Source organism: Flavobacterium sp. Sr18, assembly GCF_011064265.1.
In the GTDB taxonomy this organism is placed as follows: Bacteria; Bacteroidota; Bacteroidia; order Flavobacteriales; family Flavobacteriaceae; genus Flavobacterium; species Flavobacterium petrolei.
In genome coordinates this window covers 576,715-634,385 of sequence record NZ_CP049329.1, presented here as the reverse complement: position 1 = coordinate 634,385, position 57,671 = coordinate 576,715, and the positions used below count along the sequence as shown (strand labels likewise).

General features: G+C 34.6%; 47 protein-coding genes, 3 tRNA genes and 1 pseudogene (2 of these 51 only partly in view). 31 read left to right on the top strand and 20 right to left on the bottom strand.

All coding sequences use genetic code 11. From position 1 onward, the window contains the following. Window positions 1-63: the end of a hypothetical protein gene (locus tag G7A72_RS02860; protein WP_165151348.1), read on the top strand. Its footprint begins 558 nt before the window's first position; 63 of the gene's 621 nt are visible here — the last part of the coding sequence; its start codon lies off the left edge, out of view; it ends in the stop codon at window positions 61-63. A 46-nt stretch (window positions 64-109) separates the two neighbouring features. Here G7A72_RS02860 and rlmH read toward each other — a convergent pair whose 3' ends face one another. The 3 genes from rlmH to G7A72_RS02845 all read right to left on the bottom strand — a co-directional run bounded on the left by rlmH (window position 110) and on the right by G7A72_RS02845 (window position 1,770). Further along, a complete protein-coding gene (rlmH, locus tag G7A72_RS02855) occupies window positions 110-583 on the bottom strand; it encodes a 23S rRNA (pseudouridine(1915)-N(3))-methyltransferase RlmH (RefSeq protein ID WP_114753979.1) in 474 nt (157 codons plus the stop codon). A gap of 118 nt (window positions 584-701) precedes the next feature. After that, window positions 702-1,193: a CIA30 family protein gene (locus G7A72_RS02850; RefSeq protein WP_165151347.1), complete on the bottom strand. Its 492-nt coding sequence runs from the start codon at window positions 1,191-1,193 to the stop codon at window positions 702-704. A gap of 133 nt (window positions 1,194-1,326) precedes the next feature. Next, on the bottom strand, window positions 1,327-1,770 hold the full coding sequence (locus G7A72_RS02845; RefSeq protein WP_165151346.1) for a hypothetical protein: 444 nt from the start codon (window positions 1,768-1,770) through the stop codon (window positions 1,327-1,329). Window positions 1,771-2,055: 285 nt separating this feature from the next. On the opposite strand from G7A72_RS02845, the gene nadC reads away from it, so the two are divergent. The 7 genes from nadC to G7A72_RS02810 all read left to right on the top strand — a co-directional run bounded on the left by nadC (window position 2,056) and on the right by G7A72_RS02810 (window position 9,079). Next, window positions 2,056-2,913 (top strand): carboxylating nicotinate-nucleotide diphosphorylase, encoded by an 858-nt coding sequence (gene nadC / locus G7A72_RS02840; RefSeq protein WP_165151345.1) that lies wholly within the window; start codon window positions 2,056-2,058, stop codon window positions 2,911-2,913. After that, a complete protein-coding gene (locus G7A72_RS02835; protein WP_165151344.1) occupies window positions 2,910-3,818 on the top strand; it encodes a YihY/virulence factor BrkB family protein in 909 nt (302 codons plus the stop codon). The genes nadC and G7A72_RS02835 overlap by 4 nt, the downstream gene beginning before the upstream one ends. 120 nt (window positions 3,819-3,938) lie before the next feature. Further along, window positions 3,939-4,367: a DUF2147 domain-containing protein gene (locus G7A72_RS02830; RefSeq protein ID WP_165151343.1), complete on the top strand. Its 429-nt coding sequence runs from the start codon at window positions 3,939-3,941 to the stop codon at window positions 4,365-4,367. A 74-nt stretch (window positions 4,368-4,441) separates the two neighbouring features. Continuing rightward, the gene (priA, locus tag G7A72_RS02825; protein WP_165151342.1) at window positions 4,442-6,907 is read left to right on the top strand and encodes a primosomal protein N'; all 2,466 of its coding nucleotides are present in this window, start codon (window positions 4,442-4,444) and stop codon (window positions 6,905-6,907) included. A gap of 84 nt (window positions 6,908-6,991) precedes the next feature. Then, complete coding sequence (locus tag G7A72_RS02820; protein ID WP_165151341.1) at window positions 6,992-7,846, top strand: NAD(P)H-hydrate dehydratase; 855 nt, start codon at window positions 6,992-6,994, stop codon at window positions 7,844-7,846. 77 nt (window positions 7,847-7,923) lie between these two features. Continuing rightward, window positions 7,924-8,718, top strand: a complete 795-nt coding sequence (locus tag G7A72_RS02815; protein ID WP_165151340.1) for a HipA family kinase — start codon at window positions 7,924-7,926, stop codon at window positions 8,716-8,718. Continuing rightward, the gene (locus G7A72_RS02810; RefSeq protein WP_165151339.1) at window positions 8,696-9,079 is read left to right on the top strand and encodes a DUF3037 domain-containing protein; all 384 of its coding nucleotides are present in this window, start codon (window positions 8,696-8,698) and stop codon (window positions 9,077-9,079) included. The genes G7A72_RS02815 and G7A72_RS02810 overlap by 23 nt, the downstream gene beginning before the upstream one ends. Window positions 9,080-9,155: 76 nt before the next feature. Here the strand turns inward: G7A72_RS02810 and G7A72_RS02805 are convergent, their stop codons facing one another. From G7A72_RS02805 to G7A72_RS02795, 3 genes are all read right to left on the bottom strand, one after another. Beyond that, window positions 9,156-10,346: a TIGR03862 family flavoprotein gene (locus G7A72_RS02805; RefSeq protein WP_165151338.1), complete on the bottom strand. Its 1,191-nt coding sequence runs from the start codon at window positions 10,344-10,346 to the stop codon at window positions 9,156-9,158. 225 nt (window positions 10,347-10,571) lie between these two features. Beyond that, the gene (locus G7A72_RS02800; protein ID WP_165151337.1) at window positions 10,572-11,075 is read right to left on the bottom strand and encodes an SRPBCC domain-containing protein; all 504 of its coding nucleotides are present in this window, start codon (window positions 11,073-11,075) and stop codon (window positions 10,572-10,574) included. Between the two features lie 140 nt (window positions 11,076-11,215). Further along, complete coding sequence (locus G7A72_RS02795; RefSeq protein WP_165151336.1) at window positions 11,216-11,725, bottom strand: GNAT family N-acetyltransferase; 510 nt, start codon at window positions 11,723-11,725, stop codon at window positions 11,216-11,218. A 243-nt stretch (window positions 11,726-11,968) separates the two neighbouring features. Between G7A72_RS02795 and G7A72_RS02790 the strand changes: the two genes are divergently transcribed. After that, window positions 11,969-12,508 (top strand): YSC84-related protein, encoded by a 540-nt coding sequence (locus tag G7A72_RS02790; RefSeq protein ID WP_165151335.1) that lies wholly within the window; start codon window positions 11,969-11,971, stop codon window positions 12,506-12,508. Between the two features lie 372 nt (window positions 12,509-12,880). Then, window positions 12,881-13,789, top strand: coding sequence for an SH3 domain-containing protein (locus G7A72_RS02785; protein ID WP_165151334.1), 909 nt, complete (start codon window positions 12,881-12,883; stop codon window positions 13,787-13,789). Between the two features lie 108 nt (window positions 13,790-13,897). Here the strand turns inward: G7A72_RS02785 and G7A72_RS02780 are convergent, their stop codons facing one another. From G7A72_RS02780 to thrA, 4 genes are all read right to left on the bottom strand, one after another. Then, window positions 13,898-15,307 carry a hypothetical protein gene (locus G7A72_RS02780; RefSeq protein WP_165151333.1) on the bottom strand — a complete coding sequence of 470 codons (1,410 nt, stop codon included), beginning with the start codon at window positions 15,305-15,307 and terminating at the stop codon, window positions 13,898-13,900. Between the two features lie 462 nt (window positions 15,308-15,769). After that, window positions 15,770-17,059 carry a threonine synthase gene (thrC, locus tag G7A72_RS02775; protein ID WP_165151332.1) on the bottom strand — a complete coding sequence of 430 codons (1,290 nt, stop codon included), beginning with the start codon at window positions 17,057-17,059 and terminating at the stop codon, window positions 15,770-15,772. 128 nt (window positions 17,060-17,187) lie between these two features. Further along, window positions 17,188-18,114, bottom strand: coding sequence for a homoserine kinase (locus G7A72_RS02770; RefSeq protein WP_113635608.1), 927 nt, complete (start codon window positions 18,112-18,114; stop codon window positions 17,188-17,190). A gap of 84 nt (window positions 18,115-18,198) precedes the next feature. Further along, window positions 18,199-20,646, bottom strand: coding sequence for a bifunctional aspartate kinase/homoserine dehydrogenase I (thrA, locus tag G7A72_RS02765; RefSeq protein ID WP_113665623.1), 2,448 nt, complete (start codon window positions 20,644-20,646; stop codon window positions 18,199-18,201). Between the two features lie 714 nt (window positions 20,647-21,360). On the opposite strand from thrA, the gene hutH reads away from it, so the two are divergent. The 3 genes from hutH to G7A72_RS02750 are packed head-to-tail and all read left to right on the top strand — an operon-like array spanning window position 21,361 to window position 24,947. Then, a complete protein-coding gene (hutH, locus tag G7A72_RS02760) occupies window positions 21,361-22,875 on the top strand; it encodes a histidine ammonia-lyase (protein ID WP_165151331.1) in 1,515 nt (504 codons plus the stop codon). Between the two features lie 49 nt (window positions 22,876-22,924). Next, entirely contained in the window at window positions 22,925-23,569 is a 645-nt protein-coding gene (locus G7A72_RS02755; protein ID WP_113665625.1) for a DUF47 domain-containing protein, read from the top strand. A gap of 31 nt (window positions 23,570-23,600) precedes the next feature. Beyond that, window positions 23,601-24,947 (top strand): inorganic phosphate transporter, encoded by a 1,347-nt coding sequence (locus G7A72_RS02750; protein WP_113665626.1) that lies wholly within the window; start codon window positions 23,601-23,603, stop codon window positions 24,945-24,947. A 71-nt stretch (window positions 24,948-25,018) separates the two neighbouring features. Here the strand turns inward: G7A72_RS02750 and G7A72_RS02745 are convergent, their stop codons facing one another. The 6 genes and pseudogenes from G7A72_RS02745 to G7A72_RS02720 form a co-directional block, all read right to left on the bottom strand. Next, window positions 25,019-25,363 carry a GNAT family N-acetyltransferase gene (locus G7A72_RS02745; protein WP_165151330.1) on the bottom strand — a complete coding sequence of 115 codons (345 nt, stop codon included), beginning with the start codon at window positions 25,361-25,363 and terminating at the stop codon, window positions 25,019-25,021. Between the two features lie 129 nt (window positions 25,364-25,492). After that, complete coding sequence (locus G7A72_RS02740; RefSeq protein WP_113665629.1) at window positions 25,493-25,690, bottom strand: hypothetical protein; 198 nt, start codon at window positions 25,688-25,690, stop codon at window positions 25,493-25,495. A 200-nt stretch (window positions 25,691-25,890) separates the two neighbouring features. Then, window positions 25,891-26,010, bottom strand: a pseudogene (locus tag G7A72_RS16730) (pirin family protein); the annotation flags it as partial. A 57-nt stretch (window positions 26,011-26,067) separates the two neighbouring features. Further along, entirely contained in the window at window positions 26,068-26,583 is a 516-nt protein-coding gene (locus tag G7A72_RS02730) for a DUF421 domain-containing protein (RefSeq protein ID WP_113665630.1), read from the bottom strand. An 85-nt stretch (window positions 26,584-26,668) separates the two neighbouring features. Continuing rightward, window positions 26,669-28,051 (bottom strand): 30S ribosomal protein S6--L-glutamate ligase, encoded by a 1,383-nt coding sequence (rimK, locus tag G7A72_RS02725; RefSeq protein WP_113665631.1) that lies wholly within the window; start codon window positions 28,049-28,051, stop codon window positions 26,669-26,671. A 137-nt stretch (window positions 28,052-28,188) separates the two neighbouring features. Beyond that, entirely contained in the window at window positions 28,189-30,735 is a 2,547-nt protein-coding gene (locus G7A72_RS02720) for an ATP-dependent Clp protease ATP-binding subunit (RefSeq protein WP_113635627.1), read from the bottom strand. Between the two features lie 256 nt (window positions 30,736-30,991). Here G7A72_RS02720 and gyrA point away from each other — a divergent pair, with 256 nt between their 5' ends. The 3 genes from gyrA (at window position 30,992) to G7A72_RS02705 (ending at window position 36,371) form a co-directional block, all read left to right on the top strand. Beyond that, on the top strand, window positions 30,992-33,640 hold the full coding sequence (gene gyrA / locus G7A72_RS02715) for a DNA gyrase subunit A (protein ID WP_165151329.1): 2,649 nt from the start codon (window positions 30,992-30,994) through the stop codon (window positions 33,638-33,640). A 46-nt stretch (window positions 33,641-33,686) separates the two neighbouring features. Beyond that, window positions 33,687-34,955 carry a lipopolysaccharide assembly protein LapB gene (locus G7A72_RS02710; RefSeq protein WP_113665633.1) on the top strand — a complete coding sequence of 423 codons (1,269 nt, stop codon included), beginning with the start codon at window positions 33,687-33,689 and terminating at the stop codon, window positions 34,953-34,955. Between the two features lie 342 nt (window positions 34,956-35,297). Beyond that, complete coding sequence (locus G7A72_RS02705; protein ID WP_165151328.1) at window positions 35,298-36,371, top strand: hypothetical protein; 1,074 nt, start codon at window positions 35,298-35,300, stop codon at window positions 36,369-36,371. Between the two features lie 24 nt (window positions 36,372-36,395). On the opposite strand, the gene G7A72_RS02700 is transcribed toward G7A72_RS02705, so the two are convergent. Continuing rightward, window positions 36,396-37,157: a C40 family peptidase gene (locus G7A72_RS02700; RefSeq protein WP_113665635.1), complete on the bottom strand. Its 762-nt coding sequence runs from the start codon at window positions 37,155-37,157 to the stop codon at window positions 36,396-36,398. Window positions 37,158-37,229: 72 nt separating this feature from the next. After that, the gene (locus G7A72_RS02695) at window positions 37,230-38,408 is read right to left on the bottom strand and encodes an acetyl-CoA C-acyltransferase (protein WP_165151327.1); all 1,179 of its coding nucleotides are present in this window, start codon (window positions 38,406-38,408) and stop codon (window positions 37,230-37,232) included. 227 nt (window positions 38,409-38,635) lie between these two features. Here G7A72_RS02695 and G7A72_RS02690 point away from each other — a divergent pair. From G7A72_RS02690 to G7A72_RS02680, 3 genes are all read left to right on the top strand, one after another. Next, a tRNA-Ser gene (locus G7A72_RS02690) sits at window positions 38,636-38,719 on the top strand. A 20-nt stretch (window positions 38,720-38,739) separates the two neighbouring features. Continuing rightward, window positions 38,740-38,814 (top strand) — tRNA-Pro (locus G7A72_RS02685). Window positions 38,815-38,834: 20 nt separating this feature from the next. Beyond that, window positions 38,835-38,908 (top strand) — tRNA-Arg (locus G7A72_RS02680). Window positions 38,909-39,787: 879 nt separating this feature from the next. Here the strand turns inward: G7A72_RS02680 and G7A72_RS02675 are convergent. After that, window positions 39,788-40,726 (bottom strand): alpha/beta hydrolase, encoded by a 939-nt coding sequence (locus G7A72_RS02675; protein ID WP_165151326.1) that lies wholly within the window; start codon window positions 40,724-40,726, stop codon window positions 39,788-39,790. A 424-nt stretch (window positions 40,727-41,150) separates the two neighbouring features. Between G7A72_RS02675 and G7A72_RS02670 the strand changes: the two genes are divergently transcribed. The 10 genes from G7A72_RS02670 (at window position 41,151) to G7A72_RS02625 (ending at window position 51,972) form a co-directional block, all read left to right on the top strand. Then, window positions 41,151-42,599, top strand: a complete 1,449-nt coding sequence (locus G7A72_RS02670; RefSeq protein ID WP_206531528.1) for an MFS transporter — start codon at window positions 41,151-41,153, stop codon at window positions 42,597-42,599. A gap of 100 nt (window positions 42,600-42,699) precedes the next feature. Beyond that, window positions 42,700-43,536, top strand: coding sequence for a 5-dehydro-4-deoxy-D-glucuronate isomerase (gene kduI / locus G7A72_RS02665; RefSeq protein WP_165151324.1), 837 nt, complete (start codon window positions 42,700-42,702; stop codon window positions 43,534-43,536). A gap of 6 nt (window positions 43,537-43,542) precedes the next feature. Next, the gene (locus tag G7A72_RS02660) at window positions 43,543-44,328 is read left to right on the top strand and encodes a gluconate 5-dehydrogenase (RefSeq protein ID WP_113665641.1); all 786 of its coding nucleotides are present in this window, start codon (window positions 43,543-43,545) and stop codon (window positions 44,326-44,328) included. Between the two features lie 17 nt (window positions 44,329-44,345). Then, window positions 44,346-45,746, top strand: a complete 1,401-nt coding sequence (gene uxaC / locus G7A72_RS02655; protein ID WP_165151323.1) for a glucuronate isomerase — start codon at window positions 44,346-44,348, stop codon at window positions 45,744-45,746. Window positions 45,747-45,764: 18 nt separating this feature from the next. Further along, window positions 45,765-46,112, top strand: a complete 348-nt coding sequence (locus tag G7A72_RS02650; RefSeq protein ID WP_165151322.1) for a cupin domain-containing protein — start codon at window positions 45,765-45,767, stop codon at window positions 46,110-46,112. A gap of 23 nt (window positions 46,113-46,135) precedes the next feature. Further along, a complete protein-coding gene (locus tag G7A72_RS02645) occupies window positions 46,136-47,158 on the top strand; it encodes a sugar kinase (protein ID WP_165151321.1) in 1,023 nt (340 codons plus the stop codon). Window positions 47,159-47,168: 10 nt separating this feature from the next. Then, the gene (locus G7A72_RS02640; RefSeq protein ID WP_165151320.1) at window positions 47,169-47,837 is read left to right on the top strand and encodes a bifunctional 4-hydroxy-2-oxoglutarate aldolase/2-dehydro-3-deoxy-phosphogluconate aldolase; all 669 of its coding nucleotides are present in this window, start codon (window positions 47,169-47,171) and stop codon (window positions 47,835-47,837) included. 13 nt (window positions 47,838-47,850) lie between these two features. Then, the gene (locus tag G7A72_RS02635) at window positions 47,851-48,666 is read left to right on the top strand and encodes an SDR family oxidoreductase (protein ID WP_165151319.1); all 816 of its coding nucleotides are present in this window, start codon (window positions 47,851-47,853) and stop codon (window positions 48,664-48,666) included. Window positions 48,667-48,883: 217 nt separating this feature from the next. Beyond that, entirely contained in the window at window positions 48,884-50,326 is a 1,443-nt protein-coding gene (locus G7A72_RS02630) for a tagaturonate reductase (protein ID WP_165151318.1), read from the top strand. Window positions 50,327-50,355: 29 nt separating this feature from the next. Beyond that, window positions 50,356-51,972 (top strand): UxaA family hydrolase, encoded by a 1,617-nt coding sequence (locus G7A72_RS02625; protein WP_165151317.1) that lies wholly within the window; start codon window positions 50,356-50,358, stop codon window positions 51,970-51,972. Window positions 51,973-52,035: 63 nt separating this feature from the next. Here the strand turns inward: G7A72_RS02625 and G7A72_RS02620 are convergent, their stop codons facing one another. After that, window positions 52,036-53,064: a LacI family DNA-binding transcriptional regulator gene (locus G7A72_RS02620; protein WP_113665649.1), complete on the bottom strand. Its 1,029-nt coding sequence runs from the start codon at window positions 53,062-53,064 to the stop codon at window positions 52,036-52,038. A gap of 320 nt (window positions 53,065-53,384) precedes the next feature. Here G7A72_RS02620 and G7A72_RS02615 point away from each other — a divergent pair, with 320 nt between their 5' ends. Together G7A72_RS02615 and G7A72_RS02610 are read left to right on the top strand one after the other, a co-directional pair. Then, entirely contained in the window at window positions 53,385-54,833 is a 1,449-nt protein-coding gene (locus G7A72_RS02615; protein ID WP_165151316.1) for a glycoside hydrolase family 28 protein, read from the top strand. A gap of 38 nt (window positions 54,834-54,871) precedes the next feature. Further along, a protein-coding gene (locus tag G7A72_RS02610; RefSeq protein ID WP_165151315.1) for a TonB-dependent receptor crosses the window boundary here: on the top strand, window positions 54,872-57,671 show its 5' portion. Its footprint extends 296 nt past the window's final position; only the first 2,800 of its 3,096 coding nucleotides appear in the window; it begins with the start codon at window positions 54,872-54,874; its stop codon lies beyond the right edge, outside the window.

The window sequence follows — 57,671 nt, the reverse complement described above, 5'->3', positions numbered from 1 at the left end:
AATAAAATTTTTATTGAAAGTTTAAAAGTCGAAATAAAAAGTAATCAGGAATTTATTTACTAAACTTTAAACTTTAAACTTCAAACAAAGAAAACTTTAAACAAAATAATTATTGGTGATGATATGGTTCGTTTCTTAAAATCGTAAAGCCACGATACAACTGTTCGATAAAAAATAATCGTACCATTTGATGGGAGAAAGTCATTAAAGACAGCGATATTTTTCCTTGAGCTTTGGCATAGACGGTATCTGAAAATCCATAAGGGCCGCCAATAACGAAAACTAAAGTCTTCACTCCGGAGTTCATTTTCTTTTGTAATTCTTCTGAAAAACCTACACTGGAAAAGTTTTTTCCGTTTTCGTCCAACAAAATAAGTTGGTCCGTAGGTGTAATTTTTGCCAAAATCAATTCGCCTTCTTTTTCTTTCTGTTGGCTTTCTGATAAGTTTTTTACGTTCTTGATATCAGGAATAATATCCAAATCAAACTTAATGTAAAAAGATAAACGTTTGGTATAATCGTCTATTAAAGATTGTAAGGCTTTGTTATCAGTTTTACCGATAGCAATTAATTTAATATTCATTTTTGTTGGATTTCAGAGGCGCAAAGATAGAAAAATTAACAGTTTCAATCTATGTTTTTCTTTGGTCGAAATTAATAATATGACTTTAAGTTTTGTACAAAAAAAGTTTGAATAATATTTATTTTACCTCAATGCTATCAATTAGCAATCGAAATGTGTCCTCTTTTTTATTGCCTATCAAAAATGTAATTTCTTCTAAATTAGAACCGTCAAAATTAGGCAGATTTAGTTTTTGTCCTCTGAAAGCAGGATACAATTCCGTGATTGGAATTTCAATCGTTTGCCAATCTGTGGTAGTTTGAAAAGGAAATACATATGAATGGGAATCAGTTCGATGAGTCTTGACTCTGAATTGATATTGTTTACCGTCCCCTTTAATCCGAATGCAAAAATGTGTAGCGCTTTTTAAAATTAATGGCTCGAAAGTATATTTTACAGCGCAAAATCCACCATTATTTTCTAAAGATACTTTGCCTTCAAAAGTTCCCTCTCCATTTGTATTCAGATAGATTTTACTTTCGGATACTCCGCCCATCACAGCATCATTTACAATTTTCCAATTGCTAAGGTCGCTCTTTAAATCAAAATCAAAAATTAAAAATGGTTTCATAATGTTGGGTTTGCAAATTATTTTATTCTAAAAAAGTTCTTGTTTTTTTTATGACTTTGATACCAAAAACTAATACTGGCGTAAACTCTTCAGAATTTACGCCAGTTTTTATCTTGAGGAATCTTTTCAAATTCTATTTTGGTAATGGCGCACCCACGGCAATATCACAACGGTGATTTTCTTGACCATGTGGCGGATTCATCCCTTCTGGAGTGGGAGTTGTTGGAACCGTAGTTGTAACAGTTGGGGTTGTCGTCGTTGTAACAGTAGCTGCAGGAACTGGTTTGTTTTGTTGTGGAGTTGTTGTAGCAATTGGAGAATTTAATGGTGCTCCAACAGGGATATCACAACGATGACCTGGTTGACCGTGAGCTGGATTTGCACCGGCGGCAGTGGTTGTTGGCTGAGCAGTTGTATTTTGTGGTTGGTTAGCTGCAGCAGCTTCAGTTTTCATTTGTCTGCCAACTTCCGTAAAAGGAATTACGTTTGTTGAAGTATTATTTTGGGTTTCTGCTTCCTTTTTACAAGAAGTAAAAAGCAGCGAGGTTACAAAAAGTAAGCTTAAAAAAGATTTCATAAACAGTGTTTTAATTACTAAATCCAAATATAAGATTTTAAATAGGATTGCCCTAAAAAAAAATAGGATTCTAAAGTTTGAATTGAATATCTGCATAATACTGAATTTTTTAATGCGTTGATTATAAAATTCAAGGATGCAACTGCATTCAATTAGTCTGCTCCGCAGGGTATATTTTCTTGATGAAGCGGATTCAATTGTATCTTTTTTCTAAAGAACCCGACCTACAAATTTTCAATTCCACAAAATATATCTTACTTTAGCATTCTATAAATTTCCTATAAAATGATTAGCGATATACAGTTTAAAAACGAGTTAGACATACTAATACAAAATGCCATTCGAGAAGATGTTGGACCAGGTGATTACAGTTCATTAGCTTGCATTCCAGCATCTGCAACAGGTAAAGCAAAGTTATTAGTCAAAGAAGACGGCATTATTGCCGGTGTAGCTTTTGCTAAAATGGTTTTTGGTTATGTAGATCCTAATTTGCAAATTGAAACTTTTATTCAGGACGGAACTCCGGTAAAAAAAGGTGACATCGTTTTTCATGTATCAGGAAGTTCGCAATCTATTTTGAAATCAGAACGCGTAGTTTTGAATTCAATGCAAAGAATGTCAGCGATTGCAACTAAAACTAAAGAATACGTACGTTTGTTAGAAGGAACAAACACAAAAATTCTTGACACACGTAAAACAACACCTGGTTTTAGAGCATGTGAGAAATGGGCAGTTAAAATTGGAGGTGGCGAAAACCATCGGTTTGCTTTGTATGACATGATAATGCTTAAGGATAATCACAATGATTTTGCAGGTGGAATCACTTTGGCTATAGCCAAAACAAAAGCATATTTAAAAGAAAATAACCTGAATCTAAAAATTATTGTCGAGGCCAGAAATTTGGATGAAATCAAAGAAATTTTGCAGAGCGATGGTGTTTTTAGAATTTTAATAGACAATTTTAATTTTGATGATACGAAAAAAGCAGTAGCTTTAATTGCAGATAAATGCGATACAGAATCTTCTGGAAATATTAATGAAAACACGATTCGAAACTATGCGGAATGCGGTGTAGATTATATTTCTTCGGGCGCGTTGACGCATTCCGTATATAACATGGATTTGAGCTTGAAAGCATTATGAGTAAAGAAATTGAATTGAAACTACGAAGAATTCCAATTGTACGGAATCTTATGTTTGGTTTAAAAAAGATAAAACTTCCTTGGTTGGAAGGGTTGTCCTTGTATGATTTAATGGAATTATATGGATTAGGAATAGTCGAAAGTGCGTTAACCTATCATGCTAGTGCCATTGCATTTAGTTTTTTTATGGCATTATTTCCTTTTGCACTTTTCATATTAAATCTAATTCCATTCATCCCTATTGAAGGTTTTCAAGAAGATTTTTTGATGTTTGTGAAGGATGGAGTACCACCCAATACTTATGATGCAATTTACAAAATCATCAGTGATATTCTAAATAATAGTGACTCGGGACTGCTTTCTTCCGGTTTTATATTGTCGATTTTCCTAATGGCAAATGGATTAAATGGTATTTTAGGTGGTTTTGAAACCTCTCGTCACGTCCTCATAAAAAGAGGATTTATTCGTCAATATTTGGTCGCTTTGGGAATGTCGTTATTATTGTCTTTATTGCTATTAGTGACCGTTGCAATAATCGTTGTTTTTGAAGTTTTGTTGCAAAAAACAGTTTTTAGTGACCAAATTCAATTAATCGTAGTAGGACGATATGCTTTTGTTATTTTGATGATTTTGATGACCACTTCGATACTTTTCAAGTTTGGTACTAAGCATGATAAAAATAGAGCTTTCATCTCCATAGGATCCGTTTTTACTACAATTTTGATTATTTTAGATTCCTATTTTTTTGGAATCTGGGTCACAAAATTTTCACAATACAATGAATTGTATGGTTCAATAGGAACTTTATTGATCTTGATGTTTTACATTTGGATAAACTGCATGATACTACTGTTGGGTTTTGAATTGAATGCAACAGTAAATAAATTGAAGGCTAAAAAAGAATAAATTATTAAATCTAAATAGTTTCAAAATTAGGAGCTATTTCCTGCTATTCGTTACAATCTTTTCTTTTTTAAAGAAAAAAAGAAAAGGATTTCCACTACTATCAGGGCTAAATAAAAAAAAATGAGAAATACAATTACAAGTCTGGCATTATTCGCCTCTATGGCTTTTTATGCACAAACCAATAGCGTTATTGGGAAATGGAAAACTATCGATGATGAAACAGGAAAAGCAAAATCAATTGTAGAAATCTACGAGCGTTCTGGTAAAATTTATGGAAAAATCGTTGATATCATTGAAGTCGAAAAGAAAAAAAGCTTGTGTACAGCATGTTCTGGCGAGGAAAAAAACAAACCTATTATGGGACTTGTTATCATCAAAGGATTAAAAAAAGATGGTAAAGAGTACAATTCAGGAAAAATTCTAGATCCTACTTCAGGTAAATTATATAAATGTTTTATAACTCTAGACGGAAATGATAAGCTGAATGTAAGAGGCTATATTGGAGTTTCTTTATTTGGTAGAACACAAACTTGGAATAGGGTAAAATAATTAAAATATTAAGAGTTATGAGTTAAAGTACTACATAATCATAACTCAACCTCATAACTCTTAATTGATAATACATGTATTTTGTAGAAGTAATTTTACCACTTTCCCTAGCCAAAACCTTTACCTATAGTGTTTCCGAAACGGAATTTCACTACATCAAAAAAGGGATGCGGGTGGCAGTTCCTTTTGGAAAAAGCAAAATATATACCGCTTTAGTTATTGAAATTCATCAAAACAAACCAGAATTATACGAAGCTAAGGAAATCCATCAAATTCTGGATGAAAGACCTATTGTTACTGAAATCCAAATCGCACATTGGCAATGGATTGCTTCTTATTATATGTGTGCCATTGGAGATGTGTATCGTGGCGCCATGCCAAGCGCACTTTTGCTGGAAAGTGAAACATTGATTTCTCAAAAAACCGACTCATTTATTGATACCAGCCTTCTTTCTGATGATGAGTTTCTGGTTTATGAAGCCTTGCAGCAACAAAGTTCTCTAAAGGTCCAAGATATTATTGCTATTTTAAACAAGAAAAATATTTTTCCTGTTATTCAAAAACTGGTCGATAAGAATATTTTGGTGCTTCAGGAGGAAGTTCAAGAAAGTTATAAACCTAAGTTAGTTCGATACGTAAGGTTACATCCTAAATATGAATCCAATCAAGGCTTAGGCGAGTTATTGGAAACATTGAAAAATGCCAATAAACAAAAGGAAATCGTAATGCGTTATTTCCAATTGTGCGCTACAGAAAAAAACCAAGGCGTAGCTAAACCCATAACCGTAAAAAAACTAATTGAGGAAGCTAATTCTTCTGTTGCGATTGTAAAAGCGTTAATCGAAAAAGAAATATTCGAGGACTATTTTCTTCAGGAAGACCGTGTAAATTTCAGCGGAAAAATTAAAGAAGGTGAACTGCAATTAAGCGTGGATCAGCAAACCGCTTTTGAGGAAATTAAACAAAGTTTTACTCAAAAAGAAGTGTGTTTGTTGCATGGCGTAACTTCCAGTGGAAAGACCGAAATTTACATTAAACTTATCGAAGAATATTTGGAAACAGGAAAACAAATCCTGTATTTACTACCTGAAATTGCTTTGACGACTCAATTAGTGGGGCGTTTAAGGGCGTATTTCGGAAATAAAGTGGCTGTTTTTCATTCGAAATACAACAATAATGAACGAATTGAAGTTTGGAATCAAGTCTTACAAAAATCGGAGAAAGCACAAGTGGTAATAGGAGCGAGGTCCGCTTTATTTTTGCCATTTCATGATTTGGGATTCATAATTGTAGACGAAGAGCACGAACAAACCTTCAAACAAGTAGATCCGGCTCCACGATATCATACTCGAGATGCAGCTATAGTTTTAGCTCATTCGCATAAAGCAAAAGTACTTTTAGGTTCAGCTACGCCAAGTATAGAAACGTATTTTAATGCCAAATCTGATAAATTTGGTCTGGTCGAAATTACGAAACGATTTGGAAACGTGATGATGCCCAATATCGAATTGGTGGATTTGAAAGACAAATACTTCCGTAAAAAAATGACAGGACATTTCAGCGATGTTTTAATCGAAGAAATTACAAACGCATTGTCATTAGGAGAACAGGTAATTTTATTTCAAAACCGTAGAGGATATTCACCAGTTGTAGAATGTATCACTTGCGGTCACGTACCACAATGCCAGCAATGTGATGTGAGTTTGACGTATCACAAACATAAAAATCAGTTGCGTTGTCATTATTGTGGGTACACTATGGCAAAACCTACGCATTGTCACGCGTGTTCGAGCGTTGATTTGACTACTAAAGGCTTTGGAACGGAACAAATCGAACAAGAACTGATTTCTATTTTTCCAAATTCAAAAATAGGGAGAATGGATCAGGATACTACCAGAGGAAAATTTGGTTTCGAAAAAATCATTGATAGTTTCAAGAACCGAGAAATGGATATTCTAGTAGGAACTCAAATGCTCGCTAAAGGATTGGATTTTGATAACGTTAGTTTAGTGGGAATCATGAATGCGGATAATATGTTATACCATCCTGATTTTAGGGCTTTTGAGAGAAGTTTCCAAATGATGACTCAAGTTGCGGGTAGAGCGGGTCGTTCAGAAAAACAAGGAAAAGTAATTATACAAACCTATAATCCTAATCACAATACCATACAACAAGTCACTAATAATGATTATTTGGGAATGTACAACGAACAGTTGTATGACCGACAAATTTATAAATACCCTCCGTATTTCAGAATCATAAAGCTGACTTTGAAACAGCGTGATTTTGATAAGTTGAAGGAAGGTTCTATGTGGTTGTACCAAGTAATGAGCCAGAACTTGAACATGCCGGTATTAGGTCCGGAGGAACCGGCAATCAGCAGAATCAGAAATGAATATATCCGGACGATTATTATCAAAATTCCTCAAAATGTATCTATTGGAAACACAAAAAAAACGATTCAGAAAATGTTGAATAGTTTTGAAGCGGTTGCTCAGTACAGAGCTATAAAAGTTACTTTGAATGTAGATTTCTATTGAGAAATTATGTCTTGGATACGAAAACAATCAAAGGGAATTTCTATTTGAGATTTTAAATCCGTAATTTTAAACAAACAAATTTCCATGACAAATCCAATTTACATTGACCAAAAAGAAATCCTGAAATACTACAAAAAGCCTGATGAACATACGCATAAAGGAATTCAAGGACATGCTTTAATCATTGGCGGAAGTTATGGCAAAATAGGAGCAGTAAGTTTATCTTCCAAAGCTTGTTTGAAAACTGGTTGCGGATTAGTCAGTGTTTTTATTCCAAAATGTGGGTACACTATTCTGCAAACAGCGATTCCCGAAGTCATGGTTCTTACAGATATTCAAGACGCAATAATTTCAGAAATAACTTTTGATGTAGTACCGCAGGCCATCGGAATTGGTCCTGGTTTGGGTCAGGCAGTAGAAACCCAAAATGCGCTGTATCAATTTTTGAAAATGAACAAAGTTCCTATAGTTATAGATGCTGATGCATTGAATATTATCTCTAAAAACAAAAAATTATTAGCTTTACTACAACCCAAAACTATCATTACGCCACATCCCAAAGAACTGCAACGATTAATAGGAAAATGGGATTCCGAAGACGAGAAAATGAGTAAAGCAGTCTCTTTCTCCAAACAATATCAAATTATAATCGTAATGAAAGGCGCACCCACACGAATCATCGATGGTGAAACTGTCTATCAAAATACCACGGGAAATGCTGCGCTTGCAACTGCGGGAACTGGCGATGTTTTGACGGGAATGATTAGCAGTTTATTGGCACAATCCTATGAACCCATTAGTTCCGCAATTCTTGCCGTTTATCTCCACGGATTAACCGCTGATATTGCGCTACCGGAAACTGGTTATCAATCCTTTATCGCTTCAGATGTGATTGCGAATATTGGTAAAGCCTTTCTGAGTTTAGAAAAATTGGAGTAAATAGCATTCCTAAATAAATTTTACACCACTTATTTGTAAGTTTGTATCCAAGCAAAATTGCTTTATCCAATTCGATTATGGAAAAAATACCCCATCTTAGAACCGTAAATGTTACGCGATACATCACTCCTTTGCGGGAAGGCGGTTCTTTACCTGCACTCGCTGAAGCCGATGATGATTTTAAATACGTCTTGAAATTCAAAGGTGCCGGACACGGCGTAAAAGCATTAATCGCTGAATTAATTGGCGGAGAAATTGCCCGTGTTTTAAACCTGAAAATGCCGGAACTCGTTTACGCTAATCTCGACGAAGCTTTTGGACGCAGTGAAGCCGACGAAGAAATTCAGGACCTGCTTCAAGGAAGTCAAGGACTGAATTTAGCTTTGCATTATTTATCGGGAGCCATAAATTTTGATCCTGTTGTCACGTTGGTTGATCCAAAATTAGCCTCGCAAATTGTTTGGTTGGATGCTTTTATTACAAACGTGGACAGAACGTTTAGAAACACCAATATGTTGATCTGGCATAAAGAATTATGGCTGATCGATCATGGAGCCAGCCTTTATTTTCATCATTCGTGGACCAATTGGGAAAAGCACGCACAAAGTCCTTTTGCACTGATAAAAGACCATGTATTGTTGCCTCAGGCTTCGTTATTAATAGAAACTGATGTAGCATTCAAAAAAATATTGTCTGTTGATGTATTGCAAAATATCGTGAATCTGATTCCGGAAGTATGGCTCCATTGGGAAGATACCGATGAAACTCCCGAAGCCATTCGGGAAGTCTATTTTCAGTTTTTAACGACACGTTTGAACCATTCCCAAATTTTTATAAACGAAGCGCAAGATGCAAGAAAAGCACTTATATGAGTATGCCGTAATCCGAGTTGTGCCAAGGGTAGAACGCGAAGAATTCCTCAATGTGGGCATTATTCTTTTTTGTAAAAAAGCAAAGTTTATTAAGGTGCTGTATTCAGTAAATGAAGCCAAACTCCAACTTTTTGCAGATGATTTGGATGTGGAACAATTGCATTTAAATGTACAGGCATTTGCAAAAGTGGCTCATGGCGAAAAATCTGGTGGACCCATAGGGCAATTTGACATTCCATCCCGTTTCCGTTGGTTGACCGCACTTCGCAGTTCTGCCATTCAAACTTCAAGACCACATCCGGGTTTGTGTGATGATTTGGAACAAACGACGCAACGCTTGTTTGAAGAAATGGTATTGTAAATAAATTTTAAAACTGTTAGAAAGTTATTTCACAAAACCAAAATCCCTTTTGCATTTGGCAATAGAATAGTATAATTTAAGGAACCTTATTCAGGTGACGCGCAAGATGCATCCCCATACTAAAGCAAGCCTGAAGAAGATAACCGCCAGTGGGCGCATCCCAGTCCAGCATTTCACCGATACAATAATTACTTTTTTTGTTTTTTAGTTGAAAATTTTCATCCACAGCACTCAGTTGAATACCGCCTGTTGTGGATATTGCATCGTTTAAGATTCCAGTACCGGTGATTTCAACACTCAAATTTTTTATGTTTTTTGCCAATAATTCCGGATTCAAATAGGTTTCTTTTGAAAGGTATTTTTTCAAAAGCCCAATCTGAGCAGGACTTAATTTTACTTCTTTTTGTAATGTTTCGCTTGTCTTTTTGAAAGTCGATTTTCTAATTTTGTCAAGCAAATCTTCATAGCGCAAGGTTGGTTTTAGATCTAAGAAAATTGTAGCTTTTTGTTGGTGTTCCAATTCCTCCCTAATTTGTGGACTAAGCGCATAAATAGCATTTCCTTCTAAACCAAAACGTGTGATAACCGCTTCGCCTTTTTGCCTTTTATTCAAACAGCTAATCGCAATATTTTTAAGCGGACTTCCTTCATGTTCTATGACAAAATCTTCTGGCCAGTTCACGCGATACGCACAATTCGAAGATTGAAAAGGAACTATAGGAATACTTTCCCGTTCAAATAAATCTAACCAAGAACCATCAGAACCGGTTACTTTCCAGCTCCCGCCGCCCATGGCAAAAACGGTATAGTCGGATTTTATTGTTGTATCGGTATTGAAGATTATATCATTTTCATTTGTCCAACCCTTCCAAGTATGTTGGTATTGAATGGCAACGCTTTGCTTATCCAGAACATCCAGAATTGCGTTGAGTACTGTTATGGGCTTGATACCACTTTCAGGATACACACGTTTGCTACTGCCAATATACGTTGGGATACCAATGGAATCAATCCACTGTCTAAAGTCGTTATTATCAAAAGCAAGTAATGCTTTTTCCAGAAAATGAGGCGGTGTATAGCGCGCAATCAATTCCCCAATGGGTTCCGAATGGGTGAGATTGAATCCTCCTTTTCCAGCCACCAGAAATTTTCTTCCCAGTGTTTTATTTTTCTCGTAAATGGTAACTTTGAATTTTTCACAATCCAATAATGCAGCAAGTATAAGCGCTGCGGGTCCTCCTCCAATAATTGAAACTGATTTTTTCACGTCACAAAAATAGGTTTTGTTTTACCCATATTCCCTGATATTGGATTTTATATTAGGGATTGGGCGTAACCCCAAAGCATAAAATTCCTTTTTCCATTTACGTATCTGCAGCTTTGGGGTCGGGCTTTTGACTGTATCTTTATTTTTTGAAAGAAAAAAAATAAAGGATGCCGCCGCAATCCCTTACGCGAGCCGCCCAAAGATTGAAGAAAATTTTGATTATCGCTAGATTTTATTTTCTAGAAATAACGTTTCCAATTGCTCTAAACATGCTGTAATGCCTTGTTCAAAACCCATTTCAATCATGGTTTCAATCTCTTTTTCATCGGAATAAAACATCTTGAATTCGACCAAAGTCCCCGATTCAGTTGTGGTAAAAACAATTATTCCTGTAGAAACCGGCAACGAAGAATTTAAGTTTCCTTCTTCATCACAAAAACTATCTTTGATTTCAAAACTCAAATGCGATGTTATGGCAGTGTAGTCCATGCGTCCCCAATGTTTTTCATTTTCGGGACCTACCATCGCGTACAACCAATAGCCACCAACAGAAAAGTCCATCGTTTTGGTTTCGGCTTTCCAAGGTTGTGGCGCCCACCATTGTTCTAATAATTCACTTTCAGTAAACGAACGCCAAACTTTTTCTAGTGCAGCAGAAAATGTTCTAGAAACCAAAATTGATTTTTCTTCTAAATCTTTTATAACGAGTGTTTTGGGAGTAGTTGCCATTTTATTTCGATTTAAGATTGATAATAGGAAAACTAATAGATTGAAATTATTTATAGCTTTACTGCTGGGAATTAAAAGGAATTAATAAAGTTAATTAATTTTATTTAAAAATATAATTATCTATAAATCAATTATTTGAATTAATAAATAATTTTTTCCATAACAATAAATTCCAAAGGCTCTTCCGAAATTGGAATATGAACATCGCTTGCGGGAAACGGTTCTTTTGCGCCAGTATCCTCATAACCGTTACGTTTGTACCAAGCAATAAGTTCATCCCGAACGGAAATTACTGTCATTATGATTTTTGGCAATCCTAATTCCAAGGCATGAAGTTCTGCCTGCTGCAATAATTTTTTTCCAACGCCACTGTTTTGTAATTCCGGTAAAACGGTCAGCATGCCTAAATACAATTCCTGCTCTTTCTCAACCAATAGTACACAACCTATAATTTGGTTGTTGTCCGTAAATTTTAGAACCGTATTTTTAGGATTCAGAATCGTTTTTGATAATTCTTCCTCAGTCGTTCGAAGTCCATCTAAAATATTAGCCTCAGTAGTCCATCCTTTTTTAGACGATTCTCCGCGGTACGCTGAATTGATTAAGGTGTTTAATTGCGAAACGTTCTCTAATGTTGCTTTTGTAATCATGTGAAGTTGTCTACTATTTTTGTGTTGTTCAAAGATAGAAAAAAGGAATAAACAATTACAGTTTCTACTGGTTCCAGTTTGTGTATGAATTATTATAGAAATTGCTTTTTTTATTAATAAACAGAATTTTATCAGGAATGAATAAAATTTAAATAATTGAAAATCAATATTTTGTATTTTAAGTAAATAATTTTTTTTACCTTTAGATAAAGATATAAATTCAACATTTTAATAGTTATAATTATGAAAAATCTAAATAGTTTTTTGGTGATGATGGTGGTTTTTGCATTAAATACAGCACCAATATTTGGGCAAACTACCGCCAAAAAGAATAAAATTATTGCCGATAGCGAAACAGCAAAATCTGAATTTATTAAAAGTGATCCGCTGATGAAGGCACTTTTTGATAAAGCGTACGGTTATGTCATCTTTCCTAATGTTGGAAAAGGAGGACTTGGTATAGGTGGAGCAGCGGGTAACGGAGTCGTTTATGAACAGAATAAGAGAGTGGGTATGGCTAAGTTATCGCAAGTAAGCATAGGATTTCAAGCGGGAGGACAAGCGTATCGGGAAGTTATATTTTTTGAATCCAAAAATGAAATGGAGCGGTTTAAAGAAAGCCGTTTCGAGTTTTCCGCACAAGCTTCTGCAGTAGCGGTAACGGAAGGCGCTTCCGCAAATGTAAAATATACCAATGGCGTGATGGTTTTCACCATGCAAAAAGGTGGACTCATGTACGAGGCGTCTATTGGCGGACAGCAATTTAAGTTTAATAAATTGTAATAAAAATTAAAACGGCTGAGAAAATTTTCTCAGCCGTTTTGATTTTTAGTAAGTATTGTGACATGCTATGATTATTTCTTTTTAGTCTCGAATAAAATGTATTTTTTGAATACATATTTCTAAGGCATAAGAGGATTTATGTTCTAGAATATACCTTTAAATCCAATACCAAAAACACTTTCAATTCCTTCTAAATCTTAATGTGCAATCTCCCTTTATCTTGAGGCTAAATAGTAATACTTATTGCTGTTTGGTGCTATTGTTTGTTGGAATTAGTTTAAAAAAATCTAAAAAATAATGGTTTCCTGTGATGCTTTCTTGGTTGTTTTTTAGTATTTTGGCAGTAGAATCATTTATAATTAACTGATTAGTATGAAATATAGAGTCGCTACTCCGTCATTAAATCTGAGAGATTTTCCGGCAACGCAGGATAATTCCAAAATTTTAATACAAATACCTTTTAGACATACCGTTAAATTAATTGAGAAAACAGCATCAGATTGGTGGAAAGTAAAACTTTTAAACACTGAAAAAGAGGGTTTTGTGTTTTCAAAAGATATCGAGCTTGTTGATGAAACGAATCAAAAAAGTATGGATATTGAAGTGCCAAATTTTGAACCGGGTACAAAAGCAAGTTTGGATAGTAAAGAGGAAACATACAAACCTATTGGCGATCCTTCAATTCCGTTTAGAGATTTAACGAATCTAGAGTCTAAACTTACGTCAATTCAAAACATCATAAAGGCGCTGGATGTTTCAAAAAGTTTCCGATATCAGAAAGACGCGTCGGATACCTACTGTAATATTTATACTTTTGATTATTGTTTTTTTGCCAAGGTCTATATCCCAAGATTGAGATGGACTGATACCGCAATCGAGCAATTGGAGAAAGGGAACGAAGTAGCACTGATTTTTGATGAAACGGTAAGGCCTTTTTATTCCAATTATATCTACGATTGGTTTTTACAATCGGGGAGTGAGTTTGGTTGGGAAAGAATCGATGATGTTGATGAACTTCAAAAAAGAGTAAATGCTACCGGAGGAGTAGGAATCATTTGTGCGAAAAGATTTATCCAGAATAAATCTGGACATATTGTAGTGGTCGTTCCAGAAACTGATACTGATAAAGCCTTTAGGAAAGACTGCAAAGTCATTTATCCGTTACAGTCCCAAGCAGGAGCGGATAATTATAATTATTTTTCAGAAATTAGAAAAGATTGGTGGGATAATAAAGATCCGGAAAAAGGATATGCGGCTGCTATATTTTATTACCATGAGTAGTTAAAAAAAAATCGTATAAATAAATACCCTTCTGGCATACTACTGTCAACAAGAAGGGTAATTATATAGGGCTTATTCTAAAAAGAGACCTTGTATTTTTGACGCCCCTTATTTTTTTATTAGTAGAGAACTACAAAAGCCTTTTTCATAATAGGTAGCGTGTAAACGGCTGAATATTTGATCGTAAATTTCTAAAGGATCATTTGATTCTATCGTAATAGATAATATATTTTCTAAAAGGGCGATGAATTTTGATGGTACATGCGTTTCTTTGCCGTGGATAATAGATTCGTAGACAAAGTTATTCCATTCTAAATCACAAATCGGATTTTCGATTTCGTTTAACAGGGCGTGATCCATAATAAAAACAAGAAAATTCAAAACCTCCTGTAGGTGTATTTCGTCGAAATAATCAAATATTCGAAATTCAATGCCATGATTTTTGTGCTTGTGAAAATTGATGTCAAGCCCAATTTTATCAATTTTTTCATAATCTGATATTTCAGAATAACGGTTCACCCACCACAACGGATTATCGTGCATCGGGTGTTCGTCAAAATTCATCTGGACGATTTTTCCGGTTTTCATCACATTGGTGTCATAGGTTCCTACCCCAATGTATCTTGACATGGCACATCGTTGTGATGCTTTTGTTAAATTAACGCTGCTGTCATTATGCGATAAATAATCAGAAGAACCGAATTTTATCATAAATAATGGACTCAACCATTGGAATAATCGAATGGCTCTTTGGTGTTTTTTTATAAAACCTATTTTGTCCTTAATTTCACCGTCCTTATTTAACTCAGTAGGAATAGTTAAATTGAAGTGATAGGTCATATTATTAAAAACAGAATAATTAGTGTTGTTTGAAATAAATATGGCAAAAGGATGATTTTTAGAACATATTTTTATGGCGCCATATTCCGTAAAGATTTTATCTTTATCAAAGGCGCTTTGTAAGTTGTTTATGAAACCTTGTTTTATTTTTGCTAGCTCAGCAATGGCGGAGTCAATATCTGTTTTGTAAAATTTTTGTGTAACAAATTCAACTGTGTCACCGTCAAAAATGAATTCTTTTTGAAGCTCGTCTATAAAATAAGGATTGTTTTTTTGTAATATTTCAAAGATACTTTCCCCTGAATATTCAGGATTTGGCTCATTGTCTATCGGGTCAAAAGTCTTGTGCTGGTTGTTAATGTCCGTTTTTGTAAACGAATGGGAATTCATCAGTACAGGCAAATAATATTCTTTATCGGATAATATTTTTAGTAATGAATTCTGGTATATGTTTTCTTTGTAATTCTTAAAATGATTAACACTATACTTTTCATGAAGTCCTTTAGTCAGCAAAAAATCTTTGTCTACCACACGATGGTTTTCAAACTCTAAATAACATTCATTTTCGATTCCTACGCCCCAATATAAATCATTTGACTTATATTGATTCCTATAATCTTTGTGCTTATCCAACAATTCAATTTCAAAACTAACAGCATTCATGCTATGATCCGTCATAAACTTTTTTCTCCTTCTTTTAATAAATTATGTTGATATGGGAAGCTACTTTATCAGGTAGTTTTTTTGAAGTATTTTTTAATCTGTTGATTTTAGTTAAGATTCAAACAGTTTCTTAAATACTTAGTTGTTTTTTTAATGGGGTTCAGGTTTGTTTTTTTACTCTCAAATGATCTGAATAGAGACAACTCAATTTTTTGCAAAACTAAGTATAATTTAAATCATATTCAAGCTATATTTTCAGATCTGGAATTTTATTTTTTTGTGGTGGAATTTATTTTTTAGCTTCTCTGTAAATTACTCATAATTATATATTTAAAATGGAAGTCTAAAATGCGTAGAATTGTTTTGTAGTTCCAAAATACAAGTTTAGGACCACTTTAAAAACAGATTTATTTTGGTATAAAAAAACGACTAAAATGGGATTCTCAGTCGTTTTTTTATTTGATTGGAAAGAAATTTTTATTCCAAAAAAGCTTTCAAATCCTCATAGGTTTTAATTTTTACGCTCACTTTTTCCTTTCCTAAAACACTTTCTATTTGGGTAGGAATTGGTAGTTTTACGTTTAATGTCGGTTCAACCGTATCCAAAAACTTAATTGGGTGGGCAGTTTCTAAGAAAATACCAATCGCATTTGCATGGTTTTGCAATTCTTTTTTCAATCCTAAATAACCAACAGCTCCGTGCGGTTCTGCAATGTAACCGTTGGTATTGTAAATGGTTTTCATGGCTTCAATCGTTTCTGCATCAGAGAATGTAAACGAAGAAAAATCTTTTTTGAATTGCTCCAAATCATTGTCATACATTTCCTGAATTCGGATAAAATTACTTGGATTTCCCACATCCATCGCATTCGAAATCGTCGCTTTTGAAGGTTTCGGGTCATAAATTCCGTTTTCTAAAAATCTCGGAACGGTATCATTCACATTCGTGGAAGCGACAAAATGTTCAACAGGCAATCCCATTTTTTTGGCAATAATCCCTGCGCAAATATTTCCAAAATTTCCACTTGGACAAGAGAAAAATAAAGGCTTGTTTTGTTTTTTTAATACTTTATACGCAAAGAAGAAATAAAACATTTGTGGCAACCAGCGCGCAATATTTATCGAATTTGCCGAAGTCAGGTTTTTATGTTTGAGACTTTCGTCTAAGAACGCTTTCTTCACCATATCCTGACAATCATCAAAAACGCCGTCCACTTCAAGCGCTTTAATATTTTGCCCTAAAGTCGTCAATTGTCGTTCTTGAATATCACTTACTTTACCAGACGGATACAGGATAATCACTTCAACGCCTTTTACACAAAGGAAACCACTTGCCACAGCTCCGCCCGTATCGCCGGAAGTCGCTACCAAAACCGTGTTTGTGCTGTCTTTGTTATCTTTATTAAAATACCCCAAACAACGAGACATGAATCGCGCTCCTACGTCCTTGAAAGCCATCGTTGGGCCATGAAACAATTCAAGGGAATAAATGCCTTTTTCGACTTCCACTACAGGGAAATCAAAACATAAGGTTTCGGCAATGATTTGTTTTAAAGTGTCTGCGGGAATTTCGTCACCCACAAATTGTTGAATCGCCTCAAAAGCAATTTCTTCATTGCTTAAATTTTCGATTTTATCAAAGAAATCAGAAGCTAAAGGGGTGATTGTTTCCGGAAAATACAATCCTTTATCAGTGGCTAATCCCTGTATTACGGCTTCTTTGAAAGAAACTTTGGGTGCATTATGGTTTAAACTGTAATATTTCATTGTGTTTAGTAATTGTAGAATCCCCACCCCAACCCTCCCCAAAGGGAAGGGAGGCGAAACTGGATTCAGTATGTGTTGTTGTAATTTTAAAATCAATAATCTTATTCCTTTTATTCCCCCTTCGGGGGTTAGGGGGATACTATTTTCATCCCCTCATCATTCACTTTCGAAACGTGAATTTCATACGGTAAATTCATTTCGTCGTACACAGCGCTCATGGCTTTTGCGATTTTATCAGCGGTTTCCTTTCCTTTGCTCAAAGCAAAAATTGAAGGACCGGACCCCGAAATCCCAGAACCTAAAGCTCCGTTTTCGTAGGCTGTTTTCTTGATTAAATCAAATCCGGGAATCAAAACACTGCGCAACGGTTCCACTATTTCGTCATGCAACGAACGTCCTATTAAATCGTAATCTTTAGTGTATAATCCGGCAATTAATCCTCCCACATTTCCCCATTGTGTTATCGCACTTTTCAAGGAAACGGTTTGTTTTAATACCGAACGCGCATCGGAAGTTTTCAACTCAATTTGAGGATGAACCACCGTAGCATACAATTCTGATGGACTTTCAATTTTAATAATATCCAACGGATTGGAACTTCTCACCAATGTAAAGCCACCCAAAAGGGCAGGAGCAACGTTATCCGCATGGGCATTTCCACTAGCTAATTTTTCGCCTTGCATAGCAAATAAAACCAATTCTTTTCTTGTAAATGGACGTCCCAATAATTCATTGATTCCAAAAACTGCTCCCGCTGAACTCGCGGCACTGCTTCCAATTCCGCTTCCGGCTTTAATGTTTTTATAGATTTCGATTTCGAATCCAAATTCGGTTTCTACCGCTTCCAACATCGCCAAAGCGGATACTCCAGCAACATTTTTTTCGGTTTCCAAAGGTAAGTCGGCACCCACAATTTTAGTGATGCGAATCCCTTTTACATCTGATTTCCGAATAATCATTTCGTCACCCGCAGTTTCCAAACAAAGCCCCAAGACATCAAATCCACAGGAAAGATTGGCGATTGTAGCGGGGCAAAATATTTTTATTTCGTTCATGTTGTTTTGTTTCAGGTTTAAAGTTTAAAGTTGTTACCAGTTCTTGAACTTGAAACTTTAAACAAAGAAAACTTTAAACTATTTTTATATATTTCCAATTCTAATCACATCAGCAAAAATTCCGGAAGCAGTAACTGCAGCTCCGGCACCGGCACCTTTTATTAATAAAGGTTGATCCACATAACGATCGGTGAAGAATAATACAATGTTGTCTTTTCCTTCCAAATTGTAAAACGGATGGTCTTTAGGTATGAATCTTAAACCAACATTTGCTTTTCCATTTTCGAATTGCGCTACGTATTTCAAACGAGATTCTTTGCTTAACGCTTCTTTATAAATAGTTTCAAAATGAGCTGCATGTGTTTGTAAGGATTCGAAAAAAGCTTCGTTTGAAGTCGTATCTAAACATTCAGCAGGCATAAAAGATTCGTTTGTGATTTCGTCAATTTCCATTTTGTAACCACTTTCACGAATCAAGATTAATATCTTTCTGGCAACGTCAATTCCGCTCAAATCTATCTTTGGATCCGGCTCTGTAAATCCTTGTACACCAGCTTCTTTGACGACATTATGAAAAGTGTTGTTTTCATCGAAATTATTAAAGATAAAGTTCAGACTTCCAGATAAAACGGCTTGAATTTTATTGACTTTATCGCCCGAAGCAACCAGATTTTTTACGGTATCGATGATTGGTAATCCCGCTCCCACGTTCGTTTCAAAAAGAAAAGGCGCATTGAATTGTTGTGATAATTTTTTCAGTTTTTTATAATTATCATACTCGGAGGCACAGGCAATTTTGTTGCAGGTTACCACCGCAATATTTCTTTTTAAAAACTGTTCGTAGGTTTTAGACACGCTTTCATTTGCAGTAATATCCACAAAAATACTGTTGCGTAAATTGAGTTGTTTTACATTATTAATAAACTGTTCTTTATCCGCAAGTTCCCCTGTTTCTAATGCAAATTGCCAATCTTTTAAGGAGATTCCATCTTCATCGAAATACATTTTTCGGGAATTTGACAACGCAATAACACGCAGGTTTATTTTCAGATTGTCTTTTAGGAATTTCTTTTGTTGGTGAATTTGCTCGATGAATTTTTCTCCCACATTTCCAACGCCCATTACAAATAGATTCAACTGCTTGGTGTTTTCTTCGAAAAAGTTTTCATGTAAAGAATTCAATGCTTTTTTTACATCTCTTTCGTTGATTACTGCCGAAATATTTCTTTCAGAGGCACCTTGTGCAATCGCTCTGATGTTGACGTTGTTTTTACCCAAAGTGCTAAACATTCTGCCGCTTAAACCTTGATGATTTTTCATGTTTTCGCCGACCAAAGCAATAATGCAAAGGTTTTTTTCAACAATACAAGGCTCTATTTTATTTTGCAAAATTTCTACTTCAAAAGCTTTGTTAATGGCCTCTTCCGCCACATCAGCATCCGAATTTAGAATTCCGATACAAATAGAATGTTCTGATGAGGCTTGAGTAATGAAAATTACGTTGATATTTTTATTGGACAATACTTCAAAAAGCCTTTTTGAAGAACCGGAAACACCAATCATTCCAGAACCTTCAAGCGTAATCAATGTGATTGCATCAATATGTGTGATTCCTTTTACGGGATTGGATTGAGTGAAAACTTGATTGGAAATATACGTACCTTCAGCAGCAGGTTCGAAAGTATTTTTGATCAGAATTGGAATATTCTTTCTCAATACCGGCTGGATTGTTGGCGGATATAAAACTTTGGCACCAAAATGAGATAACTCCATTGCTTCCTGATATGAAATGTAGGCGATAGGTTGTGCTTGTTTTACAATTTTTGGATTGGCAGTAAACATTCCGTTGACGTCAGTCCAAATTTCCAAATCACTTGCGTCAAGAGCGCCTGCAAGAATAGCGGCAGTATAATCCGATCCTCCGCGTCCTAAAGTTGTGTTGATTCCGTCTAACGAAGCAGCAATAAATCCGGGCATAACAACCACCTGATTTTCATTCGAAGCAAAAAAGTCTACAATTAATTCATTGGAAACATCAAAATTCACGATAGCTTTTCCAAAATGATTATTGGTTTTGATCAATTCACGACTGTCTTTATAACTGCTGTTTTTTAGATTTTGTTTTAAAGCTTCTGCGATGATATACGAAGACAGTAATTCGCCAAAACTCAAAATTGTGTCTGAAGTTCTGGAAGATAACTCACCCAAAAGATAACATCCATCCAATAAGGTTTCCAGGTGATTGACGATTCTTTTGATGTGGCTCAAAAGACTGCTTTGTTCGCTGACAGGAATTAGTTCTTTTAAGGCATCTAGGTGTTTTTTCTCGATTTCTGCAAGAATATCTTTAAAACTCTCATCTCCGGCAGCCGCTTTTTGCGAAGCAAGTTGAAGCAAATCAGTAATTTTGCTAAAAGCGGAAACCACGACGATTAATTTTTCTTCTCTTGCTTTATCGCTAACGATTGCTAAAACCAGTTTTATATTTTGTGCATTGGCAACGGAAGTTCCGCCAAATTTTAATACTTTCATATCAAGTTATTTTAATGTAATAATAAATCGCTATTTAGTTGTTGCAGACGATTTAATTGTGTGTGTTGTTTTTTTTTTTTTGAAAATGCAATATTTATTATATACCCAAGAACTTTCTTTCTTCCGAAAAAAAAATATAATAATAGGATTATATGTTGAAAATTTACCCCAAAGGGGTAGTTGTAGTTGTTGTAGTAAACGTAATAGCAGTGCCAACCCAGATTTGAGTTGTTATCGAAGAGTGATATGTAGCTTTATTGTTTACCATTTTGATCTTCCAAAAGTACATTTTTTTATAAAAAGCAGTGCGTTTAATTTTGTTTTTGCGAATATTTGAAAATATTCGATGCTATTTGAGGATTATGAAATATTGTATGGTTTATCAAGTCCTTGATGAAGCTATTCTTATAAATCAGCATATTTTTCAAATTGGTTTAGCATGCTAGTATCTTTTTTATTGAATCAAAAAGATGTAATTCCCTCCTAATTAAAGTCAAAATAGGTAAAACGCGTTTGTTTATTTGTCTACTCACTTTTGGTTTTTAGTAAAGGCAGTGAAAAGTGGCAATTAAAATTAGTGTTTTGCACTCGTATAAGAATATTTGCCTGAAATCTAATTTTTAGTTTTGTTTAACTATTAAATTTAAATTATTATCAATAAATGTTGTGTAATTATAAAGATTTATTCAATTTTACCTTTTAAACACTATCAAAATGGATAATACGCATTATATTAGTACTGAATTACTTAGCTTGGAAAAATTGACCGAAATTGTTTCTCACCAAAAATTATTGGCTTTGTCTGATGAGGCGAAAATAAATATTCAAAAATGTCGTGATTATTTAGACAAAAAAATGGCATCGCATTCTGATCCTATTTACGGTATAAATACAGGTTTTGGATCGCTTTGTAATGTTAAGATATCCAATGAGAACTTGTCAAAATTGCAAGAGAATTTAGTGAAATCACATTCTTGCGGGACAGGCGAGGAAGTGCCAACTGAAATTGTGAAACTGATGTTGTTGCTTAAAATTCAATCGTTAAGTTATGGTCATTCCGGAATTCAATTGCAAACAGTCGAACGATTGATTGCTTTTTATAATAATGATATTCTGCCGATAATTTATACACAAGGTTCACTGGGAGCTTCGGGAGATTTAGCTCCTTTGGCACATTTATCATTGCCGTTGTTGGGGGAAGGAGAGGTATATTTTGAAAGCAAAAAAGTGCATTCAAGCGAAGTTTTGAAACATTTTAATTGGGAGCCCATTGTTTTGCAATCAAAAGAAGGGTTGGCTTTGTTGAACGGAACGCAATTTATGAGTGCGTATGGCGCGCATATTTTGATGAAAGTTAGTAAATTTTCTTATTTGGCTGATTTGATAGGAACAATTTCGCTTGAAGGTTTTGATGGAAGAATAGAGCCATTTAATGAATTAATCCATTTTATTAGACCTCACAAAGGACAAATTGTAACAGCCAACCGCATCAAAGGATTTTTGGAAGGAAGCGAAATTATCGAACAACCTAAAAATCATGTTCAAGATCCTTATTCGTTCCGATGCATGCCGCAAGTTCATGGCGCTTCAAAAGACGCAATTGATTATGTGAAAAAAGTGTTCAAGACTGAAATTAATTCGGTTACGGATAATCCTAATATTTTTATTGAAAGTGACCAAATCATTTCTGGAGGGAATTTTCACGGACAGCCTTTGGCTTTAGCCTTAGATTTTATGGCTATTGCTTTAGCTGAATTGGGAAGTATTTCAGAGCGAAGAACGTATCAATTGATTTCAGGAACTAGAAATCTTCCTGCATTTTTAGTAGACAATCCCGGTTTGAATTCTGGTTTGATGATTCCGCAATATACAGCGGCAAGTATTGCCAGCCAAAATAAGCAACTGGCAACTCCCGCCAGTGTGGACAGTATTGTTTCCAGTAACGGGCAGGAAGATCATGTCAGTATGGGAGCCAATGCCGCTACGAAAGCATTACGTGTGTTGGATAATTTGGAACGCATTTTAGCGATCGAATTAATGAATGCTTCGCAAGCGATTGAATACAGACGGCCATTACAATCTAGCGATTTTATTGAAATGTTTTTAAACGCATATCGCGAAGAAGTTCCTTTGATTAAAGAAGACCGAATATTGCATTATGATATTGAAAAGACGGTCTCTTTTTTGAACACTTTTCAAATAGAAAATGATTTGTTAATGTTAGCTTAACATTAGCAGTAAATAATGAAGTAATTTTGCCGGACTAAATTTTAATGAAATGAACATAAATAATTTTTTCCAATTTTTGGTTCCTAAAGACAAAAAGTTCTTTCCGCTTTTTGAACAAGCATCAAGTAATTTAATTGAAATTGCTACAAATTTGCACGAAGCTGTAAACCTTCCTTTGAAAGAGCGTGAAGTTCTTTTTCAGAAAATCGATGTTTTAGAGCAAAAAGGGGAGGATATAACCCGTCAAACCAATCTTGAGTTGAGTAGAAATTTTATTACACCGTTTGATAGAGAGGATATTTATTCATTAATAACTTCAATAGACAATGTAGCGGGTAATCTTCATGGTGCAGCGAGTAGAATGCGATTGTATCAAGTAGATAAAATTACAAAATCTATCAGAAAATTGACCGAGATTAATCTTGAGGCTTGTCAGAATATTGATGTGGCAGTAAGAGAATTGAGAGATTTGAAAAAAATGAAGAATATTACTGATGCTTGTCTTAAAATCAATAAGTTAGAGAATAAGTCAGACAATGTTTATGATAAAGCAGTCCTTGATTTATTCGAAAATGAAACGGATGCTAAAAACATTATCAAGTACAAAGAAGTATTGTCAGTTTTAGAAACAGCAACTGATAAGTGTAAGAGCGTAGCAGGTGTTCTAGAATCTATTTCTGTAAAACATTCTTAATTCAATCGGTTTTATTCTGAAATTATAATTTATGGAATTTACTCTACTTATAGTTATTATAGTGCTGGCTTTGATCTTTGATTACATCAATGGTTTTCATGACGCTGCCAATGCTATAGCAACGGTTGTTGCCACAAAAGTATTAAGTCCGTTTCAAGCAGTTGTCTGGGCAGCTTTTTTTAACTTTTTGGCCTATTGGGTTTTTGGTTTTGGAGTCGCTGATACGGTTGCGAAAACTGCCAATACCTTGGAAATTGATTTAGTTGTGATCCTTGCTGGAGTTATAGCTGCAATTATTTGGAATTTATTCACTTGGTGGCAAGGGATCCCTTCCAGTTCCTCACATACTCTTATTGGAGGATTCGCTGGAGCAGCAATTGCACACGCTATTGCAGTCCATGGTTTTTTTGGATATGCAGTAATTGAAGGAACGGAAATTCATACTGCGTATTGGTATGATACTGTAAACTGGTATACCGCAGGTAAAAACGGAGGATTCCCTTCAGGGGTTTTAATCATTATTGCCTTCATTGTTTTGGCTCCTTTAATTGGTGCCCTAATGTCGTATTTAATCTCAATTTGGCTTCTTAATGCATCGAAAAGAAGTATTTATCCTAAAATATTTACAGTTTCATTAATGTTGCTAACTATTTGGTTTGTGGAAAGTCAAATGGTATACTTTGATGAAATAAAGAAACCACGTTTCGACTCCCAGTTTTGGAGTGTTGTTTTTGAATCACACAATATTAAGTGGTTTTTAGTTGCATTTATTGTTTTGTCTGTAAGTTCTTTTTGTTTAATTTTCAGTAGCTTAAATCTGCATCAGTCAACGTATTGGTTAAAGAAAATGCAATTATTATCATCAGCTGCTTTTAGTTTAGGGCATGGTGGAAATGACTCCCAAAAAGTAATGGGTATTATAGCTGCGGCTGTTACTGTTTATATTCAAACTAGTGGTATCGCACAGGAAAGCTTACCGAATTGGTTAGATGTAGTTCTTCCGGATGAAAATGGAGCTTTCAAAATGCCAGACTGGATTCCGCTAGCATGTTACTCTGCAATTGCTGCCGGTACTTTGAGTGGTGGTTGGAAAATTGTAAAAACAATGGGTTCTAAAATTACAAAAGTAACTTCTTTTGAAGGCGTTGCTGCAGAAACTGCAGGAGCATTGACCCTATATTTTACGGAGCATTTTAAAGTTCCTGTAAGTACAACGCATACGATTACTGGATCTATCATTGGAGTTGGACTTACTAAAAGAGTTTCAGCTGTACGATGGGGGATGACCGTAAGCTTGTTGTGGGCATGGGTATTAACCATTCCAATTTCAGCTATATTAGCAGCAATAATTTATTATATTTTCAGTATTTTTATTTAATGCTAAAATAATATTCATAAAAAAAACCATTCTCAGAATGGTTTTTTTTATGCTCTAAAAATTCTATTTTATTAAAACAATAGATCTTGTATATCCTTTGTTTTATCAAACACGCTTTTCGCGAAAGGACATAAAGGCAAAATTTTAAGATTGTTTTCTCTTGCGTATTGTACGGCTTCCAACACCATTTTTTTACCTACATTTTGTCCAGCAAAATCTGGATTTACTTCAGTATGGTCAATAATAAATTTATCCGTTCCTGCCCAAGTATAGGTCGTTCTTCCGGCTTCCTTTTCATTATGAATCGCTTTGAAATGACCGTTTTTTGTTTTGTTTAATGTTCTATTGTCATGGCTTTCTAATTTAATGTGGTAGTTATTTCGATAGGATTGGTTAAAATTTTGTGTAACGGACATTTATTTGCAATGATTAATAATCGCGCTTTTTGATCCTTTTCTATATCTCCGAGTAATTTAATATTGCGAAATATTTTGAATTTGTTTTTACTGAATCAGCTTCAAAACGGAGTTCAACTTTTACATCGGTTAAATTCCAGCCTTTTCTGTTCGCATACAGGCGCAAAGTGATTGCTGTGCAAGTGTGGATAGGGAAGAAGCCAGTAATTCTTTTGGCGTAAAGCCTAAATCTTTTTTGTCCGCTCCGTCCGGTTCATCAGAAATGATCAAATTTGTTTCAGATTCTTTTTCCGTTTTGTAAAGTTCAGCGCCAATATTTGCTGTCATCTTTTAATATTTATTGTTTTTTAATTTGCTCCGGAAGTGGAACAAATTCAGTTTCACCAGGAATTTTTTCAAAGGTTTGTGCCAACCATTTTTCTTTGGCTTGCTCAATCAATTCTTTGGTTGAAGCCACAAAATTCCAGTAGATAGTTCGTTATTCTGGAAAAGGTTCTCCTCCACAAATATAGATAGTCGTCTTATCAGTGATTAATAAATGCAAATGGCCCAACCATTCTTTTTTCTCGAAAGGGAAGTAATCTTCCCACCATAAAGTTGCCAATATTACTCGGGCGCTCTTCTATTATTAGTTTTATATTCGACATATTAAGTGTTTTGTAAATCTAAAAATAACGAAAATTGATCTGCGATTACTATTTCCTTTAGTTTATCCCGCTTAAACTTTTGTGGATGTGTTTGCGTTTGTGATACGTTTGTTTTAAATTTTGGTTGCCCGAAATGATACTAATATTTCCATCAATTTCTAGCATTGCGAGTTTTACATCTTTAAAATATTCGATTCCATGTTCGCGCATGGCTTCTTTTAATTCATCCGATGTGATATTTAATTTGCTTAAAGATTTAAAATCCAAATTACCATCGTGTATCAGGATTTCTGGTTTTTCTTGCATGAAATCACTGAATCGGGGATATTTATACATTAATTTCTTTAAAATAAAATTAATGCTAAAAAGGACCGAAGCCGCGGCTAAGCCTCCCCATAAACTGGTATCGTTTCCAACCATTGCATTTTGAACGGAGTTACTGATGAGTAGAATTAATATTACATCAGCAGTGTTCAATTGAGACAATTCTTTCTTGCCAAAAAGGCGTAAAGCGATAACCATAAAAAAATAAACGGCACTACTGCGAAGAATTATAGCAAGGTACTCGTTCATTTTTTTAGGTTTACTATTTTGTTTTTAACTTTAAGAATGACCAAAACTTAAATAAATTTTTTACAAATTCAAGGTTGGTATAATACTATTTCAAATCTGTTTTTTGTTTGAAATTTTTTTCAATTGCTTTGATCATTTCGCCGGCAATATCTTTATTAGTAGCGCCTTCAATTCCCTCTAATCCAGGGGATGAATTTACTTCCAGTAATAATGGCCCTTTTGCGGAACGAATAATATCAACTCCTGCTACTTTAAGATCCATAGCTTTCGTAGCTTTTATGGCAATACGTTTTTCTTCTGCAGTTACTTTTATAACCGATGCTGTTCCTCCAAGATGAATGTTGGCTCTAAATTCGCCAGGCATTGCTTCACGTTGAATGGCGGCGACTACTTTTCCGTCAATTACAAAACAACGAATATCTTTTCCGTTAGCTTCTTTGATAAATTCTTGAACTAATATATTGGCATTTAAACTTTTGAAAGCATTAATTACACTTTCTGCGGCCTTTTTCGTTTCTGCTAATACGACTCCTTTTCCTTGGGTTCCTTCGAGTAATTTTACGATTAAAGGAGAACCTCCAACCATTTTTATCAAGTCATCAGTATCTAAAGGAGAATTAGCGAAACCAGTCGTAGGAATTTCTACACCATGATTTAATAACAATTGCAATGAATACAATTTATCGCGTGATTGTGTAATGGCATTTGATGAATTCAAACAATATACTTTTAAAGCTTCAAATTGTCGTGTCAATGCACAACCGTAAAAAGTGATACTAGGTCTTATTCTAGGTATGATGGCATCAAATTGATTTAATATTTTACCGCCACGATAATGAATTTCTGGTGTTTTTGCATCCAGTTTCATGTAGCATTCCTTGATGTTTAGAAAGTGCATTTCGTGACCACGCATTTCACCAGCTTCCATAATACGCTTGTTGCTGTACAATTCAGGATTACTTGCTAAAAGTCCGATTCGTAAACCAGAACTCGCTTTTTCCGAATTTTTATATAATTCTTTTAAAGTGTCAGTTGTAGGTTGTCCCAAAAGATACTTTTGTTCAGGATCAACCAGAACTCTACCGCTCATGGCTTCACGTCCTAAAAGCATTCTGAAACCCATAGAATCTCGATTTGTCAACGTCATTTCTATTGGCCACTTGGAACTTCCAATTTGTAGATTTGTTTGAATTACGTAGCGTTGTTCTCTAAAACCACTGGAACTTTTAACAATCCGTTTATCAATTAATGGTGCTTCACAATGGATTACCGTTTTTAAATTATTTTGAATCGGGTTAATGTCAAATTTTACCCAGTTGCTTTCATTTTTAATGAATGGAGCAATGTTTATAGCATGTAGAGCAGATGTTTTTGCGCCCGAGTCCACTCGGGCTTTAATGGTAGGAATCCCTAATTCTGGAAAAGAACACCATTCTTCGCTACCTAGAATAACTTTGTTATCTGACATATATTAATTTTATTAAATCTTTTTTTAAAACTCAAATGTAAATATTTGTTTTTAAAAAAAAGGGTATTTGCCGTAAAGAATAAACCCGTTATGTTATAAAAACGTAACGGGTTTATATCAAGATAATTGTTTAATAATTATGGATTTGTTGGTTCTCCCGCCTTATGAACTTGTACTGTTAATTCTTGAGCGCCATCTTCAATATCCATGAAAATCTCATCTCCAGAACTAATTTTAGAAGTGATGATTTCTTCAGCAAGCGCATCTTCAACATATTTCTGAATAGCTCTTTTAAGAGGTCTTGCGCCAAATTGTCTGTCGAAACCTTTCTCTGCAATAAAAGCTTTTGCTTTATCAGAAAGATTCAATTGATAACCTAATTCCGCAACACGAGCAAATAATTTTTTCAATTCGATTTCGATAATCAAATCGATATCATGTTTTTCTAGAGCATTGAAAACAATTACATCATCAATTCGGTTTAGGAATTCAGGAGCAAAAGTTTTTTTCAATGCGTTTTCGATAATACTTTTCGAATTATCGTCAGCCTGAGCTACTTTGGCAGCAGTTCCAAAACCTACTCCTTGTCCAAAATCTTTTAATTGTCTGGCTCCAACATTTGAAGTCATGATAATTATAGTGTTTTTGAAATCAATTTTTCTACCTAAACTGTCTGTCAAATAGCCATCATCCAAAACTTGCAATAGCATATTGAAAACATCAGGATGCGCCTTTTCAATCTCATCCAATAAAACAACACAATATGGTTTTCTGCGAACTTTTTCTGTTAATTGACCACCTTCTTCATATCCTACATATCCCGGGGGAGCTCCAACTAAACGAGAAATCGCAAATTTCTCCATGTATTCACTCATATCAATACGAATCAAAGCATCTTCAGAATCGAATAATTCTTTAGCCAAAACTTTAGCCAATTGGGTTTTACCAACACCAGTTTGTCCTAAGAATATAAAAGAGCCAATTGGACGATTCGGATCTTTTAATCCGGCACGATTTCTTTGGATAGAACGAGCAATTTTCATTACTGCTTCTTTTTGTCCAATTACTTTGCCCTCAATTAGTTCTGGAAGTTTAGCTAGTTTATTGCTTTCTGTTTGCGCAATACGATTAACAGGAATTCCGCTCATCATCGAAACAACATCAGCGACATTGTCTTCTGTAACTTCAATTCGGTTATTTTTAGCATCTTCTTCCCATTGTTCTTGGGCGATAGCTAAGTCTTTTTCAATGCGTTTTTCATCATCACGAAGTTTGGCAGCCTCTTCGTATTTTTGTTTTTTCACTACAACATTTTTCAATTCACGAACATCCTCTAGTTGACGTTCGAGATCTAAAATTTGTTTTGGAACTTCAATATTGGTAATGTGAACTCTTGAACCTGCTTCATCTAATGCATCAATAGCTTTGTCTGGCAAGAAACGTTCAGACATATATCTATCCGTTAATTTTACACAAGCCTCAATTGCTTCTTGCGAGTAGGTAACATTATGATGATCTTCGTATTTGTTTTTGATATTATTCAAAATTGTAATTGTTTCGGAAACAGATGTTGGTTCCACAATTATTTTTTGAAAACGTCTTTCTAATGCACCATCTTTTTCTATGTATTGTCTGTACTCGTCTAATGTTGTTGCGCCAATACATTGAATCTCTCCACGAGCTAATGCTGGTTTAAACATATTAGAAGCATCTAATGAACCTGTTGCGCCACCGGCACCTACAATAGTATGAATTTCATCTATGAAAAGAATGATATCATCATTTTTTTCCAATTCGTTCATAACTGCCTTCATGCGTTCTTCAAATTGTCCGCGGTATTTTGTACCGGCAACCAGACTCGCCAAATCCAAAGTTACGACACGTTTATTGAATAAAGTACGAGATACTTTCTTCTGAATAATTCGTAACGCTAAACCTTCGGCAATAGCTGATTTTCCTACTCCAGGTTCCCCTATAAGTAAAGGATTGTTCTTTTTTCGACGGCTCAAAATTTGAGAAACGCGTTCAATTTCTTTCTCGCGTCCTACAACAGGGTCTAGTTTTCCTTCTTCGGCCATTTCTGTTAAATCTCTACCAAAATTATCTAAAACTGGTGTTTTAGATTTTTTATTTGATTTATTGGCTGGATTGTTAAAAGTTCCTTCTTTGAGACTGTCATCTTGTCCTGAATCGTCATTATACGATTCGTTTCGTGGCAAGTTTTCTATAAAATCTTCTTCGTTTGGAGTCATGTTTAGATATTGTTCTTTGGCTACGTCGTAATCAATTTTAAGTTTATTCAATAGCTTGGTTGTTGGATCGTTTTCGTTTCTTAATATGCACAACAATAGATGTGCAGTACTGATGGAAGAACTTTGAAATACTTTAGCTTCCAGGAAAGTAGTTTTCAAGGCTCTTTCTGCTTGTCTTGTCAAGTGTAGGTTTTTCTTTTCAACATTTACTTCTAAGCTTGGACTGGCAGGGCTTAGGATTTCCACTTTTCTACGTAAGTGGTCTAAATCAACATCCAGATTATTCAATATTTGAATTGCTTTTCCATTTCCGTCTCTTAAAATACCCAACATTAAGTGTTCTGTTCCTATAAAGTCATGCCCTAATCGCAAAGCTTCTTCCTTGCTGTAAGTAATAACGTCTTTTACTCTTGGTGAAAAATTATCATCCATAATATATATTTGATATCGTAAATTTAGTGAATTAGTGATAGAAAAACAAAAACCATTCCTATAAGAAGTCGTGTCAGCTAAGAGACAAAAATAATCATAATATTAAAGTTAAATTTACCTTAAATTATTAACGAAAAGCGAAGTTTAATTTGTTAATAAATCATTGAAATAAGTATTTTAAAATTGGTTTTAAAATTTCAAAAAAGCGTATATTGGCACGTTTGGAAACTAATATAATTATTTAATATAACAACTTATGTCTGAAGGAGAAAAGTTAATTCCTATTAACATTGAAGATGAAATGAAAACGGCTTACATCGATTATTCGATGTCAGTAATTGTATCAAGAGCTCTTCCAGATGTTAGAGATGGCTTGAAACCAGTACATCGAAGAGTACTATTTGGAATGCATGATTTAGGAGTTAACTCTAGATCAGCCCACAAAAAGTCCGCAAGAATTGTTGGGGAAGTTCTTGGTAAATATCACCCTCACGGTGACACCTCTGTTTATGATGCCATGGTTCGTATGGCGCAGGAATGGAGTATGCGTTATTTATTAATAGATGGTCAGGGTAACTTTGGGTCTGTGGATGGTGATAGTCCTGCAGCAATGCGTTATACAGAGGCTAGAATGCGTAAGATTTCGGAAGAAATCTTAGCGGATATAGATAAAGAAACGGTTGATTTTAAATTAAATTTTGATGATACGCTAGAAGAACCGACAGTAATGCCAACGCGTGTTCCTACCTTATTAATAAATGGGGCAACAGGAATTGCGGTAGGTATGGCGACTAATATGCCACCTCACAACTTAACGGAAGTGATTAACGGTACGTTAGCTTTCATGGATAATAATGATATTGAGGTTGACGAGTTGATGACGCATATCAAAGCTCCTGATTTTCCTACTGGTGGTATCATATATGGTTATGAAGGCGTTCGTGAAGCATTCAAAACAGGTAGAGGGCGTATTGTGATGCGTGCCAAAGTTGGTTTTGAAGAAGTAGATGGTCGTGAGTGTATCATTGTTACCGAAATTCCATACCAAGTCAATAAAGCTGACATGATTAAGCGTACGGCTGATTTAGTTAATGACAAAAAAATTGATGGAATTGCGAATATCCGAGATGAATCGGATAGAAACGGGATGCGTATCGTTTATATTTTAAAACGTGATGCTACGCCAAACGTAGTTTTGAATACGCTCTATAAATTTACACAATTACAATCTTCGTTTAGTGTAAACAATATTGCCATCGTAAAAGGACGTCCGCAAATGTTGAATCTGAAAGATCTGATTCATTATTTTATCGAACATCGTCACGATGTAGTGACTCGCAGAACGCAATTCGAATTGAAAAAAGCGGAAGCAAGAGCACATATATTAGAAGGTTTGATTATTGCTTCGGATAATATTGATGAAGTAATTGCTTTAATCAAAGCTTCAAAAAGTACTGAAGAAGCAAGAGAAAAATTAATCGAAAGATTCAAATTATCAGATATTCAATCTCGTGCTATTGTAGAAATGCGTTTACGTCAATTAACCGGTTTAGAACAAGACAAGTTAAGAACGGAATACGACGAAATCATGAAATTAATAGAGCATTTGAAAGCTTTATTAGCGGATGTAAACTTGAGAATTGCTTTAATTAAGGAAGAATTGACTGAAATTCGCGATAAATACGGTGATGAGCGTCGTTCTCAAATTGAGTATTCTGGTGGTGATGTTAGTATCGAGGATTTAATTGCCGATGAAAATGTGGTAATTACCATTTCACATGCAGGCTATATTAAACGCACGAATCTTACGGAATACAAAACTCAAAATAGAGGTGGAGTTGGACAAAAAAGTGCAGGAACAAGAGATCAGGATTTCTTAGAGCACATGTTTGTAGCAACGAATCACCAATATATGATGTTCTTTACTCAAAAAGGAAAATGTTTCTGGATGCGTGTTTATGAAATACCGGAGGGAAGTAAAACGGCTAAAGGAAGAGCAATTCAAAACTTGGTAAATATTGAAAGCGATGATAAAGTAAAAGCATTTATTTGTACGCAAGATTTAAAAGATCAAGATTACATAAAAAGCCATAACCTTATTATGGTAACCAAAAAAGGTCAGGTTAAGAAAACTTCCTTAGAGAAATATTCTAAACCTAGAGTAAATGGAGTTGCTGCAATCACTATTAAGGAAGGCGATGAATTATTGGAAGCGAAATTAACCAATGGTGAAAGTCAAATTATTTTGGCTGTAAAATCTGGAAAATTAGTGCGTTTTGAAGAAACTAAAACGCGTCCGATGGGAAGAACAGCTTCTGGAGTTCGTGGTATTACTCTTAAGGATGATACGGACGAAGTTATTGGCATGGTTACTGTAGATAAGGAAAATATTAACGATTCCCAAATTTTAGTAGTTACTGAAAATGGTTATGGAAAGCGTACCAAATTAGTCGATGAAGATGGCGAAGATGTTTATAGAATTACTAATCGTGGAGGAAAGGGTGTAAAAACACTTAATATAACAGAAAAAACCGGAAAACTTATTTCAATAAATGCAGTTACTGACGCTGATGATTTGATGATTATTAATAAATCTGGATTAACAATCAGAATGGCTATTGAAGATTTGCGTGTAATGGGGCGTGCTACCCAAGGGGTTAAATTGATAAATCTAAAAGGTAAAGATTCAATTGCTGCTGTTACCAAAGTAATGAAAGATGATGTGGCAGAAGTGGTTGTTGATGAAGACGGAAATATTATTGAATCTGACGCTATCGAAAGAGTGAAACCGGTATTAGAAGTTCTCGAGGACGAAGGTGTAGAAGAGGACGATGATGAAGATGAAACAGAAGAAGATGACGCTGAGGATGAAACTGAAGAAGACGATTCTGACGACGAAGCTTAATTAAAAAAGAAAAACAAGAATAATTATTAAACAAACAGAGAATATTATGAAAGGTAAATATGTATTACTAGCATCAGCGTTATTGATATCAGTAGCTACTTTTGCTCAAAAGGATCAAATTAAAGCAGCTGAAAAAGCGCTTAAAGGTGGGAAATCTCAAGAGGCGGTAACCATTTTGATGGAAGCAGAATCTTTAATAGCTAATGCTCCAGATGCTGAAAAAGCACAGTTTTTCTTTGTAAAAGGAAACGCTTTATTGGATTTAGCAAACAAGAATGTTGATGCCAGTACGAATCTTTCGCTTGCTGCAAAAGCATATCAAGATTTAATTGCAGCTGAAAAAGCTTCTGGGAAAGTAAAATTCTCAACGCAAGCCTCAGCTTCAATTACAGATATTAAATTCAAATTAATTAATAGTGCAATTGCTGATTCAAAAGTGGATAAACATTCAGATAGTGCTAAAAAATTATATGATGCTTATTTGTTAGACAAAAAAGACACTATTAATTTGTATTATGCTGCATCTACTTATGTTAATGCTAAAGAGTATGACAAAGCGCTTGAGTTGTATGATAATTTGAAAACGTTAAACTATTCTGGAAAAGGAACAAGTTATTTTGCAGTAAATAAGTTAACAACACAAGAAGATTTTTTTACGACTGTTCAGGAGAGGGATAGAATGGTGAAATTAGGAACACACGAAAAGCCAAGAACTGAAGTTGTTCCTTCTAAAAGAGGTGAAATTTACAAGAATATGGCTTTGATTTTAGTTGAAAAAGGTAAAACCGAGGAAGCTAAAAAAGCAATCTCTGAAGCGAGATTAGCAAATCCTGAAGACACATCTTTGACTTTAACTGAAGCTAATCTTTATTTAGAAACTAAAGATTTTGACATGTATAAAAAATTAATCGCTGAAGTATTGGAAAAAAATCCAAACGACGTAGAATTGATTTTTAACCTTGGAGTATTAAGTGCTAATGCGAAGAACACGGATGAAGCGGAGAAATATTACAAAAAAGTGATTGAAATTAACCCAAAATACATCAATGCTTACATCAATCTAGCTGCAATGAAGTTAGAGAATGAAAAAGCAATTATTGATGAAATGAACAAATTGGGTACATCCACAAAGGATATGAAGCGTTATGATGATTTGAAAAAGAAAAGAGAAGAACTTTTTAAATCAACGATTCCTTATCTTGAAAAAGCGGTTGAATTAGATTCTAAAAACGAAGATGTTGTTAAAACTCTTTTAGGGGTTTACAGTGCTTTAGAAATGACGGCAGAATACAAAGCATTAAAAGCAAAAATGTAAATTTTTTTTATAAAACACATAATTGCTTAATAAAAATACTTAAAGACCCTTTCAAAAGTTTATACTTTGAAAGGGTTTTATTTTTTGTATGATTTTTTTATTTAGTAGGAATAGTAATTAACAAGATAAAATAATGTAATTTTTAATTTGCTGATAATTAATGTGTTAAAAATGGGTAAATGTTATATTAAATAATTGTTACTATTTTTTTTGTAAAACAAAAATTTAATTATATTTTTAAATTACATTATGTTTAATTTTTAGTAATTAGGATGGACTTTAACCAGTATAACTCTTAAAATAAAATAAAATTCTAACTTTAAAACCAAAACCAATATTAATATGAAAAAGCATTACTTTTCGATTATCTTCTTATTATTTTTTTCAATAGTATCATTTGCTCAAAAAAATCAAATAAAGGCAGCTGCAATAGAGTATAATAGTGGTAAATTTCAGCAAGCAATAGATATATTAAATGGTGCAGAGTATTTAATTTTTAATGCGGAAGCAGTTGATCAATCGGAATTCTATAACTTAAAAGCTAAAGTTTTAACAGGTTTAGTAGAAAATAATATTGAACCAACTAAAAATGTTGCTCTCACAGTAACTGCTTATCAAGAGTTGATTGCGGCTGAAAAGGCATCAGAAAAATTTAAATATTCAGTTGCGGCATTAGAATCTATTAAAAAAATACAAAAGGATTTATTTAATAGTGCTCTTTCAGATGCTAAGGCTAAAAGGTTTTCAGAAGGGGCTAGTAAAATGCATACTATTTATTTGACTAACAAAAGAGATACTATAAATTTATATTATGCAGCTTCTTATTTTAGAGATGCTAAAGATTATAATCAGGCTTTAAAACTTTATGAAGAGTTGGATATTCTAAAATATTCAGGGAAGGGTTTAGATTATTATGCTGTTAATAAACAAAATAATGAAGATGAATTATTTAGTTCGGCAGCATCGAGAGATTTAACTATTAAATCAGGAACTCATATAAAGCCAAGGATGGAAAAATCCCCATCTAAGAAAATTGAGATATACACAACTATGGCCTATATGTATCTTGAAAAAGGAGATTTAGAAAAGGCAGAGAAATTTAATAACAAGATATTAGAGATCGACCCCAAAAATCCTGATTCCTATCTAAATTTAGCCTATTTAAAACTTGATGAGAAAAAAGAGATAATGGATCAGATGAGTAATCTTGGTACATCACCTAGTGACATGAAGATTTATGAACAGATGATAATTAAAAAGGATAATTTAATTAAAAAAGCTATTTCCTATTTGGAAAAAGGTAATGTAGAAATTCCTAAGAATCAAGATATTTCTAAATTACTATTGAATTTATACAGAGCACTGGATATGACGGCAGAGTATAATTCATTAAAAGCACGCATAGTTAATTTATAAACTAAAAAAAATAAAGATGCCGTTTTAAATAATTTTTTTAATCACTCTGAGTTTATGAGTGTGTTTATTTATTTCGGCATTATATATCCCAAGATGATCTAGTCTGTCTATTCGAACCTTTCCACTTGCATGAATGATATAATTATTTTCCATTATAATTCCAACATGGGTAATTGCTCCTTCATCATTATCAAAAAAAGCTAGGTCTCCAGGTTCACTTTCTTCAATAAAACTTAATGCCTCTCCTTGTTTTGACTGCTGTGAAGCATCTCTGAGTAATTTATAACCATTAAGTTTATATACCATTTGAGTAAATCCGGAACAATCAATACCAAAAGGTGTTTTTCCTCCCCACAAATAAGGAGCATTCATATACATAAAGGCTGTATTGATTAAGTTGCTTTTAGCTTTTTCACCACTGGTTTTAATTCCTTCAAAATCAAAATTAGCAACATTTATTTCATTGTGATTGATAAATGCTAACGAAGACCCAAGAGGAATAGGTATTAATAAGTTGTTTGGAGCAGTAACATATTCAATCAAATCAGAATTTAAAATGATAGCTTCTGTTGACAATCGCTTAAAGCTGGACTCTGAAATCGGTTGTAACTGTTTAGAGTCTATCCAGCCTTCGTAATCATCATATTGCATTCTGATGTAAGACCATTGCTTAAGTTGTTCTAAAATTTCAAAATGTTCCCCAAATAAAACTTGAGAAACAATTTCACTTTTGTCACTAGGTTCAAAGCGAAGCGGGATCATTGCTAGATTACAAATTCCGAACATTTAGATTGATTTAGAGTTAAGTAAAATGAGTTATAAGTTCAAAAACCCATAACTCATTAAATTTAGTATTAGTTATGCTTTTTCAATAACAATTGCCGAGGCGCCACCACCACCATTGCAAATTGCAGCAGCACCGATAGTTCCGTTATTTTGTTCTAAAACATTGATTAACGTAACAATTATTCTTACTCCAGAACAACCAAGGGGATGTCCTAAAGATACTGCTCCACCATTTACATTTACTTTGCTGTCATCTAAACCTAAAATTTTAGAATTAGCTAAGCCTACTACTGCAAAAGCTTCATTGAATTCAAAATAATCAACATCACTAATCGCTATTCCTGCTTTTTCTAATGCTTTTGGAATTGCTTTTGAAGGGCTTGTAGTAAACCATTTTGGTTCTTGCGCCGCATCAGCATAACCTTTAATGTAAGCCAGCGGTTTTAGTCCTAAAGCTAAAGCTTTTTCTTCGCTCATTAATACCAAAGCTGCGGCGCCATCATTTATTGTAGATGCGTTGGCGGCAGTTACAGTACCGTCTTTTGTGAAAACAGCATTCAATGCTGGTATTTTATCCAATTTTACGTTTGTAAATTCTTCGTCTTTAGAAACTATGATAGGATCTCCTTTTCTTTGTGGAACAGAAACAGGAACAACTTCATTATCAAATTTTCCAGCATCCCAAGCTTTTGCGCTACGCTCATAGGATTGAACTGCGTAGTTATCTTGGTCTTCACGGGTAAAGCTATATTCTGCAGCACATAGATCAGCACACACTCCCATAGCGCTGTTATCATAAGCATCAGTCAGTCCGTCTTTCTGCATTCCGTCTATCATGGTTGCTGGACCAAATTTAGTTCCAGTTCTTAAATTCATATAATGTGGAATCAAACTCATGTTTTCCATCCCACCGGCAACAACAATTTCGGCATCACCACATTGAATCGCTTGCGCGCCCAACATAACTGCCTTCATTCCTGAAGCACATACTTTATTTATTGTGGTACAGGCAACTGTATTAGGTAAACCGGCAAATATTGCAGCTTGTCTGGCAGGAGCTTGTCCTACGCCAGCTTGAACTACATTGCCCATAAATACTTCATCAATTAAATTTGGATCTAATTTTATTTTGTCCAATGCACCTTTAATAGCAACTGCACCTAATCTTGGAGCAGTAACTGTAGATAATCCCCCCATAAAACTTCCGATAGGTGTTCTAACGGCAGAAACGATAACAACTCTTTTGTTCATGACTTTCATAATGTTAGTTTATGTAGCAAATTTAAACTTTTTTATACAATTTCATATTTTGATACTGTGTTTATCTTTTTTAAATTTATTTTTAATCTATATGTTTGATATTGAAGTGTTTTTATATTAAAGACAAAAAATATTGAAAAAAAGCCCTGAAATACTTGTGAGAAGTCTAAAGATGTCTTAAATTTGCAACCGCAAAACAGACACGTTTTCTTGAGCATGGAGGGGTGCCAGAGTGGTAATGGAGCAGTTTGCTAAACTGTCATCGAGTAATCGGTGCCAGGGTTCGAGTCCCTGTCCCTCCGCTTTATGATTTATTGTTTTTCGGGGTGTAGCGTAGCTCGGTTATCGCGCCTGCTTTGGGAGCAGGAGGCCGCAGGTTCGAATCCTGCCACCCCGACAATTTTTTCCAAGAGTAATGGAGGCATAGCTCAGCTGGATAGAGCACCTGCCTTCTAAGCAGGCGGTCGAAGGTTCGAATCCTTCTGCCTTCACAACAAAACCCTTATAAACATCTGATTTATAAGGGTTTTTAAATTTAATTGCCTTTTCCGTTACCTTTTTTGGTTATTACTTAATTTTACTAAGGAATTTATTTTTTTTAGAAAATATGTTTCTTTTTAATAATTGTTATTCTTTTTAAATAAAATATTTTAAATGTTGAATAAAAAAAATCCCATTTCTGAAAGGCTATTTTTTAAATTTGATAAGACTATATTACGCAGTCAATTGATAAGATGAATTGTACTTTTCAATAGCCTTTATCCATTTTCGATAAATAAGCGCAGCCAGTTCATCTATTTTGTCTTCATTATCTTTATTGTATACTGCAAATTTATGGATATTGACCACCTGATTTAGGTGTACAATTTATCCTTAAAAACTACTAACTTTTTCATGTTTTTTGCACCATACATTCGTTAAAAAAAAAAACACGGATTACAGCAAACAAAATAACAGACATGAGTATAATTAGAAAAGTAATTAAATACTACTGAAACGTTAAAAGTAAGTAATACATAAGTAATTAGCTACCCCTTTCTAGAAATACGGTAAAGAAGTATATATCCTAATTTGAAGTCTTCAAATTAAGTATTGAAGTGATAAATGAAAAAACTGGTGCAGAACTGGAACTTTTGTTTTCGCACGATACAGTGGAATCAATCATTCCCAAATTATTCAAATTATATCCTTACTTCAAATAGGAGACATGAACAAAATCAAATTAAAACCTATAAAACAAAAAAACAGTAGTAAACATGAGCTCACTACTGTTTAAAAACTGAACTTTTTTCATTATTAATCTTGTGTTACTTTTCAGGACTAGATATTTCATAAAATAAAAAATAGAACTTTATAATTTAATCGATTATTCATAGGATGCCACGAAGCCAATTCTCGCAATCTTTAGTCCAATATTGACTAGTTTCTTTGACTCCCAGACCAAAACCGTGTCCGCCTTTTTCATACAAATGCAACTCTGCAGGGATCTTATTTTTTTTTAAGGCTAAGTAATAGTTGATGCTATTTTCTGCTGGAACCACTAAATCATCAGTGGCATGAATGATGAACGCGGGCGGTGTCTCAGAATTTACATGTTGTTCATTTGAGAATTTATCAATCAATGAAATGGACGGTGAAATCCCCAATAAATTATTTTGGGATCCTTTGTGTGTTATTTCATTATTCATGGAAATAACAGGGTAGATTAATATCGAAAAATCCGGTTTTGCACTCACGGAATCAGAAACTTGGTATATTTTTTCATTATAATGAGTAGATAAAGTGGCTGCTAAATGTCCGCCTGCCGAAAAACCCATAACTCCAATTTTGTCCTTATTTACTTTCCATTTTTCTACGTTGCGTCTGATGTATCTAATAGCTTCTTGGGCATCTTGTAAAGGACCAATTGTTTTATCTTTCATTATTTGTTCGTTTGGTAGTCTATATTTTAAGACAAAGGCTGTTATTCCTAAGGTATTTAACCATCGTGCTACTTTCGTTCCTTCTTTATCAATAGCTAAATGAGAATATCCGCCTCCAGGGAAAATCAGAACTGATGCTCCATTAGTAGAGGATTCGTTGGGTAGAAAAACAGAAAGAGTAGGAGTGATAACTTTACTACTGTTTTGGACTATTCCCTCTTTTGATATTTCTTTTTCCTGATAATTCGAATTATAAATAGCATCAGGTATTGCTTCCGTCCAAAGCGGTATTATTTGATCTTGAGCGTGTATCTGTGAATGTATGCCAAGAATAAAAAATATAGGTAATGCATAGCGACTTGCTTTTAGAATAGTATTAATTTTCATTGTATTTTTTTTTAAGGATTTATTTTTCGGTAGGATAAAATTTTAATGTCTTTTTTAGAAATCAATAGGTTATTGTTAATGCAGTTTAGATTTCCTAAAAGCTGAAACTATCGGTTTAATAGCTTTAACATTAATTTTCTTAAATGTGTAATTTAATATTGTTTTTTTTATTTTATGTACTTATTTAAGTTGCTAATTTAAAATAATATTCAAATAATTTGGATAATGAATATTAAAAAGTATATTTGTGCAATCGATTACATTTCATAGCATCTAAATTTATTCTCGAACAAAAAGGGTTCTTTAAATAAAGGAAAGACTTCATCGAGATTCATTTTAAAAAGAGATCAAATCTGCGGATAAACTGTTTTACGTAATAAGGATGCATTTTATATCGAAAACTAACTATTTTAAACATAACCAAATGATAAAGCAAACAAGTAAAAATATTGGAAACTACCGCTGGTCAATTTGTGGTTTACTTTTTTTTGCAACTACTATAAATTACTTGGACAGACAAGTGCTTTCATTGACATGGAGTGATTTTATTGCTCCAGAATTTCATTGGACCAACAATGATTATGGAAATATTACGGCATTATTTTCAATTTTTTATGCAGTATCATTATTGTTTGCAGGAAGATTTGTGGATTGGCTAGACACCAAAAAAGGATTTCTTTGGGCCATTGGGATTTGGTCTTTTGGAGCTTGTTTACACGCATTCTGCGGTATTGCAACAGCAGGGATTATTACTGGGGATTGGTTTGTTGGTTTTGAAGGAGCTAAAGAAGCACTTAGTACGGTGAAAGATACTGGACTGATTATCAATGTAAGTGTGACTTTATTTATTTTTGCCCGTTTTGTTTTGGCCGTTGGTGAAGCAGGAAATTTCCCTGCAGCTATTAAAACAACAGCCGAATATTTTCCTAAAAAAGACAGAGCTTTCTCTACAAGTATTTTTAATGCGGGTGCGACTGTTGGTGCATTGGCTGCCCCAATATCTATTCCGTTTATTGCAAAAGCGTTTGGTTGGGAAATGGCTTTTATTATCATTGGTGCCTTAGGTTTTGTTTGGATGGGATTTTGGGTTTTTATGTATGAAAAACCAGAGAAACATCTAAAGGTTAGTACCGCTGAATTAGAATATATCCAGCAAGATGATATTGCGGCCAGTAAATTAGAAGGATATGTACCAGAAACGAGCACCAAGGTAACTTTAATGGATTGTTTTAGATACAAACAAACATGGGCTTTTGCTTTTGGTAAGTTCATGACCGATGGCGTGTGGTGGTTCTTTTTGTTTTGGACTCCTGCGTATTTAAGCTCAGTTTACGGCATGGATTCCACCGAAGCGGCTTTGCCATTATTTGTATTATACATGATTACATTGCTTTCAATTATTGGAGGTTGGTTGCCCACTTATTTTGTTGAAAAGAAGGGGATGAATCCTTATGAAGGACGAATGAAAGCCATGCTGATTTTCGCTTTTTTCCCATTATTAGCTTTGATCGCGCAGCCTTTGGGCCATATTAGCTATTGGTTGCCCGTAATAATAATTGGTATTTCAGGAGCGGCTCACCAATCTTGGTCGGCAAATATCTTCACAACAGTAGGCGATATGTTCCCTAAAAAAGCAATTGCAACTATTACTGGTATCGGCGGTTTGGCTGGTGGTATTGGTTCCACGATGATCAACAAAGGTTCAGGCTTGTTGTTTGATTATACTAAAGAAACCAATATGGCTTTTATGGGTTTTCAAGGGATTGAAGCTGGATATTTTATTATTTTCTCTATTTGTGCCGTTTGTTATTTGACCGGTTGGTTGGTCATGAAAGCATTGGTGCCAAAGTATAGTCCGATTACTGATTTATAAGTCGGTTTTTTAAAATTAAGAGCTTTTTAGAGACAAAAAAATAGTACTTAAAGGAATATAAAGTATCTTTGTGTAATCGATTACATTAAAATAATATAACATGACAAATTTTTCTTTCAGATACGCTTCGAACCCTACGGACGTCAAGAAATATGGAACTGACGAATTGAGAGAGCAATTTTTAATTGAAAATCTTTTTGTTGAAAATAAAATACAATTGACCTATTCTATGTATGATAGATACATTGTAGGTGGAATAATGCCGGTTGGTAAAGAATTAAAATTAGAAACTATTCCGTATTTGAAATCAGAAAACTTTTTAGACAGACGGGAATTGGGAATTATCAACGTTGGCGGTAGCGGAACCGTTACGGTTGACGGCGTGGCGTATGAATTGCAAAAAAAAGAGGCGCTTTATGTAGGTCAAGGTTGTAAGGAAGTTATTTTTTCCAGTGCTAATGGCGAACAAGCTTTATTTTATATTAATTCGGCACCGGCACATACGAAGTTTCCAAATAAAAAAATTGGAAAAGAAGACGCTGAAGTCATTCAATTAGGAGAAGAAAAAACAGCCAACAAGCGAATTTTAAACAAACTGATTGTCAATAGTATCGTTGAAACGTGTCAGTTACAAATGGGACTTACGGAATTGTTGCCCGGGAATGTATGGAACACCATGCCTGCCCACACGCACAACCGACGAATGGAGGCCTATTTTTATTTTGATATAGAAGCACCACAAACGATTTGTCATTTCATGGGAGAACCACAAAATACCAGACATATCTTCATGCAAAACCACCAAGCCGTTTTGTCTCCGGAATGGTCTATACATTCTGGTGCAGGAACGTCAAACTATTCATTTATATGGGGAATGGCCGGAGAGAATTTAGATTATGGCGACATGGATATCGTTGCCCCAAATGAATTAAGATAAGAAACTATGAATTTATTTGATTTAAAAGGAAAAAGAGCACTGATAACCGGAGGAACGCACGGTTTAGGTTTGGCAATGGCGGAAGGTTTGGCAATTGCAGGTGCTGAACTTGTAATAACCGGTACAACGCCTTCTAAAATGGAGGAAGCACTGGCGTATTATTCTGGTAAAGGATATAAAGTTTCCGGATATTTGTTTGATGTTACCGATGAAAAAGCGGCGGCAGACAACATTGCATTAATCACCAAAGAATTAGGAGATATTCATATTTTAGTGAACAACGCCGGAATTATAAAAAGAGAATTGGCCATCACAATGCCGGTTTCTGATTTTAGAAAAGTGATTGATGTGGATTTAGTAGGCCCTTTTATCATGTCACAATTGGTTGCAAAGCAAATGATTGAAAGACAGGAAGGCAAAATAATCAACATTTGTTCCATGATGAGTGAATTGGGACGAAATAGTGTTTCGGCTTATGCTGCTGCAAAAGGAGGTCTGAAAATGCTGACTCGCAATTTAGCTACTGAATGGGCCAAATACAATATTCAAGTCAATGGAATTGGTCCTGGTTATTTTGCAACCACACAAACAGAACCTATACGAGTAGACGGACATCCGTTTAATGAATTTATAATCAACAGAACGCCGGCTGCACGTTGGGGAAATCCAGAAGATTTAGCGGGAACAGCTGTCTTTTTGGCTTCAAGAGCGAGTGATTTTGTAAACGGACAAATTGTATATGTAGATGGTGGAATATTGGCTACTATCGGAAAACCATCAAATGAAAATTAATAGTTAAGAAATTTATAATGAGTACACCATTTATAAACGACAATTTTTTATTAGAAAATAAATTTGCGGAAGAATTATATCATAATTATTCTAAAAATCAGCCTATAATCGATTATCACAATCACTTGTCGCCAAAGTTTATTGCTAAAGATAAAATTTTCGACAATATAACCCAAGTTTGGATCAATGGTGATCATTACAAGTGGCGCGCGATGCGTACGTTGGGGGTCAACGAACAGTTTATAACAGGTAACGGTTCAGATAAAGATAAGTTTATGAATTGGGCAAAAACAGTTCCGTATACCATGCGCAACCCTTTGTACCATTGGACGCATCTGGAATTAGCCCGTTATTTTGATATTCATGATTTGTTAAATGAAAAATCAGCTGAAAAAATATATATGGAGGCTTCCTCCAAAATAAATTCGGCAGAATACAGCACTCAAAATTTACTTCGAAAAGTAAATGCCGAATTTGTATGTACTACCGAAGATCCAATTGATACTTTAGAATACCATCAACAATTAGCCAAAAATCCTTTTGGGACCAAGGTTAGCACTGCCTTTAGACCGGATAAAGCGATTCTAATTTCGAATGATGGATATAATTCGTACGTAGACACTTTAGGTGAAGTTGCAGGAATTACGATTAGTTCTTATTCTGATTTGTGTACTGCGCTTACCAACAGGATTGACTTTTTTGATAAAAATGGTTGCAAACTTTGCGATCATGGTTTAGACCAAATTTATTTTGAAAATTTCACCGAAAGTGAAGTGAATTCAATTTTCAAAAAGAAAAGAGAGAGCAAGGAAATCAGTAATGAAGAAGCGTTAAAATTCCAAACCGCTATTTTATTATTTTTATCTGAAACATACCACCAATACGGTTGGGTACAGCAGTTTCACTTAGGAGCACTAAGAAATAATAATGAACGCATGCACCGTATTTTAGGCCCTGATACCGGATGGGATTCCATTGGAGATTATCCGCAGGCTCAAAAATTATCCCGTTTTTTAAACGCTTTAGATCGAAAAGATAAATTGACAAAAACCATTATTTACAATCTAAATCCTGCCGATAACGAAGTTATGGCTACGATGATTGGTAATTTTAATGATGGAAGCGTAAAAGGTAAAGTGCAGTTTGGATCCGGATGGTGGTTTTTAGACCAGAAAGACGGAATGACAAAACAATTGAATGCCCTTTCTAATATGGGATTGATTAGTTGTTTTATAGGAATGTTGACCGATTCCAGAAGCTTTTTATCGTTTCCAAGACACGAATACTTCAGACGTATTCTTTGTAATCTTTTAGGAGATGAAATCAAAAGAGGTGAACTGCCAAATGATATGGAATGGATTGGTAAAATGGTTTCGGATATTAGTTATAATAATGCCAAAGAATATTTTAAATTCTAATAATCAGATTCGGATAGTATGACGGTATTGACAAATAGTACGCGCTTTTTTAAAGAAGAAGAAACTCAATGGGAAGTTGTGGGGGAAGGCGTGCAACGTCAAATTGTGGGATTTGATGATCGGGTCATGATGGTCAATGTGAAGTTTGAGAAAGGAGCAATTGGCCCTTTGCATAATCACCATCACACACAAATTACCCATATTGCCGCTGGTACATTTGAAGTGACTATTGAAGAGGAAACAAGAATACTAAAAAAAGGAGATTCCTTTTATATTCCTTCCAATAAAATACATGGGGTTGTTTGTTTGGAGGAAGGAATTCTAATCGATGTTTTTAGCCCTATGAGAGAAGATTTTATAAAATAGAGAACATTTAATTCAGGTATAAAATGAATAAAGTAGTCACTTTTGGCGAAATAATGTTGCGACTTTCAACAGAAAGGCATTTGCGTTTTGAGCAAGCAAAAGCATTTACTGCTTCCTATGGTGGAGGTGAATTTAATGTGGCCGTTTCTTTGGTCAATTATGGTGTAGATGCAGAATTTGTAACCAGAATTCCAGAGAATGAAATAGGTACTTGTGCGCTAAAAGAAATGCGAAAGATGAACGTTGAATCCAAAAATATCATTTTTGGAGGCGATCGTTTAGGGATTTATTATCTTGAAACGGGTGCTGGAACACGCGGCAGCAATGTAGTGTATGACCGTGCGCATAGCTCGATGGCAACCATTGAAAAAGGAGCAGTTGATTGGGAAAAAGTACTGGAAGGTGCTACCTGGTTTCATTGGAGCGGGATTACACCAGCGATTTCTGAGAGCGCTGCAGAATCCTGTTTAGAAGCCGTAAAAGTGGCGCATAAATTAGGTTTAACAATCTCATGCGATTTGAATTACAGGTCAAAATTGTGGCAATATGGCAAAACTCCCAGCGAGGTTATGCCTGAAATATTGCACTATAGCAACGTAATTCTAGGAGATATTGATACTGCTTATTTTATGTTAGGAATCCCTAAAGTGAACCCCAATTATCAGGACACAAAATCACTACCGGCTTTATATAATAAGTTATTTGAATTATGCCCAAATTTAAAAATAGCAGCTACCACATTACGTTATTCTGTGAGTGCATCGCACCAACGAATTGGAGGCATTTTATTTGACGGAAAAAGTATTTATGATGCTGCCGTAAAAGAAGTAACTCCTGTGATAGACCGTGTAGGCAGTGGTGATGCCTTCATGGGCGGATTGATTTATGGTTTGTTGGAATTTCAAAATAACAATCAAAGAGCGTTAGATTTTGCAGTTGCGGCCTGTTGTTTAAAACATACCATTGCAGGGGATTATAATTTAGTGACCTTAAAAGAAGTTGAAAACATGCTAGACGGTGATGGCGCCGGATTAGTTTCTAGATAAATACAGAAGTATGGCAAAATATTCAAGATTAGAAGTAGCAAATGTAATGGCGGAAACGGGAATGGTTCCCTTATTTTTCCATACCGATGTTGAATTGGGCAAAAAAGTGATCAAAGCCTGTTATGATGGTGGAGCACGTTTGATGGAATTCACCAGCAGAGGCGATTTTGCTTTTGAAGTTTTTGGTGCATTAAATAAATACGCATTAACTGAATTGCCGGGAATGATCTTGGGAGTTGGTTCGATAACGGATGCTGCAGCTGCTTCATTGTATATGCAATTAGGAGCAAATTTTATAGTAACTCCGGTTTTGAGAGAAGACATTGCATTGGTTTGCAACCGCCGCAAAGTATTGTGGTCACCAGGTTGCGCTTCACTTACCGAAATTGCACGCGCTGAAGAATTGGGTTGTGAAATAGTAAAATTATTCCCAGGCGATGTTTACGGACCACAATTTGTCAAAGGAATCAAAGGCCCTTGTCCATGGACGAGTATTATGCCAACCGGAGGTGTTTCAACCGATAAAGACAATCTAAAAAACTGGTTTGACGCTGGAGTAACTTGTGTAGGTATTGGTTCTCAGTTGATTTCAAATGAAGTTTTGAAAAGTGAGGATTTTGCTTCTTTAGAGGCAACTGTCAGAGCAACTTTAGCCACAATTAAAGAAATTAGAAGCTAAAAAATAAAAACAGATGGAAAATAGTTTTTCATTAAAAGGGAAAGTAATAGTGGTAACCGGCGGAACCGGAATACTCGGTGAAGCCTTTATCAATGGTATTATTCAGGCAGGAGGAGCAGTGGGAATTTTGGGCAGAAATGAGAAAATAGCCAATGAAAGAGTTCAAAATGTAATTGCCAAAGGCGGACGAGCTATCGCTCTGATCGCCGATGTAACGGATGAATTACAACTCTTAGCTGCAAAAGAAAAAATGCTTGCCGAATTTGAAAAAATTGATGGTTTGGTTAATGCGGCCGGCGGCAACCTTCCGGAAGCTGTAGTACAGCCGGAACAGGATATTTTTAAGTTAAATGTTACTGCATTGGAAGATGTAATGCGATTGAACCTGGTTGGTACTATTTTACCAACACAAGTTTTTGGGGAAGCCATAAAAAATGCAGGCTCAGGAAGTATTGTAAATATTTCATCGGTAGTGTCACAATTAGCGGTTACCAAAGTATTGGGCTACAGCCTAGCAAAATCTTCCATAGATTCTTATACGCAATGGTTTGCAGTGGAGCTAGCCAAACGATATGGCGATGCAATACGAATGAATTCAATTGCACCGGGATTTTTTCTTACGGAACAAAACAGAACGTTGTTGACGAACGCCGATGGGAGCTTAACGGATAGAGGGAATTTGGTACTTCAAAACACACCATTTAAACGTTTTGGAAATCCGGAGGAACTCGCAGGAGCCTTAGTTTGGTTGTTATGTGATGCCTCAAAATTTATTACAGGATCAAAAATTACTGTTGATGGCGGATTTACGATTTACAGTGGCGTTTAAGAAAATGCAATTTTAAATTATAAAATAAGAATGCAATAAGCGACTTAAAGAAATGCGTTTTAAAGGATTGTTCCTTATTCCTCTAATGGACTGAAATGTTAAATCGCAAAGCAGTTAAGTCGTTTATTGTGCCCTTAATTAAGCATATTTCCGGCTTAAAAAAACAAAACATTTTACTGCTAAAAAATAAGATTTTGGAGTATTAAAGATATAAAAAATGAAAAAATTAAACAGAATAAATACAGGATTAGAAAAATTACAACCCGTAAAAGTGGTACAATTTGGAGAAGGTAATTTCTTGAGAGCATTTGTAGATTACGCTTTTCAAAAACTTAATAAAGAAGTTGATTTCAATGCTGGTATCGCAATAGTTCAGCCATTGAAAGAAGGTATGATAAACATGATTAACGATCAAGATGGTTTGTACACTTTGTTTATGAATGGAATCAAAAAAGGCGAAAAAATACAGGATATTGAGTTAATTTCTAATATTGTAAAAGCTATAAATCCATATACTGATTTTGCAGATTATCTAGCGTTAGCCAGAGAAGAGGAACTTCAATTTATTGTTTCAAACACTACCGAAGCTGGAATTGAATTCATCGAAAGTGATACTCCAGATATGCAACCACCGGTTTCATTTCCTGCAAAGTTGACTGTTTTATTATATGAAAGATTCAAACATTTCAATGGAGATGCTGCTAAAGGATTGACTATAATTCCTTGTGAATTGATCGATTATAACTCAGAAACTTTAAAAAAATATATTTTGCAATATTGCGATTTATGGAAATTTGAGGCTTCATTCAAAACTTGGGCATCAGATGCTTGTACTTATCATAGTACTTTGGTGGACAGAATTGTTCCTGGATATCCAAGAGCTGAGATTGAAGAATACAATAACAAATTAGAGTATCAAGACAATTTAATTGTTGCCGCTGAACCATTTTTTCTTTGGGCTATCGAAGGCGGTGATGCTTTAAAACAAAAGCTGCCTTTTCATAAAACGAATTTGAATGTGAAGATTGTTGACGATATACGGCCTTTTAAAATGATAAAAGTTCGCATATTAAATGGTGCACATACCTCAATGGTTCCTTTTTCACTTTTGTACGGTAATAAATTAGTAATGGAAACCGTTAACGGAGATTTTACTGGGAAATTCGTAAACAGCGTTATTGGCGAAATTAGTGAAACTCTTGATATGGACAAAAATGAAATCCTTGCCTATACTGAAGAGGTAATGGATCGATTTAAAAATCCATTTATCAAACACGCATTGGCTGATATTGCTTTAAATTCAATCTCAAAATTCAAAGTAAGAGTTTTGCCTAGTCTATTAGGATATTATAATACAAACAAAAAATGGCCAACTAATTTGACTTTTTCATTAGCTTGTTTAATCCAATTCTACAAAGGAACTTGGAATGACGAAGCATTACCGGTAAAAGATTCTCCAGAGGTAGTTGAAGCATTTAAAAATGCTTGGCAATTAGGATCTTTAGATTTAGTTACGACTAAAATTTTATCTAATGACGAATTCTGGGGTGAAGATTTAACTAAAATAAACGGATTATCAAAAGCTATGATATTGGCATTGAACGAAATTGAAGCGAATGGTATTGAAAAAGGTTTTGCCAATTTCAGTCAACAATATTAATATTTTATAAACTTATCACATTTATTAAAATGCAAAAGAAATTAATAAAAGTAAATCCTTCAGATAATGTCGCGGTAGCATTGGTGAATCTTGCAGCTGCTGAAGTTATCCACTTTGAAGGTGAAAATATCACGATAATCACTGATGTGAAAATGAAACATAAAATCGCTTTAAACGATTTGAATACCGGTGATCGAATTATAATGTATGGTGTTTTAGTGGGTAAAGCAAGTGCTAAAATAGAAAAAGGAGGTCTTCTTTCTACTTTAAATGTTAAGCATGAAAGTGATAAAGTGACTGGAAAAACGGAAACTATTGGTTGGGATGTTCCGAATATTGATAAATGGAAAGATAGAACTTTCAATGGATATCACAGGGAGGACGGACAGGTAGGGACCGAGAATGTTTGGTTGTTTTTTCCGTTAGTTTTTTGTGAAAACAGAAATATCGAAATCTTAAAGGATATTTTTGAAAAAGAATTAATCAAACCGAAAGAAAACGATTATCAATTGTTACTTCGTTCGTTAGTAAGTTCTGAAAACGGTTCCACAGAAGCGGTAGGAAAATCGGCGGAAGCAGATTTATTCAAGAATATTGAAGTAAAATTCATCACGCATCAAGGTGGATGTGGTGGAATTCGTCAGGATTCACAGAGTTTGGCTAAACTTTTGGCAGGATATGTCAATAATCCCAATGTGGCTGGAGCAACGGTTTTGAGTTTGGGATGTCAAAACTTACAAATCCAAATATTCAAAGACGCTTTACATGAAATTAATCCAACAAGTACTAAGCCCGTTTTGATTTATGATCAACAACAAATTGGTACCATTGAGGCAATGTTGAGCAGTGTGGTAAAAGATACTTTTGAAGCCATCAAAGAAGCAAATAAAATAGAAAGAACACCAGCGCCATTGTCAAAATTGACGATTGGTTTAGAGTGTGGCGGTTCAGACGGGTTCTCCGGAATCTCGGCTAATCCAACTTTGGGAGTTACTTCGGATTTGCTTACAGCGCTTGGAGCAACAACAATTCTTTCAGAGTTTCCGGAATTATGTGGAGTGGAGCAGGAATTAGTAAACCGTTGTGTTGAAGACGAAGCTGGAGTACGATTTTTAGAATTGATGAAATGGTATGAAAAAACGGTTGTAGATGCCGGATCTGGATTTGACATGAACCCTTCACCAGGAAACATCAAAGACGGATTGATTACGGATGCCATGAAATCAGCAGGAGCGGCTAAAAAAGGAGGAACATCTCCAATAGTAGGCGTTTCGGATTATGGAGAATACATTTCAAAACCAGGTTTGAATTTGCTTTGTACGCCAGGAAATGATGTGGAATGTACTACTGCAATGGTTGGTTCCGGAGCCAATATGGTTTTGTTTACAACAGGTTTAGGAACACCAACAGGAAACCCAATTGCACCGGTAGTTAAAGTTTCCTCTAACTCTGAGTTAGCTACAAAAATGTCGGATATCATTGATATTGATACTGGTGGAATTATTACAGGTGAAAAAACAATTAATGAAATGGCGGATGAAATGCTGGAATTTATTATAAATGTAGCTAGTGGCGAAATTAAAACTAAAGCAGCAATCTTGAATCAGAACGATTTTATTCCGTGGAAAAGAGGCGTTTCTTTATAGAAAAAGAGGTTGTTATTATATCGAGAAAGGGTGGAGTTTAAAAAACTTCACCCTTTTTTTGTTTTAAATATTGTTTCTCGAGGATGATTTCCGAATGTGCAGAATAGGATTCAGAACAATCTTTTTTTCCATTTTAAAATCTTCCGTATTGTTCATTTGTTCCAAAAATACTTTAGCGGTCATTTTTCCCATTTCAAGAGGGGATTGATCAATTGTAGAAATGGAAAGTTCCATGAATTTTGTAAAGGGTTCGTTACCAAATCCTACTACACAAAAGTCTTCCGGAATTTGAATTCCCTGTGCTTTCAATTCTTGTATGGCGCCCAATGCGGCAAAATCACTAGCAGAAAATATAGCGTCAGGTGGGGTTTTTAATTGCAGTAATTTGTTGGTTACTGATATACCGTCTTCAATATTACTCTTTGACTGAATAACATAAGTTTCATCAAATGTTATTCCGTTGTCTAGCAATGCTTTTTGGTAGCCTTTAAATCGATTTTCGTATATTTCTAATGATTGATCTCCACATAAATGAGCTATTTTTTTACAACCTTGGTCAATCAAATGTTTTGTTGCTATGTAACCAGCTTTGAAATCATCAATTGTAATGGAACTCACACCATCAATGTTCTTTTTTCTGTCGAAAAAGATTAGTGGAACATTTTTTTCGAGAACACGATGAATGATTTTTTCATTTTTCTTTGATTCATTGGTAATAGAGATCATGATGCCATCTACTTGTGCGTCAAGAAGTGTATTGATATTCTCAATTTCTCTGCTTTCATCTTCATGTGTTTGGCATATAATTACATTGTACTTATTGGGATGTAATTCTTCCTCAATCCCTCGTATGACAGATCCAAAAAAATTGGTGTTGATGCGAGGAACGATAACGCCAATATTTCCGCTTTTTCCGCTTCGAAGCGCTAAGGCTAACCTGTTTTGTTTATAATTCATTTTAGCTGCAGTATCCATTACAAGTTTAATAGTACTTTCACTTATTTTGGGATTATTATTTAAAGCTCGAGAGACTGTAGCAGCGGATATATTGAGTTCTTTTGCAATATCGTAAATGGTTGTTTTCTCACTCATTATGAATCAATAGTTGTTATGAATTTGTAAAATTAATACTTTTTTTCCTAAATACTTATTTAATGTTATCGATTGTATAAAATCTTATTTTTTGCAAGTTTTATCTAAGAAGCTTCTAGTTATAATGTATTTTTAATACTATTTTTTTATAATAAGTGTATAAATATAGGATATTTTTTATGGTACCTACATTTTTATTGATTTTATTTTGGTTAAATGGAAATTAATATTTACGTTTGTGTAATCGATTGCATGATTTGATTTTTGAATCTAAGCACATAGAGAAAAAACTAAATTTGAAGGAATTTATATTTTACCAAATGAGAAAAAAAATATTTTTTATAATTAACAGACTTTCGTCTATTGTTCTTTTTTCATTGCTTTTTGTTTCTTGTGGAGTAAAGCAAACAAAAACAATTGTGTCTGCTGATCCTTGGAAAACGATGCAGCACATAATTGATAGCGTAAAGGTGCCTTCTTTTAGGGATAAAACATATGTAATTACTGATTTTGGTGCTCAGTCTGGAGGTGTTTTCGACAATACTCAGGCATTTAAAAAAGCAATTCAACATTGTAGTAAAAACGGTGGCGGTAAAGTTTTAGTTCCATCCGGAAAATATTTCACCGGTCCAATTCATTTAGAAGATAATGTAAACCTTCATTTGCAAGAAGGAGCAGAAATTTTGTTTAGTACAAATTCAGCTGACTATCCGATAGTACATACTTCATGGGAAGGAACGGAACTGATGAATTACTCTCCTTTAATATATGCTTACCAAAAAACTAATGTTGCGGTAACCGGAAAAGGAATATTGAACGGTCAATCCAATAATGAAAATTGGTGGTGGTGGTGTTCTAAAAAGGAATACGGTTGGAAAGAAGGGAAGCCTAATCAGAACGATCCTCTCAATCGATTGCGGCTTATTGCCATGGCTGAAGAAGGAGTGCCTGTTTCGGAACGTGTTTTTGGTGAGGGACATTATTTAAGACCAAATTTTGTAGAGTTTTTTGATTGTAAAAATGTTCTTCTAAAGGATGTGAAAATTGTGAATGCGCCATTTTGGGTTGTTCATCCTATAAAATCTTCGAATGTCATAATTGATGGAATAACGGTTGAAAGCCACGGTCCTAATAATGACGGATGTGATCCGGAATATTCTAAAAATGTAATCATAAAAAACTGCACTTTTAATACTGGAGATGACTGTATCGCTATAAAATCTGGAAGGGATGCTGATGGTAGGCGTGTTGCTATGAAAAGTGAAAATATTGTTGTGCAAAACTGTAAAATGATTGATGGTCATGGCGGGGTTGTAATTGGAAGTGAAATTTCGGGTGGAGTAAGAAATGTTTTTGTGGAGAATTGTATTATGGACAGTCCAAACCTTGACAGAGCAATTAGAATTAAAACAAACTCAAACAGAGGTGGACTCATCGAGAATGTATACGTAAGAAATTTAGAAGTCGGTCAGGTCAAAGAGGCTGTTTTGAAATTGAATATGTTTTATGAAGTCTATGGCGCTAAACCAGGGATATTTATACCTCAAATACAAAATATTTTTCTAGAAAATATAACGGTAAAAGATGGTGGAATGTATGGTATCTTGGCAAAAGGCTATAAAGAATCACCTATAAAAAATGTTACTTTAAAAAACGTAAAAATTATTAAAGTAAAAGAAGCATATTCTATCGAAAACCTAGAAGGTCTTACATTAATCGATACGTACATCAACGGGGTACTTGCGGAAAGTCCTAAAAAATTGAATTAAACTATTATCTATATACTAACTAACCAAATAATTAAATTATGAATTTCAGACATTTATTAAAAAAAGGCTCAATATGCTGCTTTGCCTTTTTCTTTTTACTGAGCCTGTTCACGGGTCAGGAAATGAAGGCTCAGCGGACTTCAACAATTAGCGGTATAATAACTGATGCCGCAGGTTTAACTTTACCCGGAGTAAATGTTATTGAAAAAGGAACTCAAAACAATGCGGTAACTGATATTGATGGAAATTTTACTTTGAAACTATCAAATGCCAAAGCTATTTTACAGATTAGTTTTATAGGCTTTGAGACACAAGAAATCAATGTTGCAGGTAAAAATAACATAAAAGTAGCACTTCTTGAGCAGTCTCAAACTTTACAGGAAGTTGTAGTTGTAGGTTATGGATCAGTTAAAAAAACTGATTTGACTGGTTCTGTTAGTACATTAGATGCTAAAACAATTACAGAAAGAAGTACTACTAACGCATTAGAAGGAATCCAAGGGAATGTTGCCGGAGTTCAAATTAATGCTTCAACGGGTCGTATTGGGGATCCTTTTACTATTTCAATTAGAGGAAAAAGTACAATGAGCGGCGAAGCTTCACCTTTATTTGTGGTTGATGGAGTGCCTACTGATGGGATTGACTTTTTAAATCCGCAAGATATTGCCCGAATTGACATTTTGAAAGATGCTTCATCTACAGCAATTTATGGATCACGTGGTACAAATGGTGTCGTGATTGTAACAACAAAAGGAGGGAGTACTGTAAAATCAAGTATGTCGGTTTCTTTTGATTCTTATATTGGAGGAAAAGAAGTGGCTCGATTACCTAGAATGATGGATGGTCAAAAATGGTGGTTGTATCATCAAGCAGCCTATTTACCAACGGCGAAAAAAGATCCTATTACCGGAACAGTTACTGCATCTATTTTAGATGCGACTGTACTTGGAACTCAAAACACATTGTTAGGAACCAGAGTAGCAAATAACGATACATTTGATTGGTATGATGCTGTATTAAAATCCGGTATTCAAAAAAATAATTATTTGTCAATTGCAGGTCGTGGTGATAATGGATTGTCTTATAATTTAGCTATAGGTGTTCAAGGTGAAACTGGAAACGTAGACAACGAATCATTAGATAAATACAGTTTTAAAGTAGGCTTGACTCATAAAGTAAATGATAAATTTACTATTGGAACTAATTTAACGCTTGCTAAAACTGAACAAGAATTAGGAAGTGCTTTAGCAATGCAAGAGGCTTTTAGATTAAGTCCGTTTTACACGCCATACGATTTAAATGGAAATTTATTTCCATTACCTGGAAAATTAACAGATGCAACAGGTGCTTTTTTGATTAATAAAACAAGTACGTACAATCCATTATTAGAAATTGCTAATAGCACTAATTCAATCAACAGATGGAATGGTGTAGGGAATTTATTTGTGGAATATAAACCAATCACTTGGCTTACCTTAAGATCATCATATGCAGTTGGATATGATCAATTTAAAAACGGAAAATCTTGGGGAGCTTTGACTAATACAGGTGTAGCTAATAGAAATTTACCTTCGGCTTCTATTTACGAAGAAGAGAATTTTAATTCTACTTTTGACAATCAGTTTACTATTAATTATGATTTGAATAAAGATCATTCCTTTACTTTATTAGGACTACAAAGTATGTATTATGATAAGACAGAAGGAGTATCTGCCAGTTCCACGGATCAGCCATTCGATCTTTCCTATAATAATTTGGGTTCAGGAAAACAATCCACTTTTTTAATGGGTTCTAGTTTTGTGAAAAGCACATTGCTTTCGTATGCTTTGCGTTTGAATTATAACTTCAAAGGGCGTTATTTATTGACCCTATCTGACAGATGGGATGGGTCTTCAAAATTCGCTGAAAATAACAAATGGGGATCATTTCCTTCGGCAGCTTTAGCTTGGAGAGTAAGTGATGAAGGTTTTATGAAAAACCAAAAAGCAGTTTCAGACTTAAAAGCCAGAATTAGTTATGGATTTACAGGTAATAATAAAGTTGCCGAATATTCAACGATAAATAAATTAGATCAACAAACGTATTATGATTTTAATAATACTACTGCAAATGGATGGTTGCAAGGTTCTCCTGCTAATAAAGAGTTAGGTTGGGAAAAAACAAGAGAATTTAATGTAGGATTAGATTTTGGATTCGTCAATAACAGAATTACAGGTAGTTTAGATGTTTATGACAGACTTTCTACAGATTTATTGTTGAAACAAAAATTAGTGGTAGAAAATGGATTCGCTACCTATACTAATAATATTGGTTCAGTAAGTAACAAAGGGGTTGAAGTACTTGTAACCACAAAAAATATCAATACTGATTTTGTAAAATGGGAAACGACTTTCATCTTTTCTGCAAACAAAAACAAAATTGAATCTATTTACGACGATGTGTCTGATGATGTAGGGAATAATTTATTTATTGGTGAATCAATCGATGCGATTTACAATTATAAATTCACTGGAATCTGGCAAGCTGATCAAAAAGCGGAAGCTGCATCTTTTGGACAAACGGAAGGACAAGCCAGAGTGGAAGACTTGAACGGAGATGGAAAAATCACCTCTGCGGATAGACAAATTTTAGGGCAGGGAAATCCAGATTGGACAGGAAGTATTTCTACGAAATTAACAGTGGGTAATTTTGATTTAGCAGCTTCAGCAATTACTAGTCAAGGTGGTTACGTATACAGTGCATTTCATGCTAACTTTACTAATACAAGTGATAGAGGTCGTCAAAAATCAGATATTAATTGGTATATTCCCGCTAATGATGCTGGTTTGCCAGCTCAAG

Excerpts from the sequence above, each read along its gene's own strand:
- G7A72_RS02660 (WP_113665641.1), top strand. The coding sequence starts at position 43,543 with ATGAATTTATTTGATTTAAAAGGAAAAAGAGCACTGATAACCGGAGGA.
- G7A72_RS02650 (WP_165151322.1), top strand. The coding sequence starts at position 45,765 with ATGACGGTATTGACAAATAGTACGCGCTTTTTTAAAGAAGAAGAAACT.
- G7A72_RS02850 (WP_165151347.1), bottom strand. The coding sequence starts at position 1,193 with ATGAAACCATTTTTAATTTTTGATTTTGATTTAAAGAGCGACCTTAGC.
- G7A72_RS02755 (WP_113665625.1), top strand. The coding sequence starts at position 22,925 with ATGAACATAAATAATTTTTTCCAATTTTTGGTTCCTAAAGACAAAAAG.
- G7A72_RS02835 (WP_165151344.1), top strand. The coding sequence starts at position 2,910 with ATGAGTAAAGAAATTGAATTGAAACTACGAAGAATTCCAATTGTACGG.
- G7A72_RS02745 (WP_165151330.1), bottom strand. The coding sequence starts at position 25,363 with ATGTCCGTTACACAAAATTTTAACCAATCCTATCGAAATAACTACCAC.
- priA (WP_165151342.1), top strand. The coding sequence starts at position 4,442 with ATGTATTTTGTAGAAGTAATTTTACCACTTTCCCTAGCCAAAACCTTT.
- G7A72_RS02795 (WP_165151336.1), bottom strand. The coding sequence starts at position 11,725 with ATGATTACAAAAGCAACATTAGAGAACGTTTCGCAATTAAACACCTTA.
- G7A72_RS02750 (WP_113665626.1), top strand. The coding sequence starts at position 23,601 with ATGGAATTTACTCTACTTATAGTTATTATAGTGCTGGCTTTGATCTTT.
- G7A72_RS02730 (WP_113665630.1), bottom strand. The coding sequence starts at position 26,583 with ATGAACGAGTACCTTGCTATAATTCTTCGCAGTAGTGCCGTTTATTTT.
- G7A72_RS02705 (WP_165151328.1), top strand. The coding sequence starts at position 35,298 with ATGAAAAAGCATTACTTTTCGATTATCTTCTTATTATTTTTTTCAATA.
- G7A72_RS02675 (WP_165151326.1), bottom strand. The coding sequence starts at position 40,726 with ATGAAAATTAATACTATTCTAAAAGCAAGTCGCTATGCATTACCTATA.
- gyrA (WP_165151329.1), top strand. The coding sequence starts at position 30,992 with ATGTCTGAAGGAGAAAAGTTAATTCCTATTAACATTGAAGATGAAATG.
- G7A72_RS02670 (WP_206531528.1), top strand. The coding sequence starts at position 41,151 with ATGATAAAGCAAACAAGTAAAAATATTGGAAACTACCGCTGGTCAATT.
- G7A72_RS02700 (WP_113665635.1), bottom strand. The coding sequence starts at position 37,157 with ATGTTCGGAATTTGTAATCTAGCAATGATCCCGCTTCGCTTTGAACCT.
- G7A72_RS02615 (WP_165151316.1), top strand. The coding sequence starts at position 53,385 with ATGAGAAAAAAAATATTTTTTATAATTAACAGACTTTCGTCTATTGTT.
- G7A72_RS02710 (WP_113665633.1), top strand. The coding sequence starts at position 33,687 with ATGAAAGGTAAATATGTATTACTAGCATCAGCGTTATTGATATCAGTA.
- G7A72_RS02645 (WP_165151321.1), top strand. The coding sequence starts at position 46,136 with ATGAATAAAGTAGTCACTTTTGGCGAAATAATGTTGCGACTTTCAACA.
- hutH (WP_165151331.1), top strand. The coding sequence starts at position 21,361 with ATGGATAATACGCATTATATTAGTACTGAATTACTTAGCTTGGAAAAA.
- G7A72_RS02785 (WP_165151334.1), top strand. The coding sequence starts at position 12,881 with ATGAAATATAGAGTCGCTACTCCGTCATTAAATCTGAGAGATTTTCCG.
- G7A72_RS02620 (WP_113665649.1), bottom strand. The coding sequence starts at position 53,064 with ATGAGTGAGAAAACAACCATTTACGATATTGCAAAAGAACTCAATATA.
- rimK (WP_113665631.1), bottom strand. The coding sequence starts at position 28,051 with ATGTCAGATAACAAAGTTATTCTAGGTAGCGAAGAATGGTGTTCTTTT.
- rlmH (WP_114753979.1), bottom strand. The coding sequence starts at position 583 with ATGAATATTAAATTAATTGCTATCGGTAAAACTGATAACAAAGCCTTA.
- G7A72_RS02800 (WP_165151337.1), bottom strand. The coding sequence starts at position 11,075 with ATGGCAACTACTCCCAAAACACTCGTTATAAAAGATTTAGAAGAAAAA.
- G7A72_RS02790 (WP_165151335.1), top strand. The coding sequence starts at position 11,969 with ATGAAAAATCTAAATAGTTTTTTGGTGATGATGGTGGTTTTTGCATTA.
- G7A72_RS02630 (WP_165151318.1), top strand. The coding sequence starts at position 48,884 with ATGAAAAAATTAAACAGAATAAATACAGGATTAGAAAAATTACAACCC.
- nadC (WP_165151345.1), top strand. The coding sequence starts at position 2,056 with ATGATTAGCGATATACAGTTTAAAAACGAGTTAGACATACTAATACAA.
- thrA (WP_113665623.1), bottom strand. The coding sequence starts at position 20,646 with ATGAAAGTATTAAAATTTGGCGGAACTTCCGTTGCCAATGCACAAAAT.
- G7A72_RS02820 (WP_165151341.1), top strand. The coding sequence starts at position 6,992 with ATGACAAATCCAATTTACATTGACCAAAAAGAAATCCTGAAATACTAC.
- G7A72_RS02830 (WP_165151343.1), top strand. The coding sequence starts at position 3,939 with ATGAGAAATACAATTACAAGTCTGGCATTATTCGCCTCTATGGCTTTT.
- G7A72_RS02695 (WP_165151327.1), bottom strand. The coding sequence starts at position 38,408 with ATGAACAAAAGAGTTGTTATCGTTTCTGCCGTTAGAACACCTATCGGA.
- kduI (WP_165151324.1), top strand. The coding sequence starts at position 42,700 with ATGACAAATTTTTCTTTCAGATACGCTTCGAACCCTACGGACGTCAAG.
- G7A72_RS02640 (WP_165151320.1), top strand. The coding sequence starts at position 47,169 with ATGGCAAAATATTCAAGATTAGAAGTAGCAAATGTAATGGCGGAAACG.
- G7A72_RS02720 (WP_113635627.1), bottom strand. The coding sequence starts at position 30,735 with ATGGATGATAATTTTTCACCAAGAGTAAAAGACGTTATTACTTACAGC.
- G7A72_RS02810 (WP_165151339.1), top strand. The coding sequence starts at position 8,696 with ATGCAAGAAAAGCACTTATATGAGTATGCCGTAATCCGAGTTGTGCCA.
- G7A72_RS02770 (WP_113635608.1), bottom strand. The coding sequence starts at position 18,114 with ATGAACGAAATAAAAATATTTTGCCCCGCTACAATCGCCAATCTTTCC.
- uxaC (WP_165151323.1), top strand. The coding sequence starts at position 44,346 with ATGAGTACACCATTTATAAACGACAATTTTTTATTAGAAAATAAATTT.
- G7A72_RS02815 (WP_165151340.1), top strand. The coding sequence starts at position 7,924 with ATGGAAAAAATACCCCATCTTAGAACCGTAAATGTTACGCGATACATC.
- G7A72_RS02780 (WP_165151333.1), bottom strand. The coding sequence starts at position 15,307 with ATGACGGATCATAGCATGAATGCTGTTAGTTTTGAAATTGAATTGTTG.
- thrC (WP_165151332.1), bottom strand. The coding sequence starts at position 17,059 with ATGAAATATTACAGTTTAAACCATAATGCACCCAAAGTTTCTTTCAAA.
- G7A72_RS02845 (WP_165151346.1), bottom strand. The coding sequence starts at position 1,770 with ATGAAATCTTTTTTAAGCTTACTTTTTGTAACCTCGCTGCTTTTTACT.
- G7A72_RS02635 (WP_165151319.1), top strand. The coding sequence starts at position 47,851 with ATGGAAAATAGTTTTTCATTAAAAGGGAAAGTAATAGTGGTAACCGGC.
- G7A72_RS02625 (WP_165151317.1), top strand. The coding sequence starts at position 50,356 with ATGCAAAAGAAATTAATAAAAGTAAATCCTTCAGATAATGTCGCGGTA.
- G7A72_RS02740 (WP_113665629.1), bottom strand. The coding sequence starts at position 25,690 with ATGACAGCAAATATTGGCGCTGAACTTTACAAAACGGAAAAAGAATCT.